At 35.5% G+C, this 57,671-nt stretch carries 56 protein-coding genes and 3 riboswitches (2 of these 59 running past the window's edge); of the genes, 38 read left to right on the top strand and 18 right to left on the bottom strand.

What is annotated here, in order from left to right; all coding sequences use genetic code 11:
* On the top strand, window positions 1–2,090 hold the 3' portion of the coding sequence (locus MKY04_RS18620; protein ID WP_346234921.1) for an SMC family ATPase. Its footprint begins 985 nt before the window's first position; the window shows 2,090 of its 3,075 coding nt (coding positions 986–3,075); its start codon lies off the left edge, out of view; it ends in the stop codon at window positions 2,088–2,090.
* A 176-nt stretch (window positions 2,091–2,266) separates the two neighbouring features.
* Here the strand turns inward: MKY04_RS18620 and MKY04_RS18615 are convergent, their stop codons facing one another.
* On the bottom strand, window positions 2,267–2,587 hold the full coding sequence (locus tag MKY04_RS18615) for a DUF4870 domain-containing protein (protein WP_126293967.1): 321 nt from the start codon (window positions 2,585–2,587) through the stop codon (window positions 2,267–2,269).
* Window positions 2,588–2,730: 143 nt separating this feature from the next.
* Window positions 2,731–2,838, top strand: a riboswitch (TPP riboswitch).
* 139 nt (window positions 2,839–2,977) lie between these two features.
* On the opposite strand from MKY04_RS18615, the gene thiT reads away from it, so the two are divergent.
* Window positions 2,978–3,535, top strand: coding sequence for an energy-coupled thiamine transporter ThiT (thiT, locus tag MKY04_RS18610; RefSeq protein ID WP_346234920.1), 558 nt, complete (start codon window positions 2,978–2,980; stop codon window positions 3,533–3,535).
* A 201-nt stretch (window positions 3,536–3,736) separates the two neighbouring features.
* Window positions 3,737–4,486, top strand: coding sequence for a type I methionyl aminopeptidase (gene map / locus MKY04_RS18605; protein ID WP_126293969.1), 750 nt, complete (start codon window positions 3,737–3,739; stop codon window positions 4,484–4,486).
* Between the two features lie 88 nt (window positions 4,487–4,574).
* On the opposite strand, the gene MKY04_RS18600 is transcribed toward map, so the two are convergent.
* Window positions 4,575–5,306, bottom strand: a complete 732-nt coding sequence (locus MKY04_RS18600) for a hypothetical protein (protein ID WP_346234919.1) — start codon at window positions 5,304–5,306, stop codon at window positions 4,575–4,577.
* Between the two features lie 112 nt (window positions 5,307–5,418).
* Here MKY04_RS18600 and MKY04_RS18595 point away from each other — a divergent pair, with 112 nt between their 5' ends.
* Both MKY04_RS18595 and MKY04_RS18590 read left to right on the top strand, forming a co-directional pair.
* Window positions 5,419–6,240 (top strand): polyphosphate kinase 2 family protein, encoded by an 822-nt coding sequence (locus MKY04_RS18595; RefSeq protein WP_126293970.1) that lies wholly within the window; start codon window positions 5,419–5,421, stop codon window positions 6,238–6,240.
* A 68-nt stretch (window positions 6,241–6,308) separates the two neighbouring features.
* Window positions 6,309–6,908 carry a GNAT family N-acetyltransferase gene (locus MKY04_RS18590; protein ID WP_185807683.1) on the top strand — a complete coding sequence of 200 codons (600 nt, stop codon included), beginning with the start codon at window positions 6,309–6,311 and terminating at the stop codon, window positions 6,906–6,908.
* A 34-nt stretch (window positions 6,909–6,942) separates the two neighbouring features.
* Here the strand turns inward: MKY04_RS18590 and MKY04_RS18585 are convergent, their stop codons facing one another.
* The gene (locus tag MKY04_RS18585) at window positions 6,943–7,545 is read right to left on the bottom strand and encodes a beta-class carbonic anhydrase (RefSeq protein ID WP_126294006.1); all 603 of its coding nucleotides are present in this window, start codon (window positions 7,543–7,545) and stop codon (window positions 6,943–6,945) included.
* Window positions 7,546–7,641: 96 nt separating this feature from the next.
* Window positions 7,642–7,782, bottom strand: coding sequence for a hypothetical protein (locus tag MKY04_RS18580; RefSeq protein WP_346234918.1), 141 nt, complete (start codon window positions 7,780–7,782; stop codon window positions 7,642–7,644).
* 448 nt (window positions 7,783–8,230) lie between these two features.
* Here MKY04_RS18580 and motA point away from each other — a divergent pair, with 448 nt between their 5' ends.
* From motA to MKY04_RS18560, 4 genes are all read left to right on the top strand, one after another.
* A complete protein-coding gene (motA, locus tag MKY04_RS18575) occupies window positions 8,231–9,034 on the top strand; it encodes a flagellar motor stator protein MotA (RefSeq protein WP_126293972.1) in 804 nt (267 codons plus the stop codon).
* Entirely contained in the window at window positions 9,018–9,785 is a 768-nt protein-coding gene (motB, locus tag MKY04_RS18570; protein ID WP_126293973.1) for a flagellar motor protein MotB, read from the top strand. The genes motA and motB overlap by 17 nt, the downstream gene beginning before the upstream one ends.
* Before the next feature lie 181 nt (window positions 9,786–9,966).
* Window positions 9,967–11,055, top strand: coding sequence for a PfkB family carbohydrate kinase (locus tag MKY04_RS18565; RefSeq protein ID WP_126293974.1), 1,089 nt, complete (start codon window positions 9,967–9,969; stop codon window positions 11,053–11,055).
* Window positions 11,055–11,969 carry a pseudouridine-5'-phosphate glycosidase gene (locus tag MKY04_RS18560; protein WP_126293975.1) on the top strand — a complete coding sequence of 305 codons (915 nt, stop codon included), beginning with the start codon at window positions 11,055–11,057 and terminating at the stop codon, window positions 11,967–11,969. The genes MKY04_RS18565 and MKY04_RS18560 overlap by 1 nt, the downstream gene beginning before the upstream one ends.
* Window positions 11,970–12,176: 207 nt before the next feature.
* On the opposite strand, the gene MKY04_RS18555 is transcribed toward MKY04_RS18560, so the two are convergent.
* Window positions 12,177–12,398 (bottom strand): DUF1128 domain-containing protein, encoded by a 222-nt coding sequence (locus MKY04_RS18555; protein ID WP_126293976.1) that lies wholly within the window; start codon window positions 12,396–12,398, stop codon window positions 12,177–12,179.
* A gap of 175 nt (window positions 12,399–12,573) precedes the next feature.
* On the opposite strand from MKY04_RS18555, the gene MKY04_RS18550 reads away from it, so the two are divergent.
* Both MKY04_RS18550 and MKY04_RS18545 read left to right on the top strand, forming a co-directional pair.
* The gene (locus MKY04_RS18550) at window positions 12,574–12,903 is read left to right on the top strand and encodes a YtxH domain-containing protein (RefSeq protein ID WP_126293977.1); all 330 of its coding nucleotides are present in this window, start codon (window positions 12,574–12,576) and stop codon (window positions 12,901–12,903) included.
* A gap of 248 nt (window positions 12,904–13,151) precedes the next feature.
* Window positions 13,152–14,093, top strand: coding sequence for a YihY/virulence factor BrkB family protein (locus tag MKY04_RS18545; protein ID WP_126293978.1), 942 nt, complete (start codon window positions 13,152–13,154; stop codon window positions 14,091–14,093).
* Window positions 14,094–14,131: 38 nt separating this feature from the next.
* Here MKY04_RS18545 and MKY04_RS18540 read toward each other — a convergent pair whose 3' ends face one another.
* Window positions 14,132–16,036 (bottom strand): heavy metal translocating P-type ATPase, encoded by a 1,905-nt coding sequence (locus MKY04_RS18540; protein WP_126293979.1) that lies wholly within the window; start codon window positions 16,034–16,036, stop codon window positions 14,132–14,134.
* Between the two features lie 485 nt (window positions 16,037–16,521).
* Here MKY04_RS18540 and MKY04_RS18535 point away from each other — a divergent pair, with 485 nt between their 5' ends.
* On the top strand, window positions 16,522–17,880 hold the full coding sequence (locus tag MKY04_RS18535) for an IS1182 family transposase (protein WP_346235867.1): 1,359 nt from the start codon (window positions 16,522–16,524) through the stop codon (window positions 17,878–17,880).
* 487 nt (window positions 17,881–18,367) lie between these two features.
* Here the strand turns inward: MKY04_RS18535 and MKY04_RS18530 are convergent, their stop codons facing one another.
* Window positions 18,368–19,918, bottom strand: a complete 1,551-nt coding sequence (locus MKY04_RS18530; RefSeq protein WP_346234917.1) for a fumarate hydratase — start codon at window positions 19,916–19,918, stop codon at window positions 18,368–18,370.
* Window positions 19,919–20,052: 134 nt separating this feature from the next.
* Window positions 20,053–20,250, bottom strand: coding sequence for an SE1561 family protein (locus MKY04_RS18525; protein ID WP_126293981.1), 198 nt, complete (start codon window positions 20,248–20,250; stop codon window positions 20,053–20,055).
* Window positions 20,251–20,676: 426 nt separating this feature from the next.
* Between MKY04_RS18525 and MKY04_RS18520 the strand changes: the two genes are divergently transcribed.
* A complete protein-coding gene (locus tag MKY04_RS18520) occupies window positions 20,677–21,855 on the top strand; it encodes an MFS transporter (RefSeq protein ID WP_126293982.1) in 1,179 nt (392 codons plus the stop codon).
* A 62-nt stretch (window positions 21,856–21,917) separates the two neighbouring features.
* On the opposite strand, the gene nspC is transcribed toward MKY04_RS18520, so the two are convergent.
* Complete coding sequence (gene nspC / locus MKY04_RS18515; RefSeq protein ID WP_126293983.1) at window positions 21,918–23,057, bottom strand: carboxynorspermidine decarboxylase; 1,140 nt, start codon at window positions 23,055–23,057, stop codon at window positions 21,918–21,920.
* On the bottom strand, window positions 23,058–24,281 hold the full coding sequence (locus MKY04_RS18510) for a saccharopine dehydrogenase family protein (protein WP_126293984.1): 1,224 nt from the start codon (window positions 24,279–24,281) through the stop codon (window positions 23,058–23,060).
* A 290-nt stretch (window positions 24,282–24,571) separates the two neighbouring features.
* Between MKY04_RS18510 and MKY04_RS18505 the strand changes: the two genes are divergently transcribed.
* From MKY04_RS18505 to MKY04_RS18475, 7 genes are all read left to right on the top strand, one after another.
* A complete protein-coding gene (locus tag MKY04_RS18505; protein WP_148103507.1) occupies window positions 24,572–25,555 on the top strand; it encodes a hypothetical protein in 984 nt (327 codons plus the stop codon).
* Between the two features lie 553 nt (window positions 25,556–26,108).
* Window positions 26,109–26,666 (top strand): glycerol-3-phosphate responsive antiterminator, encoded by a 558-nt coding sequence (locus MKY04_RS18500; RefSeq protein ID WP_126293987.1) that lies wholly within the window; start codon window positions 26,109–26,111, stop codon window positions 26,664–26,666.
* 516 nt (window positions 26,667–27,182) lie between these two features.
* Window positions 27,183–27,986: an MIP/aquaporin family protein gene (locus MKY04_RS18495; RefSeq protein WP_346234916.1), complete on the top strand. Its 804-nt coding sequence runs from the start codon at window positions 27,183–27,185 to the stop codon at window positions 27,984–27,986.
* A gap of 88 nt (window positions 27,987–28,074) precedes the next feature.
* Window positions 28,075–29,565 (top strand): glycerol kinase GlpK, encoded by a 1,491-nt coding sequence (gene glpK, locus MKY04_RS18490; protein WP_126293989.1) that lies wholly within the window; start codon window positions 28,075–28,077, stop codon window positions 29,563–29,565.
* 135 nt (window positions 29,566–29,700) lie between these two features.
* Window positions 29,701–31,359 carry a glycerol-3-phosphate dehydrogenase/oxidase gene (locus tag MKY04_RS18485; RefSeq protein WP_126293990.1) on the top strand — a complete coding sequence of 553 codons (1,659 nt, stop codon included), beginning with the start codon at window positions 29,701–29,703 and terminating at the stop codon, window positions 31,357–31,359.
* 242 nt (window positions 31,360–31,601) lie between these two features.
* A complete protein-coding gene (locus tag MKY04_RS18480; RefSeq protein ID WP_126293991.1) occupies window positions 31,602–31,979 on the top strand; it encodes a GntR family transcriptional regulator in 378 nt (125 codons plus the stop codon).
* A 13-nt stretch (window positions 31,980–31,992) separates the two neighbouring features.
* On the top strand, window positions 31,993–33,084 hold the full coding sequence (locus MKY04_RS18475) for a DUF1648 domain-containing protein (RefSeq protein ID WP_126293992.1): 1,092 nt from the start codon (window positions 31,993–31,995) through the stop codon (window positions 33,082–33,084).
* 238 nt (window positions 33,085–33,322) lie between these two features.
* Here the strand turns inward: MKY04_RS18475 and def are convergent, their stop codons facing one another.
* The 3 genes from def to rlmD all read right to left on the bottom strand — a co-directional run bounded on the left by def (window position 33,323) and on the right by rlmD (window position 35,589).
* Window positions 33,323–33,889: a peptide deformylase gene (def, locus tag MKY04_RS18470; protein WP_126293993.1), complete on the bottom strand. Its 567-nt coding sequence runs from the start codon at window positions 33,887–33,889 to the stop codon at window positions 33,323–33,325.
* Window positions 33,882–34,073, bottom strand: a complete 192-nt coding sequence (locus tag MKY04_RS18465) for a helix-turn-helix transcriptional regulator (RefSeq protein ID WP_126293994.1) — start codon at window positions 34,071–34,073, stop codon at window positions 33,882–33,884. Before MKY04_RS18465 ends, def begins: the two co-directional genes overlap by 8 nt.
* 145 nt (window positions 34,074–34,218) lie before the next feature.
* Window positions 34,219–35,589, bottom strand: coding sequence for a 23S rRNA (uracil(1939)-C(5))-methyltransferase RlmD (gene rlmD / locus MKY04_RS18460; protein WP_410799688.1), 1,371 nt, complete (start codon window positions 35,587–35,589; stop codon window positions 34,219–34,221).
* 186 nt (window positions 35,590–35,775) lie between these two features.
* A riboswitch (FMN riboswitch) is annotated at window positions 35,776–35,909 on the top strand.
* A 148-nt stretch (window positions 35,910–36,057) separates the two neighbouring features.
* A riboswitch (FMN riboswitch) is annotated at window positions 36,058–36,193 on the top strand.
* A gap of 123 nt (window positions 36,194–36,316) precedes the next feature.
* On the opposite strand from rlmD, the gene ribE reads away from it, so the two are divergent.
* From ribE to ribH, 3 genes are read left to right on the top strand one after another with little or no spacing between them, the layout of a single operon-like run.
* Window positions 36,317–36,958: a riboflavin synthase gene (gene ribE / locus MKY04_RS18455; RefSeq protein ID WP_126293996.1), complete on the top strand. Its 642-nt coding sequence runs from the start codon at window positions 36,317–36,319 to the stop codon at window positions 36,956–36,958.
* Between the two features lie 27 nt (window positions 36,959–36,985).
* Window positions 36,986–37,606, top strand: coding sequence for a 3,4-dihydroxy-2-butanone-4-phosphate synthase (ribB, locus tag MKY04_RS18450; protein ID WP_126293997.1), 621 nt, complete (start codon window positions 36,986–36,988; stop codon window positions 37,604–37,606).
* A gap of 36 nt (window positions 37,607–37,642) precedes the next feature.
* The gene (gene ribH, locus MKY04_RS18445) at window positions 37,643–38,110 is read left to right on the top strand and encodes a 6,7-dimethyl-8-ribityllumazine synthase (protein WP_126293998.1); all 468 of its coding nucleotides are present in this window, start codon (window positions 37,643–37,645) and stop codon (window positions 38,108–38,110) included.
* Between the two features lie 190 nt (window positions 38,111–38,300).
* Here the strand turns inward: ribH and MKY04_RS18440 are convergent, their stop codons facing one another.
* Window positions 38,301–39,092 carry a polysaccharide deacetylase family protein gene (locus MKY04_RS18440; RefSeq protein WP_126293999.1) on the bottom strand — a complete coding sequence of 264 codons (792 nt, stop codon included), beginning with the start codon at window positions 39,090–39,092 and terminating at the stop codon, window positions 38,301–38,303.
* Window positions 39,093–39,378: 286 nt separating this feature from the next.
* On the opposite strand from MKY04_RS18440, the gene recX reads away from it, so the two are divergent.
* The 3 genes from recX to MKY04_RS18425 are packed head-to-tail and all read left to right on the top strand — an operon-like array spanning window position 39,379 to window position 40,787.
* On the top strand, window positions 39,379–40,188 hold the full coding sequence (recX, locus tag MKY04_RS18435; protein WP_126294000.1) for a recombination regulator RecX: 810 nt from the start codon (window positions 39,379–39,381) through the stop codon (window positions 40,186–40,188).
* Window positions 40,181–40,510 carry a YfhH family protein gene (locus MKY04_RS18430; RefSeq protein WP_126294001.1) on the top strand — a complete coding sequence of 110 codons (330 nt, stop codon included), beginning with the start codon at window positions 40,181–40,183 and terminating at the stop codon, window positions 40,508–40,510. Before recX ends, MKY04_RS18430 begins: the two co-directional genes overlap by 8 nt.
* Before the next feature lies 1 nt (window position 40,511).
* Window positions 40,512–40,787 (top strand): YfhJ family protein, encoded by a 276-nt coding sequence (locus MKY04_RS18425; RefSeq protein ID WP_126294002.1) that lies wholly within the window; start codon window positions 40,512–40,514, stop codon window positions 40,785–40,787.
* A 223-nt stretch (window positions 40,788–41,010) separates the two neighbouring features.
* Here the strand turns inward: MKY04_RS18425 and MKY04_RS18420 are convergent, their stop codons facing one another.
* A complete protein-coding gene (locus MKY04_RS18420) occupies window positions 41,011–41,997 on the bottom strand; it encodes a metal-dependent hydrolase (RefSeq protein WP_126294003.1) in 987 nt (328 codons plus the stop codon).
* Between the two features lie 133 nt (window positions 41,998–42,130).
* On the opposite strand from MKY04_RS18420, the gene mutY reads away from it, so the two are divergent.
* From mutY to MKY04_RS18375, 9 genes are all read left to right on the top strand, one after another.
* Window positions 42,131–43,192: an A/G-specific adenine glycosylase gene (mutY, locus tag MKY04_RS18415; RefSeq protein ID WP_126294004.1), complete on the top strand. Its 1,062-nt coding sequence runs from the start codon at window positions 42,131–42,133 to the stop codon at window positions 43,190–43,192.
* A gap of 69 nt (window positions 43,193–43,261) precedes the next feature.
* Entirely contained in the window at window positions 43,262–43,438 is a 177-nt protein-coding gene (locus tag MKY04_RS18410; RefSeq protein ID WP_185807686.1) for a hypothetical protein, read from the top strand.
* A gap of 199 nt (window positions 43,439–43,637) precedes the next feature.
* A complete protein-coding gene (ntdP, locus tag MKY04_RS18405; RefSeq protein ID WP_126295929.1) occupies window positions 43,638–44,186 on the top strand; it encodes a nucleoside tri-diphosphate phosphatase in 549 nt (182 codons plus the stop codon).
* A gap of 413 nt (window positions 44,187–44,599) precedes the next feature.
* Entirely contained in the window at window positions 44,600–46,342 is a 1,743-nt protein-coding gene (locus MKY04_RS18400; RefSeq protein ID WP_346234915.1) for an ABC transporter ATP-binding protein, read from the top strand.
* Window positions 46,343–46,694: 352 nt separating this feature from the next.
* Window positions 46,695–47,714: an ABC transporter ATP-binding protein gene (locus MKY04_RS18395; protein ID WP_126295931.1), complete on the top strand. Its 1,020-nt coding sequence runs from the start codon at window positions 46,695–46,697 to the stop codon at window positions 47,712–47,714.
* Window positions 47,686–48,657: an ABC transporter ATP-binding protein gene (locus tag MKY04_RS18390; protein WP_126295932.1), complete on the top strand. Its 972-nt coding sequence runs from the start codon at window positions 47,686–47,688 to the stop codon at window positions 48,655–48,657. Before MKY04_RS18395 ends, MKY04_RS18390 begins: the two co-directional genes overlap by 29 nt.
* A 38-nt stretch (window positions 48,658–48,695) precedes the next feature.
* Window positions 48,696–50,321 (top strand): ABC transporter substrate-binding protein, encoded by a 1,626-nt coding sequence (locus MKY04_RS18385; protein ID WP_126295933.1) that lies wholly within the window; start codon window positions 48,696–48,698, stop codon window positions 50,319–50,321.
* Window positions 50,322–50,435: 114 nt separating this feature from the next.
* Window positions 50,436–51,440, top strand: a complete 1,005-nt coding sequence (locus tag MKY04_RS18380) for an ABC transporter permease (RefSeq protein WP_126295934.1) — start codon at window positions 50,436–50,438, stop codon at window positions 51,438–51,440.
* A 14-nt stretch (window positions 51,441–51,454) separates the two neighbouring features.
* Window positions 51,455–52,348 (top strand): ABC transporter permease, encoded by an 894-nt coding sequence (locus MKY04_RS18375; RefSeq protein WP_126295935.1) that lies wholly within the window; start codon window positions 51,455–51,457, stop codon window positions 52,346–52,348.
* A 263-nt stretch (window positions 52,349–52,611) separates the two neighbouring features.
* Here MKY04_RS18375 and MKY04_RS18370 read toward each other — a convergent pair whose 3' ends face one another.
* Window positions 52,612–53,700: an FUSC family protein gene (locus tag MKY04_RS18370; protein ID WP_126295936.1), complete on the bottom strand. Its 1,089-nt coding sequence runs from the start codon at window positions 53,698–53,700 to the stop codon at window positions 52,612–52,614.
* A 184-nt stretch (window positions 53,701–53,884) separates the two neighbouring features.
* Window positions 53,885–55,174, bottom strand: a complete 1,290-nt coding sequence (locus MKY04_RS18365; protein WP_126295937.1) for a glutamate-1-semialdehyde 2,1-aminomutase — start codon at window positions 55,172–55,174, stop codon at window positions 53,885–53,887.
* Between the two features lie 115 nt (window positions 55,175–55,289).
* Between MKY04_RS18365 and bcp the strand changes: the two genes are divergently transcribed.
* The 3 genes from bcp to perR all read left to right on the top strand — a co-directional run bounded on the left by bcp (window position 55,290) and on the right by perR (window position 57,358).
* On the top strand, window positions 55,290–55,763 hold the full coding sequence (gene bcp, locus MKY04_RS18360; protein WP_126295938.1) for a thioredoxin-dependent thiol peroxidase: 474 nt from the start codon (window positions 55,290–55,292) through the stop codon (window positions 55,761–55,763).
* A complete protein-coding gene (locus tag MKY04_RS18355; RefSeq protein WP_126295939.1) occupies window positions 55,763–56,707 on the top strand; it encodes a D-2-hydroxyacid dehydrogenase in 945 nt (314 codons plus the stop codon). The genes bcp and MKY04_RS18355 overlap by 1 nt, the downstream gene beginning before the upstream one ends.
* A gap of 204 nt (window positions 56,708–56,911) precedes the next feature.
* Entirely contained in the window at window positions 56,912–57,358 is a 447-nt protein-coding gene (perR, locus tag MKY04_RS18350) for a peroxide-responsive transcriptional repressor PerR (protein WP_126295940.1), read from the top strand.
* A 145-nt stretch (window positions 57,359–57,503) separates the two neighbouring features.
* Here the strand turns inward: perR and MKY04_RS18345 are convergent, their stop codons facing one another.
* Window positions 57,504–57,671: the 3' portion of a YgzB family protein gene (locus MKY04_RS18345; protein ID WP_126295941.1), read on the bottom strand. It continues 183 nt past the right edge of the window; 168 of the gene's 351 nt are visible here — the last part of the coding sequence; its start codon lies off the right edge, out of view; its stop codon occupies window positions 57,504–57,506.

Below are 57,671 nucleotides of genomic sequence, written 5' to 3'. Positions count from 1 at the left end.
GCTTAACATTACATGAACAAAAACAACAACAGCAACAACGATTACAAGTAGTCTTGCAACAATTAGAAAACGCAATACAACAATTAACAGTTGCAAAGGAAATATTTCAAAATGAACTTTTAAAGCAAAATGAACGCGATGCTTCCTTACAACAAGTACTCGAATTACAAAAATTACTCCCTCTTTTTGAGCAAGTTGAAAAACAAACGTTCATTGTTCAGGCTTTGCAAAATGAAGTAAATCAAGCACTTACTTCTTTTAAACAGATAGAACAGCAGCTTCAGCAGCAAAAAGAGAAGATGACAAAGTTAAATAAGCAAATTGAGCAACTTGAAATAAGAAACGAACAGCTAAATCATGCAATGGAACAGCAAATCCATTTACGTGAAGTAGTAAATACATTTACAACTTATAATGAACTTACGAAAAAAGTGAATCTACTAAAAGAGCAATATATTAATGCATCTCAAGAGTATGATGCAGCTAAAACAGCTTACGATTTAGAAGAAATAAAATGGTTAAATAATCAGGCGGCGATATTGGCTGCCAGCTTAGTGCCCGGTTCACCCTGTCCTGTTTGTGGAAGTACTGAACATATTACATTAGACCGCCAACATGTAGATGTTATCGACGAAAAAGCTTTGAAGGCAATGAAAACCAATCTATCAGCTGCTGAACAAAACAAGTATACGGCTGAGGCGAATGTTAATGCATCAATTGCACATCTAAATCAATATCAAAATGAACTGGAACGTCTTAATGCACCAATAGATGAGCAACAACAATTTATAGATAAATTTAACGAAATCAATGAATATGTAAAGCAATTACAGGTTGAATCAGAACAGCTTGCTCAATATAAAAAACAGTTAAAGCAACTACAAGCTATGATTGAGCAGCAGGATCTACAAAGAAAACAAGTTGAAGATATATATAGACAAAAACAGCAACAGCTTATAAAAGAAAATACTGTATTAGATCAATATAAATCACTTATTCCTTCACATTTCCAACAGCTTTCTCAAGTAAAGCAAGCACTAGTGGAAGCAGAGCAGAATAAAAATAACTTGCAGCAAAGATGGGAAAGTGCTCAGAAACAATTACAACAAGCTGAAAAAAATCAAGCTACAAATGAAGAGGCATTAAAACATACCGAGCAGCAATTAAAGCTACTAGAAGAAAACCTAGAAAAAGCAAAAGAAGAATTTAAACAATCCATGGCTGCTGCTGGTTTTGCGAATTATAAACAATTCGAAGCTTCTATTCGTAGCGAAAGTGAACAACAGCTTTTACAACAGCAATATGTCCAATACACAAATGAGCTTCATGCCTTAAAGATACAGGTGGAAGAAGAGGGCAAGCTGTTAAAAGGAGAAGAAAGGGTTGACTTGAAATTACAAGAGCAACAACTCGCAGAATTAGAAGCTGTAAGAGAAAAAGCTCATGAAACATTAAATTTCTCGAAAGAATGTGAACGAAATTGCATCGACTTCTCTGAGAAGCTTGATCGAATTGTCGACGAAATATATCAATTAGAGGAAGTTTCAAATCAAATTGTAGATTTATACAATTTGCTGCGTGGTCAAAATAGCAAGAAAATCTCCTTTGAGCGATATGTTCAAATGGGCTATTTAGAGCAAATAACAGAGGCTGCTAATATTCGACTGCGAAATTTATCCAATGGACAGTATTATTTGCAATGTTCAGATCGGCAGGAATCCCATGGACGTCAAAGTGGCTTAAGCTTGGATGTTTATGATACGTATACAGGGCAGTCACGGGATGTAAAGTCTCTATCTGGAGGAGAAAAATTCAATGCATCCCTTTGTCTAGCCCTAGGAATGGCGGATGTCATTCAAAGCTTCCAAGGGAATGTGAAAATTGATACGATGTTTATTGATGAAGGATTTGGTTCCCTTGATGAAGAATCGCTAATGAAGGCAATTGATACATTAATAGATCTTCAAAAGTCGGGTAGAATGATTGGGGTCATTTCCCATGTTTCGGAGTTGAAAGCGGCAATGCCAGCTATTTTACAAGTAGAAAAATTAAAAGAAGGCTATAGTAAAACTTCAATTATTGTGAAATAAAAAATTATTCTAAGAGAATATAAAAATTCGTTAGGACTATTTCTTTCAGTGTGGTTTTATATGGAACTAATAGTTTAATCGGACGAAAAAAGTGCCAGCACTACTCATGCTGGCGCTTTTTTACTCCAAACCACTTTTATTCATAGCTATCATTCTGTTTTTTATTATTTTAGATATTAGCGGATAACACGAATTGCCTGAATAATATTCCAAATAATACATGCAATTGAAATAATCATATAGACAGCCATTAATCCAAATATGATATATGCAAAACTGTTCATATCATAATAATATGATGAAAACATCCCGATAACACCGAAGAGTGATATTAAAATCAAGAATACCACAGGGATTAAATGAGATAAAAATGCCCGTTTCGCATGGAATTTCACTTCCGAGTCTTTAACGACAAAATAGACAATTAGAGGTAATAAAAAAGGTGCGAACAACAAACTAATGTAACATAGGGCAGATAGTACTTTATTCTGTTCCATAGAATCTCCTTTTCTAAATCCAAGATACTTTATATACGGAAAAACATTCATAATGGTTTCAATTGGAAAAATAATAAAAATCCTAGTTGAAAAAGTCACATACTTTGATACAATAAATTTGTTCTAACAGTTAAATATGATGTATTACCCACAAGGGGGGCTGATGAAGTCAGCTGAGATTGTGCACGTATTGCACTAACCCTTTGAACCTGTAAGTTAACACTTGCGTAGGGATGTGGATAGAAACCGACTCCATCTGGCGTCAGGCTCTGTCCTGGCGCCATTTTTGTATTTTTGTGTATGCAAATCTACAACTGGAGTAAATATTTTTCTAGATTTCTATTCCTTCTCATGTTGTTCTACATCGGAATAAAAGAGAGGAGAGTTGTTATGAACAAATCAAGATTACTAATGCTTGTTGAAATTGCAATTTTTGCTGCAATTGGGGTTGTGTTGGATAAAATATCGTTTTCCATTTGGGCTCAAGGCGGTTCTATTAGCTTTGTCATGCTGCCGATTTTATTAATGGCTATTCGCTGGGGATTATCAGCGGGAGTTATTACTGGATTATTAATTGGAATAATTCAAATTGCGTTAGGCGGTTATGTTCTTCATTGGGTACAAGGATTCCTAGACTATATTGTTGCATTTTCAGTTGTTGGTTTTGCAGGGATATTCCGTACACAAATTTTAGAAGCAGCAAAAAATTTAGATAAAAAGAAAATAAGCCTCTATATCGTGCTTGGTACGACTATGGGCGGATTGCTTCGATATGCTGCACACTCAATTGCTGGGGCAGTTTTCTTTAAAGAATATGCGGGAGATCAAAATGTGTGGTTGTATACAATCATTTACAACGGATCTTATATGATACCTGCAATTATTCTAACATCAATAGTGGGTTCTCTAATCTTTACATCAGCCCCAAAACTTTTAAGAACTAATTAAAATATGACGTCCTAATTATACGTTGCTCATACCAATTTTATGGTATTAGTTCAACAATAATTTTAGGACGTCTTTTTAAGTTTAAAAAAGAATAAATCTGTTTTATTCTCCATAAATAAATTAATAGAAGCAGATGCCCAAATATCTAATCTCAAATATGGTATATTATATAGTGAAATGTAAATAGGAAGGACGTTTACAATGATTGTACAAACAAAAGAAGAATTAGAGGCATTAAAAAAAATTGGACGCATTTGTGCCGAAATACGTGATGCATTGAAGGCAGCTACGAAGCCCGGCATCACTACTAAAGAGTTAGACGAAATCGCTGGCCGCATGTTTGCAGAAGCTGGTGCAGTTTCAGGCCCTAAAGGTGAATATGATTTTCCTGGATATACATGTATAAGTGTCAATCATGAAGTAGCGCATGGTATACCAAGCGGCAAAGTAATTAACGAAGGAGATTTAGTCAATATCGACGTATCCGGTTCGTATAATGGCTATTTTGCAGATACAGGTATTTCATTTGTTGTCGGTGATGGACACCCTGAAAAAGAAAAATTATGTATGGTTGCAAAGTCAGCTTTCGATCGTGCAATGACAAAAGTAAAAGCAGGCTCAAAACTAAATCAAATTGGTAAAGCAGTCGAAAGAGAAGCAAGAGACCACGGTTTAACTGTTATTATGAACCTAACTGGTCATGGTGTAGGACGCTCTTTACATGAAAAACCAGATCACGTTTTAAATTATTTTGATGCTTGGGATTCAACGATTATGAAAGAAGGAATGGTGTTAGCAGTAGAACCATTTATTTCAGAAAAGGCAGAGCATATTATTGAAGCTGGTGATGGATGGACATTTATTACACCTGATAAATCACTAGTTGCTCAAATAGAACATACTGTTATTGTTACAAAAGATAAACCAATTATTATTACACAGCTAGACTAAAAAACGGAAGCGTCATAATTTGCTCATCTGCAAGAGCGATATTTTACATGTCACTTCACTTCAGAAAGAAATCCTGTACTCTTGAATATTACTTCAAGTGCACAGGATTTTTTTTCATAAAAAGTATACCGACAATCATGACACCACTTAGAAAAAGCGCTGCGGTAGTAACTAATAACTCTCCAAATCCATTTCCAATGGCAATGCCAATATAACACCAAATAAAGACAATTGGATAGGCAATGTCAAAATGATGGAAACGCAGATGCAATGCAATGGCAGTACCGATTGTCATGATAATGACGGCCCATAACGCACTGCTTAAACCAAATCCCCGCCAACTGTAGTCTACTAATAAGTAGCATATATGCAGGATAAATAAAAATGTAGTCCAACTAAAATAAATAGCAATTGGAAGTCTTAATTTCAGCATCTCTTTTTTTAATGGATATGTTAAATATAACGCAAACACCGATATAAGCTGTAGCGTTAACAATATCAATGACACAATTAATAGGCCATTATGCCAATTTAAAAGAGAAGTGATTTGGAAAATAATTGTGCACAAAAATAAAATTGTTTGCACTGGTGTAATAAACTGATCTGATTGGCGTAAAGGCAGATAGTTTTTAATCCATAGGAAAAGAAATATAAAGACAAGAAACCATATGTAATAAACATAATTTGCAGGTGCAAATAGAATAGGTAAACGGTTTATGATGTCAATGGTTGAAGCCCCTTGTAGTTGCAGCCAAAACGCATTAATAGTAAAAATAGTGGCTACAATGAGTGCAATAAAAATTATGCTTATTTGACGCATACATTCCTCTCCTTTCTATAAAATTATATACATTTACATAACATTGAACAACAGATACCAAAAACATACAAATTTTTGTAAAATAAAAATAAACATAAAAGGGGTGAATTCGATGAAGAAAATAAGTGAGTTAAATTTTGATGTAAAACTTGAGAAGAAAGAGTATAAGAAACAATTAAAACAACTACAGTACAAAATGTTAAACATTCAACAGTTTTTATACAATAACAAAATCGGCTTAATTATAGCATTTGAAGGGATGGATGCAGCAGGAAAGGGCGGAGCAATTAAAAGACTCACCCAAAGACTTGATCCACGAGGTTATTTAGTGCATCCAATTTCAGCGCCACAGCCGCATGAGCTTAGATATCATTATTTGCATCGTTTTTGGAGAAAATTACCTCAGCACGGTCAGATTGGAATATTCGATCGTTCATGGTACGGCCGAGTATTAGTAGAGCGACTTGAGGGATTTGCATCAGAACAAGAGTGGAACCGAGCATATAATGAAATTAACTCATTTGAAAAAATATTAACAGAAGAACAATATATTATGCTAAAATTTTGGATTCATGTTGACAAAGATGAACAATTAAATCGCTTTAAAGCAAGACAAACTGATCCTTATAAAAGCTGGAAATTAACTGATGAAGACTGGAGAAATAGAAGCAAATTCGATGATTATGTGATAGCTGCAGATGAAATGTTTGAGAAGACGGATAGTAAAAATGCACCGTGGATATTAATTCCCGGAAATAATAAAAACTATGCACGCATAAAAGTATTAAAAGAAACAATTAAACATGTTGAAACAGAATTAAAGCGACGTGGACTAAATATCACATATCATCATATTGAGGAAAAAGATGATCATGCTAAAAGTTTAGCAAGTGACCAATTGGGAAATATGCAAGATGATATAGACAATAAATAAAATTAAATGACAAAATAACTGTTGTCCTTATACGTAAATTCTCGGGGAAAGGCATTAGGGTATACACGATGGTGAGAAAATTTTTTAATTTATTACATAAAAAGGGTGATAGTGTGATAAGGCTTGAAGGAAACCGATTGTGTTTGCGCACCTTTGTGGAGTCCGATGCAAAAAGTTTAGCAGAACTAATGCGAAACAATAAATACTTTTGGGCAACCCATGAACCTTTGCATGAAGAAGAATTTTACACGGAGGAAGCACAATTTAAAAAAATTTTAGAAAGCATACATTTACTTCGTGCAAACCGAGAGTATTCTTTCGGCATCTATCCAAAGGGAAGCAATAAATTAATCGGGCATATTTCTTTATACGCTATTAAAAGGCTCCCATATAATAGTGCATTTATAGGGTACTCAGTCGATGAAAAATTCACTCGAAAAGGGATAGCTACAGAGGCTGTTAATCTAGTTGTCCAATTTGCCTTTAGCACAGTAAAACTGAATCGTATAGAAGCGTATGTGTCACCCAAAAATAACGGCTCAATTAAGGTATTAGAAAATGCAAATTTCATTCGTGAAGGGCTTTTAAGAGAGCTTCTCTATATAAATGGCGTATGGGAAGATCATTACATTTATTCGCTGCTAAGAGATGAATATCGACATAAATAACAGGTCTCGCAAGGCGAGACCTGTTTTGATTTTGTTATTCGGTTGAAGTAGATGTTGTAATGCCATTATCACTTAGGTACTTGTTTCCATCAGATAGTAAATCTAACTTACCTGTACTTGGGTCCATGATGAGTCCGTGAACTGGTGTAGCTTTTGGCATTAATGGGTGATTACGAATAATATCGACACTCTTTAATACACTTGTCGAAACATCACCGAAGCCACGAAGCCATTCAACTAAATCAATTCCCGAGTATTTTACCGTGTTTACAATATCGCTATTTATACCACGTTCAATCATATGTTCAATCATAACTTCTGGGTCGATTGCACTCATGCCGCAATCATGGTGGCCAATGATATACACTTCATCTGCCTTCAGCTCGTATACAGCGACTAATATACTTCGCATAATTGCTCCAAATGGATGGCTGACTTGAGCTCCTGCACTTTTTACAATTTTCACATCACCATTGCGCATGTTCATTGCTTTTGGCAGAAGCTCAACTAAACGTGTATCCATACAAGTTAAAATAACTATTTTTTTATCAGGAAATTTTGATGTTATGTAAGGCTCGTATTGTTTAAATTTTACAAAAGAATCATTAAAGCTCAAAATTTCATTTAAAGAAGACACCATATTTCTTCACATCCCCCAATCATTTAACCTAACACTATTATATACAAAAAAGTCGACAATACTCGCCGTTAGAGTTTGTCGACTAGTTATTTATTAAAATTTCTCATTTGGTTTAGGATCAACTCTTACAGATGATGAAGAATCTAAACCAATACGTAAATAGTGGATGAACATTGCCATACTAATCATAATAACTGCAAATAAACCAGCAACAGTAGAAATATATAAGCCCATTGTTAGACTCCTTTCTATTTAACAGATGTCATTGAATACTATTATACTATATATCTTTATTTTTTGTAGCCTATTAAAGAAAATAATATTGGCAAATTTAAGAATTGTTGTTATGAAGTTACCCCTTTCATTTAATAAAAAGCTGAAATATCAATTTTTGAACACTATGACTATAAATCTAGATAATATGACCTAGATAATGGATTTATATTTCTAAAATAATACTATTTAATCAAAACAATTACCTATTTCCGTATAATTCTCACCCTCAAAATATAAAAATAGGAAATTTTTGATTCAATGTAATCAAAATGTCGAATTTATAAAGAAAAAACGAATATTGCGTCGAAAAAATAGATAAGTCCTATTATACTTAGTGATAAGAAAGTAAAAATATTTGAAAGAATGTCGAAAAATATTATAGGTTGAATATTTTGGAGGTACGTATATGGATTTATCAACGATAATAGGGATTGTACTTGGATTTATTGCTGTATTTGTTGGGATGGTGTTAAAAGGAGCTAGTTTAGCTTCATTAGTAAATCCCGCTGCATTTTTAATTATTATTTTAGGTACAATAGCTTCAGTAACAATCGCCTTTCCTATGAAAGAGTTAAAGAGAGTGCCAAAGTTATTTAAAATTCTCTTTACTGAAAAGAAGCTTGCAAGTGATATAGAAATTATTAAACTATTTTCACAATGGGCTGATTTAGCTCGCCGTGAAGGATTGTTAGCACTGGAAAGCAAAGCAGCAGAGGTTGAAGATCCATTTTTAAAAAATGGATTAACATTAGCGATTGACGGACAAAATGCAGACTATATCCGCGATGTTCTAACAGAAGAAGTAGAAGCTCTAGAAGAACGTCATGCAAGTGGTGCACAAATTTTTTCTCAAGCTGGTACATATGCCCCAACTCTTGGGGTACTTGGCGCTGTTGTAGGTTTAATAGCAGCATTAAAAGATATGAGTGATATTGATGCTTTAGGCCATGCAATTTCAGCTGCTTTTATTGCAACATTGCTTGGTATTTTTACTGGATATGTTTTATGGAATCCATTTGCCAATAAATTAAAAAGAAAGTCCGCAGAGGAAGTAAAACAAAAACATCTAATGATTGAAGGGATTTTATCCGTATTAGAAGGTGAAGCCCCACGTGTAATCGAACAAAAATTAGCTTCGTACTTAACAATGGAGGAGCGCCGACAAATATTAAACGAAAGCGGGGCGGGCGGTCTTGGCAAAGAAAGCTAAAAAGAAGAAGCATGATGAACATATTGATGAATCATGGCTTTTACCATATTCTGACCTATTAACCCTTTTATTAGCCCTATTTATTGTATTATTTGCTTCTAGCTCTATTGACCAAGCAAAAATGGAGCAAATGTCTCAAGTATTTACTGAAATTTTTGAAGGCTCATCAGGTTTTATGGATCATACTTCTGTTATACAGAATCCAACTGCCATAACAGATGGTGTTTCTGAACAACAAGCAGCCTATATTCAAGATCAAAAAGAATTAAAGGAAATTCAAGAACGCATTGATAACTTCATTGCAGTAAACGAGCTAGAAAGCACATTCGCTACAAAAATAACGGACGAAGGTCTTTTAATAACAATTCGAGATAGTATACTGTTTGACTCGGGTAAAGCAGATGTAAAACAGGATTATATATCAATTGCAGAAGAATTATCTAAACTTTTACAATTAGATCCTCCTAGATTTATAGTTGTAACGGGTCATACAGACAACGTACCTCAAAATAATGCGGAGTTTAGATCAAACTGGGAACTTTCTGTGATGCGTGCAGTAAACCTTATGAAACTAATTATGGATAGTAATCCGCAATTAGATCCTAAATATTTTAGCGCTAAGGGTTATGGTGAATATAATCCAATAGCATCAAATGATACAGAAGCCGGCAGAGCACAAAACCGCCGTGTGGAAGTTTTAATTCAACAACTAGTTGAACCGGAAAATTCCGCAGAAAATGAGGATGAATAGTTAAACCCAAGGGGCTAATCAGATAGTTTCTGACTAGCCCCTTTATTGTAGGCAGTATATGATTTACATTGTTTCCTAAGAGAGCGTTTCAAAGACTTTTTTAACGCTCTTTTTTATTTTGACTTTAACAAAACAAAAGTTTATAATTTTAAACAAATGTTTATATAAAGGTGGGTTGGACGTGAATGAAAAGGAACAACTTGTTCTCCAGTTAATAAAAAACAATCCTTTTTTATCACAGCAGGAAATGGCTGAACAGTTGAATATGTCAAGACCAGCTTTAGCAAATATCATCTCAGGACTTATTAAAAAAGGCGAAGTTGTTGGAAGAGCATATGTGCTGCCTGAAAAAAATTCAATTGTTGCAATTGGTGGAGCAAATGTGGATCGAAAATTCCATCTTGAAGGAAGTGTTCAGTATGGTACCTCAAATCCAGCATCAGTAACTGAAAGTGTTGGAGGTGTAGCTAGAAATATTGCTGAAAATCTAGGTCGTCTAGGTAATGAAGTAAAACTTATGACAATACTTGGACAAGATCAGGATGCGGTAACTATTGAACAACAAAGTAAAGCATTTTTTAATTTAGATTTAGTTGAGAAAACATCCAAAAATAAAACAGGATCATATAGCGCAGTTTTAGATGGCAGTGGGGAACTCATCCTAGCGATGGCAGACATGGCAATCTATGATCAGCTTCAACCAGCTGTAATAAAAAAACATGAAGCAGTTTTAATGAATGCAAAGTGCATTATAGTGGATTTAAATTGTCCTAAAGAAACTGTACTCTATTTGAAAAATATAGCCTATCTAAAAAAAATGCCTTTTATTATTGTCCCAGTATCAGCTCCAAAAATGAAAAATATGCCGCCTGATTTAGTAGGAGTAACGTATTTTATTTGCAATCGTGATGAAGCAGAAATTTACTTAAATATTCGTATTCAAAATAACGATGATTATTTTATTGCAGTAAAGAAATTGCTTGAAAGAGGAGCAAGTAACGTCATTTTAACACTTGGCGAGCATGGTGTTATTGTTGGAAATCATAATGACATCATTCATTTTAAAGCAGCTAAAGTAAACAAAGTTGTAGATGTAACAGGTGCTGGAGATGCTTTTGTAGGTGCTTTTATACATGGGATAATAAGTGGAGAACACTTACATGACTCAGTGGAATTTGGACTTTATAATGCTGCAAAAACATTGCAGTCAGATACAACTGTTAGGCAAGATTTATCACCACAAGAATTAATACATTGGAGGAATTCATAATGGAAAAATATTTATCATTTTCTCAAGAAGTAATCGAGGCAAAGGAAAAAGGGCTGGCAATCGTAGCTCTTGAATCAACAATTATTTCACATGGTATGCCCTACCCTCAAAATGTTCAAACTGCACGAGAAGTTGAACAAATTATTCGAGACAAAGGTGCTGTACCTGCAACAATTGCACTTATAGACGGGAAAATTAAAATTGGTTTAACTGATGAAGAGTTGGAGATGTTCGGGAATGCAAGAGATGTTGCAAAAGCTTCTCGCAGGGATTTAGCATTTTTACTATCGACAAAAAAACTTGGAGCTACAACTGTGGCAGCTACTATGATTGCTGCTGAACTAGCAGGAATTGAGCTATTTGTTACAGGTGGTATTGGTGGTGTACACCGCGGTGCAGAACATACAATGGATATTTCGGCAGATTTAGAAGAACTTGCACAAACAAATGTTGCGGTTGTATGTGCTGGTGCAAAATCAATTCTGGATTTAGGACTAACTTTAGAATACTTAGAAACAAAGGGCGTTCCTGTTGTTGGATTTGGAACTGATAAATTGCCTGCGTTCTATACAAGAGAAAGTAAGTTTAATGTAAACTTCCAAATAAATACTGCCCGGGAAGTTGCAGACATGATGAGAGCGAAATGGGAGTTAGGCTTGCAAGGTGGAGCAGTTATTGCCAATCCAATACCAGAAGAAGATGCATTAGATGCAAACTTTATTAACGGAATTATTGAACAAGCGTTAAAAGAGGCAGACGAGAAAGGTATACAAGGTAAAGAAGTTACGCCTTTCTTACTTGGAAAAGTAAAAGAATTAACAGAAGGAAAATCGTTGGAGGCAAATATTGCACTTGTAAAAAACAATGCCAAAATTGGCGCAGAAATCGCTATTGCCCTAAACAAAAATAAATAGTTTAAAAATTAAAGTTTCCACTGATATTTTTATCAATGGAAACTTCTTTTTTGAAAGTCTATAGTAAGAACAATCGAGTCGGATGATCTAAAGCTCCTTTATGTGTCAAAGGGGGAAACAGCCAAGTTTCAAACAAAATAAACCCTGTTGCCTAGAATTGAGTTGACACCCCGTTCACATATGTCTAAAGAGTGCAGATTGCCTTTATTATTTACGTAGTGCACCTAGTTCAGAAACAATTGCTTGCATTTCACTAGGGCTGAATGTATTGCGTTTCATCACCATTTCGTAAAGATATAAAATATCTTCATAATTTTCATCATTAAAATGCTCAGATTTCATAGCATCGACATTAACCATTCGAAGTTTTTCTTTTATTTGTTCAATCATAAAGATGACATTTTCTCTTGATGGATTTGATAAATTCATTTTTTATCGCCCTACCTTTCAATTATACGGATTTATCATTTCATTACATACGCTTCGTGTCAACCTAATTTGGGACGTTCCCTTTAAAAAACGTAAAAATTTATATATCATGGTAATGATAAGAAATCTAATATAACTATTTTAATGTTTTAAAAAGTTTTAGGAGGAAAACATGATGAGTGAGAGTAAATTATTCAAATCAATTGTAATAGGTGCACTAACAGGAGCGATAATTAGTATGTTTGACCGCAAAACGAGAGAACATACAATTGAGATGTCGAAAAAAGTAAAAGATACTGTCATTTATTATGCGAAGAATAAAGATGAGTTACAACATATAATTGAAGAAAAATTGGATGAAGTACAGGAGTTGTACGATAATGCTTCAGATAATATAAATACGATTGTTCACAAAATAGAAGAGGTAAAAGAGCTGCCAAATACAATTCAAAATATTGTTAGTGATACAAAAAACGCGTTTACAAATAATGTGATAGAAAAATAATGATCTTTTTCTGAACAATAAAGTACAAAATAATTTGAAGAATGTCTGGCACAAGGCCCCCAGCCCTTAAGAGCGTGATTTGACCTCGGTTGAAAATTTGTGTTTCTGTCTTCTAATTTGGGCTCGCAACGGCGTAAATCATGCAAATTTCACTTTTGATGCAAATAAATTGACGGTTTGATATGGTAAGCAGCGTTCGCCGATGCCAGCAGGGTGCTTGCACTTTTCAATAAAGGGGGGAGCTAATTTTGAGTAAAAACAATAAGGAATCTCAAAATGAAATTTTATCTTTTATAAAAACTTTTATTGCACCTGATAAATCCAATATTGATGTAACGACAGTAAAGGGATTTTTTCAAGATTTAATCGTTCGTATGAGAGATGTTGATATATCTGGAATGGGTGCTCAATTAGCTTACTTCTTTTTATTATCATTTTTTCCTTTATTAATATTCATTGTAACGCTATTGCCTTACTTAGATTTAAATGAAGATTATGTTTTCGACTTTATTCAGACGATTGTACCAACTGAAGTATTTTTACTAACACAAGGAACATTGACTGAAATTTTAACGACTCATAATGGCGGAGGATTATTATCAATCGGTATTATCGGAACAATTTGGTCAGCTTCGAGAGGTGTAAATGCACTAATTAAAACTTTAAATGATGCATATGAGGCAGAGGCAAGGCTAAGTATAATCAACCGTGCGTGGTCATTAGTTTTTACAATTTCACTTGTACTTGTAATTTTAATGGTATTACTAATTCCTATATTCGGGCATCAAATCGCGCTATCGCTGTTTAACTATTTAGGAGTAGAAGAAACATTTGCTGAATTTTGGAGATTTGTTCAATGGATACTGCCGCCGATACTAATTTTTATTATATTGGTTTTAATGTACTGGATTATTCCAAATACAGATCCTAGATTACATTTCACAAGTGTTTTACCAGGTGCTATTTTTTCAACTGTTTCTTGGCTGGTGTTAATTTATGCATTTTCATACTATGTAAATAATTTTGGCAATTTTGCTTCAACGTATGGAAGTATTGCTAGTGTTATTTTATTAATGCTATGGCTATATATGACTGGTATGATATTAATTTTTGGTGGATTATTAAATGCCTCAATGCAGAAAAGAAAATTAGCCAAAATTGAGAAACGGAAAAAATTAGCGTCAACATAAAAAATGACCCAAAATCAATATTTTGGGTCATTTTAATTTTATATTTTTGAATTTAACATGCGAAGGCCGTTTAATATTACTAAAATTGTACTTCCTTCATGACCAATAACGCCAAATGGTAAGTCAACTAATTGTAAAAAGTTTGAACAGACTAAAAGGGCGATTACTGCAATAGAGAAAATAATATTCTGCTTTACGATACGCTGCATTTTTCGGGATAATCGAACAGCATAGGCAATTTTTGATAAATCATTTTTCATTAAGACTACATCTGCCGTTTCTAATGCAACATCAGTACCTCCACCCATTGCGATGCCGACTGTTGCAGTTGCAAGCGCAGGGGCATCATTGATACCGTCGCCTACCATTCCAGCATATTTATATTTTGCTAAATAGTCTTTTATATAATTTACTTTCGTTTCAGGTAGACACTCTGAAATGTATTCATTTACATCAGCTTCCTTAGCTATTGCTTTTGCCGTTTTTTCATTATCCCCAGTCAGCATTGAAACGTGAATTCCTAACTCTTTTAATAATTTAATAGCCTGTTTTGCTTCTTCACGCACAGTATCTTTCATCGCAACAAGTGCTGCAATTCCTAGGTCGTCACGCATAAAAATAACTGTCTTTCCTTCTTCAGCAAGTTTTTCAGCAGCTCCACTAGCAAAGCTTTGAGCCTCTTTCCGACCTACAAAATCGGGCTTTCCAACAATATAGCTATGTCCGTCAAACTTTGCTTTTAAACCCCACCCAGGAACATCTTCAATATCAATCCCCTGTATAGTGTTGATATTATGATCCTTTGAATATTTCAAAATAGCTTGTGCGAGTGGGTGGTTTGATTGTGATTCAATGGACGCTAAAGTTGCAATTGTATTTGTTTTATCTAAATCTTCACGTACGATAATATCTGTTACTACAGGAGTCCCAACAGTTAAAGTGCCTGTTTTATCAACTGCAAGCAATTTAAGAACACTTAAATGCTCTAGATGTAAACCACCTTTAAAGAGAACACCATTTTTTGCTCCATTTGAAATGGCAGCTAAGGTTGCAGGCATAATTGATGCAACAAGTGCACAAGGCGATGCAACAACTAGAAGAACCATTGCTCGATAAAATGTTGTTGTCCAATCCCAGCCTAGTACATAGTGAGGCAGGAACAGCATTAAAGCAACAGCTAAAAGAACAAATTTAACATATATACCCTCAAATTTTTCGATAAATTGTTGAGATGGTGACTTTTCGCTCTGAGCTGATTGAACAAGCGTAATAATTTTTTGGAACAATGTTTCTGAATTTGGTTTTGTCATATTAATAGTTAAAGTTCCATTTAAGTTCACTGTTCCAGCATAGACATCATCACCAGCTTGTTTTGTTACAGGCATGGATTCACCACTTATGGCAGATTCGTCTATAGTAGATGTTCCTTTTAGAATCTGTCCATCGGCGGGAATGCGTTCGCCGGGTTTTATTAACAAATGATCCCCAACAATTAAGGAAGAAACAGCAACTTTTATTGGCTCAAAGGCACCTCGAACTAACCAAGCTTCTTCAGGTTGTAGATTCATTAATGCTGTAATTTCACGCTTGTTTTTATTCATTGCATACGTTTCAAGGGCACCGCTTAGTGCAAAGATAAAGATCAATACTGCCCCTTCAGTCCAGTAGCCAATGATTGCAGAACCAATTGCAGCTAATACCATTAATAATTCAACATTTAATGTTTTATTTTGAATGGTTTCAAGAATGCCTTCTTTTGCTTTTGCGTAGCCACCGATAATAAATGCACTTAAGTATGAAATAATTGCCGCTGTATTTAGGCCACTAGATTCCAATCTCCATGCAAGCAATATAAGCAATCCTGATAACAGAGCGGCAATCAGTTCGCCATGTTCCTTAATTTTCTCAATTAGAACATCGTTTTCTCGATTAGAAGTATCCATCATATCCTCCTCCTGATAATGAATATCAATATCAAATTATTTAAATATCAACAATGATAACAGTTTTCATTTAAACTATAATTCTTATTAATTTATAATTATTATAATATAGAACGAGTATAATGTAAAACTAATTAAATTCCTTTTAGAAGAAATGTGAAGAAAGTTTACTTCTTAGATTGAGTTGAAGAGGGGGACAGGGAAATAAAAAAAGCTCGTAAGAATGGGATTCTTACGAGCTTACAGACTGTAGACAAACTCGAAAATTCGAGTTTGCCTACAGTCTTTTTTCTTTTAAAATAAAATTAATAACCCTTTTTGAATAAGTTAGTTGATTTCCGTTTCGGCGGACGCTTTCCGCGGGCGTGGGCCAATCCTCCTCGTCGCTACGCTCCTGCGGGGTATCGGCCGTCACGCTTTTCCCGCAGGAGTCGCCGCCTACACTACAATCAACTACTTCTAAATATACGTTGAGGTGAATGGAAATGATGTCGAAAAATCAAATAAATGAACGCGATCAAATTGAGATGATTACGATTGAAGAACTTGTACCAAAAGACCATCTTGTTAGAAAGCTTGAATCAGCCATTGATTATTCTTTCATCTATCCACTAGTAGAACCGCTGTATTCTAAATTAGGTCGCCCGAGTGTTGACCCAGTCGTATTAATCAAAATGACATTTGTTCAATATGTATTTGGAATCCGTTCAATGCGTCAAACAATAAAAGAAATCGAAACGAATATGGCGTATCGATGGTTTTTAGGATTTGGCTTCCATTCAGAAGTACCACACTTTTCAACCTTCGGTAAAAACTATGAACGTCGTTTTCAAGACACAGATATCTTTGAACAGATTTTCTATCGAATACTTAAAGAAATTGCTGATAAAGGATTACTAAGTGCTGACCATGTTTTCATCGATTCAACGCATGTTAAAGCGAGTGCGAATAAACGTAAATTCGAGAAGAAGATGGTACGTAAAGAGACTCGGGCATATGAAGCTAAACTTCAAGAAGAATTGAATCAAGATCGGATTGACCATGGGAAGAAACCATTCCCACCAGATAAATTTGAAAAAGAAGAGATAAAGGAAATTAAAGAAAGTACGACAGACCCTGAAAGTGGCTACTATGTAAAAGATGAACGAACTAAGCAGTTTGCTTACTCATTTCATGCGGCAGCTGACCGCTATGGATTTATACTCGGATCAATTGTGACACCTGGTAATGTTCATGATAGTCATATGCTTCAACCACTTGTTGAAAAGGTAATGGAAAAAGTGAAAAAGCCACTTGCTGTTGCTGCCGATGCTGCTTATAAAACACCTGCGATTACTAAATTCTTATTTGAACATGATATTCAACCAGCACTTCCTTATACACGACCAAAAACAAAGGATGGATTTTTACGCAAACATGAATATGTCTATGATGAGTATTATGATTGCTATCTTTGCCCGGAAGGGCAAGTCCTTAAATATACGACAACGACTAAAGATGGGAAACGCCAATATAAATCAAACCCTACTCAGTGTGTAAACTGTCCTTTACTTACTCAATGTACAAGTAGTAAGGATCACAGAAAAATCATTGAACGTCATATTTGGGCACATCATGTAGAGGAAGCGGATCATCTTCGTCATCAAAGTGATATCAAACAAATATATGCTAGACGTAAAGAAACGATTGAACGTGTCTTTGCAGATGCAAAAGAAAAGCATGGTATGCGATGGACAACCCTACGTGGAATTAAAAAATTGTCTATGCAGGCGATGCTTACTTTTGCTGCCATGAATTTAAAAAAGCTTGCTAATTGGACGTGGCAAGCTTCAGAAATGGCCTAAAATATAATACTCGAAGAGTGTTTTTACCCCAAATAAGTCGGTTAAATACCCAATAATCTATTAAAATTACAAAAGACCTTCAGAATAAGCCCATTCTGAAGGTCTTTTGTCAACAACCTGAAAGCTCGTAAGAATGGGATTCTTACGAGCTTAAAATGTTAACTTGGTAAGTTGTGTTTTCTGCTGTCGGCTTCGCCTTTCGCGCAGCGGAGATAAAATAAAAACTTCTGAGTATAATGTTTCAAAGTATAAAATTTTCTCTTTTTATTTAGAAAACTCTCTCCGCGTTAGCGCTGTCGGCTCCGCCTTTCGCGCAGCAGAGTTAAAATAAAAGCTTATAATAAAGAATACTTATGAAAAAGAATACCTTTCTTTATTAGAATACTCTCTCTGCGGTTATCGCTGTCGGCTTCGCCTTTCGCGCAGCGGAGATAAAATAAAAACTTCTGAGTATAGTGTTTCAAAGTATAAAATTTTCTCTTTTTATTTAGAATACTCTCTCCGCATACTGCGAAAGTTTTTCTAGTGATGATTTTTCAACGTCTGCGTGTAATGAGTTGCCGTGTGAGTCCATTGTTACTACCGCTGTGAAGTCTTCAACAGTTAGGTGCCACATTGCTTCAGGAATACCGAATTCTTGTAAGTCAACACCGTCAACAGATTTAATACAGTCAGCGTAGTATTGAGCAGCTCCACCAATTGCATTTAAGTAAACACCGCCGTGTTCTTTAAGTGCAGCTAAAGTTTTTGGTCCCATACCACCTTTACCAATTACAGCGCGGATGCCGAATTTTTTCATGATGTCGCCTTGGTATGGCTCCTCACGAATTGACGTTGTAGGACCAGCAGCTTTAACTGTCCAGTTGCCGTTTTCGTCTTTTGCCATTACAGGTCCGCAGTGATAAATAATTTGACCGTTTAGATCAACTGGTGCATCGTGGCTCATTAGATGGTGGTGGATTGCGTCGCGTCCAGTATACATACGGCCGCTAATTTTAACAACGTCCCCAACTTTAAGTTCACGAATTTGCTCTTCAGTAATAGGTGCTTTTAATTCTACTACTTTACTTTCAGATTTTGTTTCAGTTTTTGGCTCGTCACGGAAAGAGATTTTTTCGCCTTCTTGGTAATGCCATTTAATGATTTCGCCTGTATTTGCGTCGATATCAATTGCCATACGACGGTAAGCCCAGCAGTTATACGCTACTGATACATAGAATGATGCCGGTATACGGTGCATTACACCAATTTTACAGCCTAGTAATGTTGCTTCACCACCAAAGCCCATTGTTCCAACACCAAATGTATTTGCTTTTTCTACGATGTATTCTTCTAATTTTGCTAAATCAGGATTTGGATTAACATCATCAACATGTCGGAATAGTTGTTCCTTCGCAAGATCATATCCAGAAGAACGATCTCCTCCGATACCTACACCGATGAATCCAGCTGAACAGCCTTGTCCTTGTGCTTGCCATACTGAATGTAGAATACATTTACGGATTCCGTCTAAGTCACGACCAGCACGGCCAAGACCTTCTAATTCACAAGGTAAGCTGTATTGAATGTTTTTGTTTTCACAGCCGCCGCCTTTTAGAATTAGCTTTACTTCTATGTAGTCTTTTTCCCATTGTTCGAATTTAACTACAGGTACACCTTCACCTAAATTATCCCCACTGTTTTTACCCGTTAATGAGTCAACAGAGTTTGGACGTAATTTTGCATCTTTTGTAGCTTGAACTACAGCATTGCGAATCATTTTTTTTATTTCGATTTGGTTTACGCCAACAGGAGTTTTTACTTTAAAAGTAGGTAAGCCTGTATCCTGGCAGATTGGTGATACGTTATCCTCCGCCATTACGATGTTATTAGTAATTGTGTCTAAACTCATTGCAGCACGAGTGCCTGCATTTTCTGCTTCTTTTGCCTTTTTAATTGCACGGCGAACGTCTGCAGGTAAATTTGTTGACGTTTCAGTTACTAAATCATAAAGGCTTTTTTCTAAAGTTTGTAAATAGGATGTTGCCACTTGTGACATTATATATTCCCCCCAGAATATTTGAAATTTACACTCCAAGCATTATTATACCTTTTTAATTTCATGAAAAAAAGTGTGATAGCTTAATAGTCTTGCTAGAAAAAGAAACCAAGCATTGTTGCTTGGCCTATTTGTTACTCGTTTGTCAATTCATTGCGGTTATGGAATTGGTCCATTTTCTCCTCAACATCATCGATAATTTTGATAAGTCGATCGATATCTTCAATATCAGCAGTTTCAGGATCGATAGCATCTAAAACCTCGACGAAAATTTGAAGACGTTCTTTTAAATAATTGACTTGTTTATTTTTATCAGTTATTGGGTTCGACATAAATCCACCTCTTTCGTCATGACCATCATAGCGAATTTATAGCCTATGTTCAATTGTTATGTTGAAATAAAGCTTAGGATTTGAAATGGGTCCATTGAATCATTTGAGTTATTTTTTTATTCTGAATATTTACACAAATGATTTTATGTGATAAATTAATAATACTTATAAGTAAAGGAGATGGTCGGAAGATAAATGCTCACTCAATCTATGAAAAGGAGGGAGTTTAAACAATTTTTCGGCTATCGAATGGCCGAATTGGAGTTTATGCAACTGAAAATGGAGTTATCTGAAATGTAAAGACCCTAGCGAACATTCGATTTGATGTCGCTAGGGTTTTTTATTTGGAAAATTTTGAAGCTATTTTCCACTTGATATGTTAACATAGTATCGCAGATTTGGGATGATGTATGTTGGAGGGCAGGCATGTTAACAACAGAAAAATACGAACAACGAAGATTTTGGACTTTAATAGCCATTGTTTCAATTTCAGGATTTTCGCAAGGTATGCTATTACCGCTAATTTCCGTGATTTTTGAAAAAGACGGTGTTTCTTCTACACTAAATGGATTAAATGCTACTGGATTATACATAGGAACATTATTGATTTCACCATTCATTGAACAACCATTAAGAAAATTTGGGTATAAATCCGTTATTGTAGTTGGAGGAGCAATCGTTTTTATTTCACTATTATTATTTCCACTTTGGCAAAACGTTTTGTTTTGGTTTATTTTACGTTTACTTATAGGTATTGGGGATCATTGTCTTCATTTTGCCACTCAAACATGGCTAACTAGCTCTGCCCCTAAAGGGAGCTTAGGAAAAAGTATGTCCATATATGGTTTGTCTTTCGGTGTTGGTTTTGCAGTTGGACCGTTAATGGTAAACCTTGTAGAAATTTCTCAAGCACTTCCATTTATTTTATCTTCAATACTTTGCATAATTGCGTGGTCTTCAGTATTTTTTGTTCGAAATGAACATCCAGAAGTATTGAAAGGGGATAGTAATGAAACAAATAGTATTACTCGATATAAGTTATCGTTTAAGTATGCATGGGTTGCGTTTCTGCCGCCATTTGTATATGGCGTATTAGAAACATCATTGAATGCCTTGTTTCCAGTGTATGCCCTACGAAAAGAGTTTGATGTATCTATCGTGTCAGTTATTTTAGCCGCATTTTCAATAGGAGGAATTTTAACGCAAGTACCTATAGGAATTATTGGAGATAAGGTTGGAAGAAGAAAGGTTATATTAGTAACATTTTTTGCAGGGGCAGTTATTTTTAGCGTTGGTAGTTTACTAGAACAATTTCAGCCTGTAGTTGTGGCGGTATTTTTATTATCGGGTATGTTCCTAGGATCGCTTTTCTCAATGGGTATTACATATATGGCTGAACTTACACCTAAAGAGCTTTTGCCAACAGGAAATTTACTATGTGGGATTTTCTTCAGCTTAGGAAGCCTCACTGGACCGTTTATTGGGGGTTTGTATTTACAATTAGTTCAAACGATTAGTTTTTTACTATTTATCGCAGCTATATTAATAATTATGTATTGTATTGTCTTTTTCTTTGGAAAAAAATTAAAAACTATAACAGATTAAATAATAAGGCTCTACACGAGAAACCTCTCATGTAGAGCCTTTGTTTCTAAACTTGTACTGACTTATGAAAGTCTATTTCTGTAGTCCTCATAACCGAATTTACGAACAACTTTTACGCCTTCTTCTTCATTGTATAAGCAAATGCTAGGCAAGTTTACACCATTGAACATATGGTTTTTCACCATTGTGTAGTGTGCCATGTCTGTAAAAATTACTTTATCTCCAGCTTTTAGAGGCTTATCAAATGAATAGTCACCAATCACATCTCCAGCTAGACATGTCATACCGCCAAGGCGATATGTGTATGGTTTGTCGTTTGGTGTACTTGCTCCGATAATTTGTGGACGGTAAGGCATTTCAAGAACATCTGGCATATGACATGTTGCCGAAGAATCTAAAATGGCAATTTCCATACCGTTTTTCACAACATCAAGTACAGTTGTTACTAAGTAGCCAGTATTTAAAGCAATTGCTTCACCTGGCTCTAAAATAACATGAACATCGTATTTTTCTTTAATATAATTAATTAAATTTACAAGCTTATCTACATCATAATCAGGGCGAGTGATATGGTGGCCTCCACCAAAGTTCACCCATTTCATTTGATGTAAATAAGGGCCGTATTTTTCCTCAAAATGTGGAAGAATACGTTCCAGCACATCAGAGTTTTGCTCACACATTGCATGGAAATGAATTCCTTCAACACCGTCTAATTCATCTGGACGGAACTGTTCAAAAGGAATTCCTAATCGAGAGTTTAGAGCACATGGATCGTAAAGCTCTGTTTCAACTTCAGAATAGCCAGGGTTTACACGTAATCCAATTGATACGTGCTTGTCCAAACTTTGTACTTTTTCTTTGTACTTGTTTAATTGGTCAAATGAGTTGAACACAATATGATCCACATATTTTAAATACTCATCAATTTCATGTTCCGCATAAGCAGGTGCATATGCATGCACCTCTTTGCCGAACTCTTCAAATCCAAGACGGGCTTCAAATAATGAACTTGAAGTAATCCCTTTTAAATACTTGCGTACCATAGGGAAAGTTGAGAACATTGAAAAGCCTTTTAATGCTAGCAAAATATCACAACCTGTACGATCTTGTACAGATTTTAAAATTTCTAAGTTACGCTCAAGCAAGCGCTCGTCCACTACATAACTAGGTGACGGTGCTTGGTTCCAATCAATCGTTTTCATTTACTTTGCCTCTTTTTCTAGGTCAAGGTCAAGTAGTTCAGGGTTATGACTTTCTTGCCATGGAAGACCCCATTTATTTAATGCTTCCATGAATGGATCTGGATTGAACTCTTCCACGTTCCATACACCAGGTTTTTGCCACTCACCATTCATAACAAGCATTGCACCAATCATTGCTGGTACACCTGTTGTATAAGATATTGCTTGGCTGCCAACTTCGCGGTAGCATTCTTCATGGTCACATACGTTATACACATAGTAAGTTTTTTCTTTCCCGTCTTTAATTCCACGGAAAATACAACCGATATTTGTTTTACCTTTTGTACGAGGTCCAAGTGAAGCTGGATCTGGTAAAACAGCTTTTAAGAATTGAAGTGGTTGAATCATTTGTCCTTCAAATTCGATTGGTTCAATAGATGTCATTCCAACGTTTTCTAAAACTCGTAAGTGAGTTAAATATTTTTCAGAGAATGTCATCCAGAAACGGATTTGTTTAATTCCTGTAATATTTTTTGCTAAAGATTCTAGTTCTTCATGGTATAGAAGGTACATATCTTTAGGTCCAATTTCAGGGAAGTTATAAACTTCTTTGTATTCTAAAGGTTCAGTTTCTACCCACTTGCCTTCTTTCCAGTAACGTCCGTTTGCTGTAATTTCACGGATGTTAATTTCTGGGTTGAAGTTTGTTGCAAAAGGATAACCATGGTCACCAGCATTCGCATCTAAAATATCGATGTAATGAATTTCATCAAAATGGTGTTTTAATGCGTAAGCGCTGAATACACCTGTTACACCTGGGTCAAATCCGCTACCTAATAAAGCTGTAAGTCCAGCTTTTTCGAACTTTTCTTTGTAAGCCCATTGCCATTTATATTCAAATTTAGCTGTTTCAGGTGGCTCATAGTTTGCAGTATCTACATAATGCACACCTGTTTCTAAACATGCATCCATAATTGTTAAGTCTTGATATGGTAAAGCTACGTTAATTACCACATCTGGTTTAAATCCATTGATTAATTCAACAAGTTCGTCAACATTATCCGCATCAACTTGTGCTGTATGGATAATTGTTTTACCGCCGTCTAATTTTTCCTTTAAAGCGTCGCATTTTGACTTAGTTCGACTAGCGATCATAATCTCCTCGAACACTTCTGAATTTTGTACACATTTGTGTACCACTACGCTAGCTACACCACCAGCTCCAATAATCAATGCTTTACCCAATTCCTTATTACCCCCTTAAGTATAAGCCTCGTATTTTAAGGCTAATTATTAAAACACAATAAAACAGATTATACAGAATAATTTTTTACGTATCAATTATTTTTCGACAAAATTTATATTAAAAATAGAAAATATTTTTACCAATTAACTAAAAAGATTTCAATTGTAAATCCAGCTTCATATATAGAGTAAACAAAAAAGTGAAAATTATGTTGCTTTAAATTGATTTCGTCATACAACTTTCAACGTATATAATGAGTATTATTAAAGATGTTGGGTGTGGAAGCAGAATGATAGGAAAAACAGAAAAAACGATTGATGTAGCTTCTGGTGCAATGATTATGGCAATGGGGATTTTCTTATTAGGGGCAATACATCAGTTTTCATATATAGAACAACTATTTGACTTGTTATTTGTTATAGTATTGATTACTTGGATTATCATTTTGGTTCGCTTTATTCGTTCAATATTTATTGTCGATTTTTTAAAGAATTTATGGAACCAATCTATACAAAGCTTTGGATTGGGAACTTGGATTGCAGCAACTTCAGTTATGACAATACTAATTCATCAACACTTTCCAAATGTGATTGGAATTCAGTATATTGTTTATTTAAATTGTATAGCTTGGTTGCTTTACATGCTATTTAGTTGTCTTCAATTAAAGAAGATTATTATAAATCGAGCCGTTTATGATTTACATGGTGTTATTCTATTAACAACTGTTAGTACACAATCAATTGCCTGTTTATTAATGGAAACTATTCAAAAAACAAATATTTTGATTATAGTATTGGGAATTGTGTTGTACTTATTTTCAATTGTTCTCATAGTCATTCGTTTTAAATGTAAACACTTTAGCCTTCACGAATGGAGAAATACTGATTGTATTATTCATGGAGCACTGTCGATAACAGGGCTGGCAATGACTCTGTCGCAAACCATTGAATTTCAATTGTTATTAATTTTTTGGTTCGTAGTTTTTTGTCTATTTATTATTGTCGAGATATTTGAGATACTGCGGGGAATATCAAGAGTTAAACTTTATGGAATACGAAAAGCAATTTTTACATATCACATATCCCAATGGTCTAGAAATTTTACATTTGGGATGTTTTATTACTTTACCTTCAATTTAATAAACTATGCGGAAGGAAGGTATGAATTATATTTTCAAACAAAATTTATGTATGGATTAGGTTGGGTTGTTCTCGTTTTATTAATTGTTGAAATAGTGCTGTTTCTAGTTCCAAGGAAGATAGCTACTAATTAATCTGCTTGTTTTCGAAATGAGCAGATTTTTTGTTTGTTAACTAATGTAAGCATGAAGTTAAGCTTAGTAAAAATAAGTAAGAGCTGCGTAAAATAGTAGTACACCACGTAAAAACTGCAAACCGCGTAAATAGTAGTGAAAACCGCGTAAAAAACAGACAGAACCGCGTAAATAATCGGTCAAACCGCGTAAAAAGCAGCTGAAACCACGTAAAAACTGCAAACCGCGTAAATAGGAGTGCAAAACGCGTAAAAAAAGGACAGAACCGCGTAAATAATTGAGCAAACCGCGTAAAAAGAAACTGAAACTGCGTAAAAACTGCAAACCGCGTAAATAGTAGTGGAAACCGCGTAAAAAACAGGCAGAACCGCGTAAAAAGAAACTCAAACCACGTAAAAAGCAGCTGAAACCACGTAAAAAAGTTAACCACATATTTATAAGTAAAACTAATCAATCGAATTTACTAATATTTTACTATGATCTTTTATATATTGAAGAAAACAGGTAATTACTGTTGCTTAACAAATTAAAGAGGATAAAGGGGAAGGGATTTATGAATCAAAAAATATTACCTGCACCAGCCTCGATAAAACAGTTTGAGAAGTTTTTAGAGTCACCCTTTGAAATAGGAGTGATATTGGAGACACACCTTGCTCAAATTAAGCACATAACACATATGGCCAAACTAGCAAAGAAACAGTTGTTTTTTCATGCTGATCTAATAAATGGGTTGAAGAATGATGAGTATGGGACACAATATTTATGTCAGGAATTTAAGCCGTTTGGTATTATTTCAACAAAATCTAGTGTTATCCAACAAGCTAAAAAATGTAATGTTATCTCTGTTCAGCGGATGTTTATGATAGATAGCCATGCAATTGAAAGAAGCTTTAAAAGTATTGAAAAAGCTGAACCGGATTATATAGAGGTTCTACCTGGATCCGTTCCACATATGATTAAAGAAGTGTCTGAAAGATTTAATATCCCAATTTTTGCAGGGGGGTTAATTCGAACTGCTGATGAAGTAGAGGAAGCATTATCAGCAGGAGCCGTGTCAATTACAACGTCAAAAGTTGAGCTATGGGATTACTACTCACAAAAATTATACTAATGTAAAAATGATAAATGTATGATAAAAAGTTTGGATTTATGATTAATTTAGAAAAAAATTAATAAAAAAATTTTTCTTCAATACATGTTGACAGCGCTTTCACCCGAATTTATACTCAAAGTAAGTTAATAATTGTGGATGAGAAAAGGAGACACATTTATTCATCACTCTTTGAGAGATGATGTAATTTATGTGTCTCTTTTTTATCTTTAATCGCCGAAAAGACTCTCACCTCTAGGATGAGGGATAATGCAAACTTTGCTTTTATTCAGTGGGAGTCCAAACGCCGACTGAATGAAGATAAAGCCTCTGGCGGATGTCCGGATTTCGTAGGGGAGTTAGGAGGTTAGCGTAAGTTCGTAGCAATCATACAGCAAAGGCTAACTGACCTGTTTCGTGCGGACCTAAACACGAGTCCGAAATCCCGACACATTAGCTGTACCGAAAGCTAAGCGACAGGTGCAACTACGCCAAGGTGTAATGGTTTTAAAAATTTTATGCAAAGGGGAGATTTAAATGTCAGCGTTCTGGGGAGAAGTTTTAGGGACTATGATTTTAATTTTGTTCGGCGCAGGGGTTTGTGCAGGTGCAAATTTGACGAAGTCCTATGCAAAAAATGGTGGTTGGATAGTCATTACGGCTGCATGGGGGATGGGTGTTACTTTAGGTGTTTATGCAGTTGGAAGTATTAGTGGAGCACATTTGAATCCGGCTGTAACAATCGGTTTGGCATTTACTGGGGATTTTGCATGGAGTCAAGTTCCGGGCTATATTTTAGCTCAAATGATAGGTGCCATTCTTGGAGCTACTCTAATTTTCCTTCAGTATTTTCCTCATTGGAAAGAAACCGAAGATCCAGGTACAAAGTTAAGTGTTTTCTCAACAGGTCCGGCTATTCCTCATTCATTTTCGAACTTATTAAGTGAAATTATTGGTACATTTATATTATTACTTGGTCTTCAATTTATTGGAGCTAATGAATTTACAGAAGGGTTAAACCCAATTGCAGTAGGGGTTCTAATTATTGCTATTGGGATGTCGCTTGGCGGCACTACTGGTTATGCGATTAATCCAGCCCGTGATTTGGGTCCCCGCATTGCCCATGCAATCCTTCCTATCGCAGGTAAAGGGTCATCAAACTGGGGTTATGCTTGGATTCCTGTTTTAGGACCAATACTTGGAGGCTCACTAGGTGCATTATTCCATAAAGCTGTTTTTAACCAAACAATGACAACAGAATTTTGGATTGTTTTAATTGCTACCATTATAATTTTAATTATTTCATACATTATGAGTCCTAAAAAAATTGGAACAATTTGATCATCAGTTAACGCAGTAAATTTAAGCTTATGTATTAAGGAAGAAAGATGATGCAAAAAACAATTATTTTAAAATTGGGGGAATGAGAATGGGAAATTATATTTTATCTATTGATCAAGGAACTACTAGCTCTAGAGCAATTCTTTTCAATAAAAAGGGAGATATTGTTCATAGTGCTCAAAAAGAGTTTACTCAAATTTTCCCACAACCTGGTTGGGTTGAGCACAATCCAAATGAAATATGGGGATCTGTATTATCAGTAATTGCTTCCTGTTTGTCTGAGTCAGGAATCAAATCGTCAGAAATAGCCGGTATTGGAATTACAAATCAACGTGAAACAACAGTTGTATGGAATAAAGAAACAGGTCAACCTATCTATAATGCAATTGTTTGGCAATCACGTCAGACAAATGAAATCTGCGAGGATTTAAGAAACAAAGGCTATAACGATCTGTTTCGTTCGAAAACTGGATTGTTAATTGATGCTTATTTTTCAGGAACTAAAGTGAAATGGATACTAGATCAAGTTGAAGGTGCGCGAGACTTGGCAGCAGAGGGCAAGCTGCTTTTCGGAACGATTGATACATGGTTAATTTGGAAACTGTCTGGCGGAAAAGCGCATGTTACGGACTATTCTAATGCATCCCGTACATTAATGTACAATATTTATGATTTAAAATGGGATGATGAACTTTTATCAATATTAGAGATACCTAAATCTATGCTACCTGAAGTGCGTCCTTCATCAGAAATTTATGCAACAACAACTGAAGATCTTTTCTTCGGAAAGGAAGTACCAATTGCGGGTGTTGCTGGTGACCAGCAAGCAGCTTTATTTGGTCAGGCATGTTTTGAAACAGGTATGGCAAAAAACACATATGGCACAGGGTGCTTCATGTTAATGAATACAGGGGAAAAACCTGTAAAATCAGAACATGGATTATTAACTACTATTGCTTGGGGATTAAATGGCAAAGTAGAATATGCTCTTGAAGGAAGTATTTTTGTAGCTGGGTCTGCGGTTCAGTGGTTACGCGATGGCTTGCGCATGTTCAAGGATGCTGCAGATAGTGAAGAGTATTGTAGAAGAGTTAATTCAACAGATGGTGTTTATGTCGTTCCTGCATTTGTTGGATTAGGTACCCCTTATTGGGATAGTGATGCCAGAGGAGCAGTATTTGGTTTAACACGTGGTACAACAAAAGACCATTTTGTCCGTGCTACTGTTGAATCACTTGCCTATCAAACAAAAGCTGTACTAGATGCAATGGAAAAAGATTCAGGGATTGCGTTGAAAACATTGCGTGCTGATGGTGGAGCTGTAAAAAATAGTTTCCTAATGGAGTTCCAAAGTGATATCTTAAACGTACCAGTGGAAGTGCCACAAATCAATGAAACAACTGCACTTGGGGCTGCTTATTTAGCGGGATTAGCTGTTGATTTCTGGGAAAGTCAAAATGAAATTGCTTCTCAGTGGGCAATTAATCAGTCTTATCAGCCGAAAATGGATGAAGTTACACGAAACGAATTAGTAAGTGGTTGGGAAAAGGCAGTTGCAAGCACTAGAACATTTAAATAAAACAATAATATACTATAAAATAAGTTAATAATTTTGGTTGCGGATATTCGAGAGACCACAAATACATGCCTTTTAATGGAGGTGTGTGATTTGTGGTCTCTTTTTCTTTAGATTTATGAAAGGAGGTACAGGAGAGTGGGATTTAGCAATATTAAAAGAAGTGATTATATAGAGAAATTAAGAAACACTACATTTGAAGTCTTGGTAATAGGCGGAGGGATTACAGGTGCAGGTATTGCTTTAGATGCCGCCGCTAGAGGAATGAAAGTCGGGTTAATTGACATGCAAGATTTTGCTGCTGGTACATCAAGTCGTTCAACAAAACTTGTTCATGGTGGATTGCGTTATTTAAAACAATTACAAGTAGGGGTTGTGGCAGAAGTAGGAAAAGAAAGGGCGATTGTGTATGAAAATGGACCACATGTAACGACTCCTGAATGGATGTTGTTGCCTATTTATAAGGGAGGTACATTTGGAAAGTATTCAACTTCGATAGGCCTACGTGTGTATGATTTTTTAGCAGGCGTCAAAAAGCAAGAAAGACGTATAATGCTCTCTGCAGTCGAAACGCTTGAAAAAGCACCTCTTATCAAAAAACAGGGATTAATAGGTGGAGGATATTATGTTGAATATCGTACAGATGACGCTCGCTTGACAATTGAAGTGATGAAGGAAGCATTTCGTTTTGGTGCATGCATTTTAAACTATGCAAAAGCACAATCATTACAATATGAGAATGGAAAATTAATTGGTGTACAAGCGAAAGATATGTTAACAGAAGAGGAATTTCCTGTTTATGCTAAAAAAATAATAAATGCTACAGGACCATGGGTAGATATGATACGTAAGATGGATAAATCTAATAAAGGTAAATTCCTACAATTAACAAAAGGTGTTCACTTAGTAATTGATCAATCTCGTTTTCCTTTAAAGCAAGCAGTGTATTTTGATACACCGGATGGAAGAATGGTTTTTGCCATCCCACGTGATAGTAAAACATATGTTGGTACAACAGATACAATGTATGATGAAAGTCCACTCAAGCCAAAAATTAATGAAGAGGATAGCGAATATATCCTAAATGCGATTCAATACATGTTTCCAACACTAAATATTACAAAAGATGATATAGAATCTGGCTGGGCAGGGGTACGCCCTTTAATAAAACAAGAAGGGAAAAGTGCTTCTGAGATTTCTAGAAAAGATGAGATTTGGATATCTAATTCAGGCTTGATTACAATTGCTGGAGGGAAATTAACAGGTTATAGAAAAATGGCTGAAAATGTTGTTGACTTAGTTGCTAAGCAGTTCGTTTCGGAGAATTATAAGTATTTTGATAAATGTTTGACGTACAAATTGCCGATTTCAGGAGGTCATGTTGGAGGGTCTTTAGGGTTTTTATCATATATAAATGAGCAAAAACAGCAAGGAAATGATACTGGACTATCTGAACAAGAGCTAACTGTACTATTAACTAAATACGGTTCGAATGCACCAATTTTATTTGAGATAGCAAGAAAAAGTGCTGATGAAGCAAAAGAGGCTGGAATTCCACTAATTCTTTTTGTGCAACTAAAGTATGCAATTGAACACGAAATGATTTGCACCCCTACCGACTTCTTTAATAGGAGAACGAGCTTAATATTATTTGATATTCAAAGTGTCAAAAAGTGGAAGAATGAAGTGGCGGCTTACATGGCCAAGTCCTTTAGTTGGTCTGAACAGCTAACAACAAACTTCCAGCAAGAGCTGGAGGATGAATTGTATTGTGCTACGATGTTTATGAAAAATTAAATCAAGGTAAAAGTTTTAACAAAAAAGTGTTCCTATAAATTGGAACCAAAACACCTATCCAATAGCCTACTAGCAGACAAGGGGAGCACCCTTCCTTCAAACTGTTAGCAGGCTTTTATGTTTTTTAGGAATTTGAATACTAAGTTAAATTTAAGTGTGGCTAATTTTTTATATAAAGTTTGTTATAGACAATGTAGAACAGATTTGTTATATTATTTATAGAACAGATTGGAGGAGCTTATGTGATAATTCAAATTGATACAGAATCGGATATCCCAATCTATACACAATTAACAAATCAAATAATTGAAGGAATTGCTCGGGGAGATATCCAACCAGGTCATTCTTTGCCTTCAGTTAGAGCGTTTGCAGCTGACCTTGGTGTAAATATGCACACTGTAAATAAAAGCTATCATGAGCTGGAGAAAAAAGGGGTTATAAAAATTGTTCCAAAATCGGGCGCGATGATTTCACCGATTGACAATATCAATAATGAGACAAAACAAAGAATAATCTCTGAATTAAAACCCCATCTTGCAGAAGCGCTCGTATTAGGGATGGGTAAAGAAGAAATTAAAAGTTTAATTAACACCATCATCGGAGAAATGAAGGAAAGGTAAGGGAGGAAATTCCATGTCGATTATAGTTTTTTTAGTAATTACTCTATTTATCGCTTTTATTCAAACAGTAATACCGTATTTAGTAAAAAGAACAGTAGTCTTCGGAGTGACAATACCGGATCAATATACTCAAAATCCAACAATAAAAGCATATAAAAAAAGATATTCAATTAGTGTGGCTCTTTTATCAGGAATCATCATAGGCGGCTACATTATTTGGGCATTTACTAACGAACGCTTAGAAGAGCAAGTTGCAATAGCTGGTACAATCATTGAATTTGCAATTATTTTTATTAGTGTTTCCTGGTATTTTTACTACCATGGGAAAACTAAGCAGCTAAAAAGTAAAAATAAATGGGTAGAAAATTTAAAGCAGGTGAAAGTAACAGATTTATCTGTCCGCAGCCAAGACGAAATGCTGCCGTGGTACATTTATTTAATGCCGATTTTAATCACTATTGGCTTTATGCTTTATACAATAATAAACTACGAATTATTGCCAGATCAAATTCCAACACATTGGGGTCCAAGTGGAGAACCTGATGCTTTTACAGAAAAAACGCCGTTCTCTTCAATTCAATTAACCTTGCTTTTATTAGTCATGCAGTTAATGTTTTTAGGCATTCATATTGCAACAAAAAATTCAGGTATTAAACTTAGTGCAACTGGTTTACAATCGTCGCGCAATAGACAATTATCTTTAAGAAAATATTCAAGCTGGTTTATGTTATTTGTCGTATTAGTGATTACTATGTTAATGGGTTACTTCCAGTTAACAACTATTCATCCTAATATTGCTTCAGATTATGCAATGGCTGCATTACCTCTATTCTTCTTAGCAATTGTTCTAATTGGAACATTAATTTTTGGATTAAAGGTTGGCCGTTCTGATAAAGAAATTGAGATTTTAGAAGATGAAAAAATTATGGATATTGATGAGGATAAATACTGGAAGGGCGGTATGTTCTACTTCAATAAAAATGATCCATCAATTTTTGTTGAAAAACGTTTTGGAGTTGGTTGGACGATTAATTTTGCAAATCCAATAGGATATATAATTGTACTAGTGCCTTTGATTATTATTATAGTTATTTCGATTTTATAATTATAGCCATCTGAAAGTACTTGTTGCTTTCAGATGGCTTTTTAACTGAATAATAAAGTATAAAATTTTGAAAAGTGTCTTGCCCCTAGAGGTCGCGTTCTGCACTAGGTCGAAAGCCAAAAAAGCTTCGCGATTCGGGCACTCCGCAGCATAAGAATGTGCAAGTGCCGACAATGCCAAATGATATGGCGTTTTCACCGACTAGGGGCTAAGCGGGGCCGCTTGCGCTTTTCTTAAATTAATATAAACTTTCAATAATCACATTGTCAGGTAGTTTAAATGGGTTTTCTTGATTTATCCTGTCATAAAACATAATGCCATTTAAATGATCAATTTCATGTTGGACAACAATTGAACCATATCCTTGGAATTTGAAAATTACTTCTTGCCCAGTTATGTCGTATGCTTTCACTTTAATTCTTTCATATCTCGGAACAAATCCATTAACCTCACGCTCAACTGAAAGGCAACCTTCTCCTTGAGGTAAATAAATCATGTTGATAGAATGGCTAATAATTTTTGGATTAATTAACATGTACCTTTCATTATCAAATAGCGCTGCAAACATACGTTTATCAAGCCCAATTTGATTGGCGGATAGTCCTGATCCTGGGCGGAGGTTATATTTTTTATTTATATTTGGATCTTGGCTGTTTTTCAAATATTGAAGCATACATAATAATGTATCTTTGTCTTCTTTGGAGACAGGGAGTGCAACCTCTTCAGTCTTCTTGCGTAATATTGAAGCCCCTTCTTTTACTATGTCTTTCATTGTAATTATGTAATCTAGATGGAATTTAGTCATAAATAAATACCTCGTCTACTTTTTTATTTAACGCTTTTGCAATTTTAAAAGCTAATTCAAGAGTGGGATCATACTTATCATTTTCGATACAATTAATAGTTTGTCTTACTACTCCGCATTCTTTAGCGAGAACTTCTTGGGTAATGCCTAATTTTTTCCTTAATACTTTAATTATATTTTTCAAATTAATCACCTTTTTGTCTAAAGTATTGGACATTAATCGTAAAACATAACTTTAAAAATGTCCAATATATTGGACATTTTATTCAGTGTTTTTAATCAAAAATCCTGAATTCGATTTTTAACGAATTCAGGACATTTAACAAGAATTATTTAGTTGTATTCTTTTTAAGGGTTAGTTTTGCTACAATCTCAACCCTTGCAGTTTGTGGGAACATATCGACTGGCTGGATGTATTCAACTTTATATAGTTTAGTTAATTCTTGTAAGTCCTTTGCAAAAGTCGATGGATTACAAGAAGTGTAAACGAAGCGTTTTGGTTTTATTTTCATTACCGTTTTAATAAAGCTTGGAGCAAGCCCTGTGCGTGGAGGATCGACTGTCACGACATCAGGAATAAAGCCTTCTCTTTTCCACTTTGCTAACCATTCTTCAGCTGTCCCTGTATAATAGCGGGCATGTTTAAATCCGTGATTTCTTGCATTTTTCTTCGCATCTTCAATACTTTCGGGTACAACATCCATACCTCGAACCTCTTTTGCAAGGGGAGCAAGCCATAATCCAATTGTTCCAACACCGCAATAAGCATCAACAACCTTTTCTTTGCCAGTAAGCGCTGCTGCTTTTTTAATTTCATCATATAGATGAACGGTTTGCTCGGGGTTTAATTGGAAGAAAGCACGTGATGAAAGGTCAAATGCAAGCTCACCTAATTTTTCATGAATCGTTTCTTTACCGTATAAAACGATTGTTTCATCTCCAAAAATAAGAGATGTTTTTTCGCGGTTAATGTTTTGCGTAATAGACACGATACTTGGGTCAATCTTTAACATCCGTTCAATTAGTTCTTCTTTATGTGGCAGATCTTTTCTTGTCGTTACGAGACAAACTTGAGTTTCCCCAGTTTTAATTCCAGTACGAACAACGATTGTTCTTACCAAACCATCAAGTGATTTTCCGTCGTAGATCGAAATATTTAGCTTTTGCAATATTTTGCGTGTACCAACTGTAATTTTTGAAGTTAACGGATGTTGAACTGCACAATCATTAATATTCAGAAGTTTATTAGTTCCTTCTGCAAAAAGTCCCGCATAAACACGTTTTCCTTCTTTTCGTACTTGGAAACTACTTTTATTGCGGTAGTGCCAAGGGTTGTCCATTCCTAGAGTAGGACGAATTTCCACTGTTTCAGCTATTGATTTTACGTATTTTTCAAGGGACTGTACAACCATATCGCGTTTTTCTTTTAATTGCCCTTCATATGTTAGATGTTGAAGCTGACAGCCGCCGCATTCATTATAAATAGGACAAAGCGGTTCCTGACGATTGCTTGAAGCCTTTCTTATATTTAAAATATCAGCTTCCGCAAAATTCCGTTGTACTTTTGATACTTTTACAGTTACTTCTTCACCAGGCAGCGCACCTTTAACAAATACAACATTTCGCTTATAAAATCCTACACCTTCACCGTTAATACCAAGTCGTTTTATAGTTAAAGGAAATTTTTGTCCAACTTCCATAGTTACTTTTTCGCTCAAAAGCTCACGTCCTTTAATAAGTTCATTTAACCATTATAACGAAGCAAGAAGGTAAAGCAAGTGATGAAATCTCTTTATTCTAAGTATGCCTCGGTAATATTATTTCGAACAAAAGATTATATATTGGATAATCTTATTATTTCGTGGTATCTTTAAATCAATTAAATAAATTTCCTTCGGGGTCGGGTGAAATTCCCAATCGACGGTGATGAATAAAACTATTCTAAGCCCGTGAGCTCAAATGAGCAGGATTTGGTGCGAATCCAAAGCCGACAGTATAGTCTGGATGGGAGAAGGAGTGTAAGTATTGACTTGCTATTAAATGATGATATTTAATAGTCTTATTTGTTATTCAATTTTTTACACAGTACCTTTATCCCGGTCCTAATCAGGTCGGGATTTTTTATTTAATTAACATAATTTCATAATAGCTGAATAATTTGATTCAGCTTAGTCCTTCGGGGTCGGGTGAAATTCCCAATCGGCGGTGATGAATAAAATTTATTCTAAGCCCGCGAGCTCAAATGAGCAGGATTTGGTGAGAATCCAAAGCCGACAGTTAAAGTCTGGATGGGAGAAGGATGATAGGCACTTTTTGAAAAATATACTTTCAAAAGGTTTATTTAACTATGCCTTTTTTAAAATACTCCCAAACTCCTTAGGAATCCACTAAGGGGTTTTTATTTTTATAAATAAAAGAGGTGAGATTTTGTTTACAGGAATTATAGAAGATAAAGGCAAAGTGGTTGGGCTAAAAAAAGATGAAAAAAGCATGGAAATTACAATTGCCTCATCCAAAATAGTTTCTGATGCCCATTTAGGAGACAGTATTGCAGTCAATGGGGTATGTTTAACGATTACCCATTTAACAAGTGAAGAAATGACTGTTGATGTTATGCCGGAGACAGTAAAAGCAACAACTATTCATATGTTGAGGCAAGGTGATTTTGTTAATTTAGAGCGGGCTATGAGCGCAAACGGCCGTTTTGGAGGTCATATTGTTTCAGGACATGTTGATGGTGTTGGAACAATTCGAAGTAAAAGGGCGGTATCAAATGCAGTTTATATCGACATTGAAGTGCCGAAAGAACTTACGGAGAACTGTATTCCAAAAGGCTCGATTACAATTGATGGGACGAGTTTAACGCTTTTTAAAGTGACAGAACAAAGTGTCACTGTTTCACTTATACCACATACTTACGCTGAAACAATTTTAGGGATGAAGGGTATAGGTCAGCAGGTCAATATTGAAACTGACATGCTGGGCAAGTATGTATTACATCATTTAAGAAAAAGCGATAAAAGACAATCAAATATTTCGTATGACTTTTTAAGACAAAATGGTTTTTAAAATAAGTAGAAATTGGTGGTGGTTTTCATGTTACACACAATCGAAGAAGCTTTAAAAGATTTAAAAGAAGGAAAAACCATCATTGTAGTGGATGATGAAAATAGAGAGAATGAAGGAGATTTATTATCCCTAGCGGAATTTGCAACACCTGAAAATATAAATTTTATGGCTGCATATGGCCGAGGACTAATTTGTACACCAATTTCCCAAGGACTTGCACAAAAACTTGAACTGCATGCAATGGTTGAAAATAATACGGATAATCACCAAACTGCTTTTACTGTAAGTATAGATCATGTTGAAACAACGACTGGGATTAGTGCGTATGAGCGCTCGTTTACCATTCTTCAAATGATAAACGAAAATGCAAAACCCCAACAGTTTAGAAGACCAGGACATGTGTTTCCTTTAGTAGCAAAGGATAATGGAGTTTTAGAAAGACGAGGACATACAGAGGCTGCAGTTGATTTAGCAAAAGCATGTGGATCCTATCCAGCAGGAGTTATTTGTGAAATTATGGGCGATGACGGAAAAATGCTTCGGTTGGATGGTTTGCTTGAATTTTCGAAGGTGCATAACTTGAAAATTATTTCAATTGAAGATTTAGTTAAATATCGTCTTAGCGAAAAAAATACTGTTAACAGATAAATAATAAAATTGGTTTTTTAAAAGGAGAAATAAAAAATGGGCAAAACATTTGAAGCACAATTAATCGGTACTGATTTAAAAGTAGGAATTGTTGTAGGACGTTTTAATGAATTTATTACATCTAAATTATTAGACGGTGCACTTGATGGTCTAAAAAGACACGGAGTTAACGAGGAAAATATTGATATTGCTTGGGTTCCAGGTGCATTTGAAGTACCATTTATTTCAAAGCAAATGGCTGAAACAGGAGATTACGACACTGTGATAGGATTGGGTACAGTAATCCGCGGCGCTACTTCACACTATGACTATGTCTGCAATGAAGCAGCAAAAGGCATTGCTAAAGTTTCCCTGGATACAAATGTTCCGGTTATTTTCGGTGTTTTAACGACTGAAAATATTGAACAGGCAATTGAACGTGCAGGAACAAAAGCTGGCAATAAAGGATATGAATCTGCAGTTTCAGCAATTGAAATGGCAAACTTGAAAAAAATGTTTAAATAATGATCAAATAAATAACGCAAGAATGTTGACTTTTAACATCATTCTTGCGTTTGTTTTTGTTTCTAAAATAAAATGTATAATTAGGAGTCTGTAGCTTCATCGCCCATCTTTGCGACGTAAGCGCAGCGGCAGGAGCAGTATTATTTGCGACGTAAGCGCAGCGGCAGGAGCACGATGCATTCCGTTTATTTTATTCAAATAAAGAATCCATAACTAAATCATCTAATGAACCAAACTCATAGCCTTGCTTTTTTGCATCCTGTATAAATTTAGGTAGAGCATCTGCATTATGCTTTGCAACAGTATGCAATAAAATAAGTGCTCCAGGATGTAATTGACCCATTAATTCATCATATGCATATTCCCATCCAACTGTGGAATCTGCATGCCAGTCAACAAATGCTGTATCCCAAAATATATGGGTATAGCCATGCTCATTGCCAACACGAAGATCACGTTCGCTAAAAATTCCTTTAGGTGGTCTAACGTAATAAGTTCGCTTAATACCAGTTAATTCTTTTAACTTGTTATCAAACTTATGCCATTCATCTACTAAAGCTTCATCGGATAACTTTGACATATCGGGATGTCCGTAAGAATGATTTCCGATTATATGTCCTTCCTTTATCATTCTTTTCACTAAATCTGTAGCACTTGTTAAATAATGTCCTGTTAAAAAGAAGGTCGCAGGGACATTTTCTTCCTTTAAAGTGTCGAGAATACTTTCTGTAAACCCATTTTCAAAACCACTATCAAAAGTAAGGTAAATAACTTTTTTGTTTATATCTCCTCGATAAAATGCACCGTGTTCACTTAAAATTCTTTCAAACTTAGCCCCTGCTTCTCCAGGTTTTCCATCTTTTCCTTTAGTAAAGCCCCAATGATAGGCGTTTGCATTTGCAACATTTGGTTTAACGAAACTAAAAGCAATAGTAAATACTATTGCACAAATGGTTAAACCAAAAATGTGATGTTTCCACATAAAAAAAATAAAGCCTCCTTTTTGCTTATCTTGTGCGAAAATAAGTACATTATTCGGTAATAAGAAAGTTAATATCTAGTGCAAGCAGTGAAAGCATCTCGAGGTCGCGTCTGCACCTGCTCACGTGTCAGGTCCATCCGACGCACACGGATTGCTAGTGCTGACAATGCCAACGGAGGCTGTATTTTTGTCGACCAGCTCTTATCTGAGCTAAACAGGGTACTTATGCTTTTCAATGAAACTAACTACAAAAACATGTATACTATGCTGTAGAAGGAGTGTAGATATGCAGGTTATATCAAAAATAAGTCGTCAAAAAAATAATCCAGAGCGTTATAATATTTATTTAAATGAAAACTTTGCATTTGCTGTCGATGAAGCTACACTTATAAAGTTTGGTTTAACAAAAGGGAAAATACTCGACCAATTTGAAATAGATGAAATTAATTATGAAGATGAAATTTCAAAAGCATTTAACCGTGCACTACATTATTTAAGTTATCAAATGCGAAGTGAATATGAAGTAAAGAAAAAGCTTTTAGATGCTGATTTTGGAGAGGCTGTTATTTTAGAAGCGATTAGAAAACTTGAAAAGTTAGGATTCCTTAATGATGAAACATATTCAAAAGCGCTTCTTGAAACGAAAAAGAAGACAGCTAAAAAAGGGCCGCGTGCAATCAAACAGGACCTTATTAAAAAGGGCATCGATAAGGATACACAAATAAAAGTGCTTGATACTTTTACATATGAAGAACAAGTGAAAATCGCCATGGAGCTTGCACAAAAATCTATAAAAGCTAATAGCACCAAAACACCTATGCAAGTAAAGCAAAAAGTGCAAGATATACTTATGAGAAAAGGGTATTCTTTTTCAATAATAAATGAAATACTTGACCAAATTCAATTAGAGCGAGAAGATGAAGAATGGCAACAGCTGATTGACATACAAGGTGAAAAAATTTGGAAAAAATACACCTCTAAATATATGGGTAGTGAGTTGCATATGAAGGTTAAACAAGCCTTATACCAAAAAGGTTTTCCACTAGAGGTAATCGAGCGTTTCATTGATGAAAAGGAGACACAAGAACATGAATGAAAAAAATTATGCACAAATGACAGAACAGGAATTAAGAGAAGAAATAGCAAAATTAAAAGAAAAAGCCCGTAAAGCAGAACAACTTGGCATAGTAAACGAATTTGCAGTATATGAAAGAAAAGCAATAATGGCTTCTGCTTATTTAATAGATCCGAAATCTATCATTAGCGGTGAAATTTACCGAATAGACGGGGCACCAGGAGAATTTTTTAAAGTAGAGTATTTAAAAGGGCGTTTTGCTTGGGGATATCGTTTAGGCGGAGAACGATATGAAGAAGCATTACCTATCTCGATTCTTTTACCGGTGAAGGAAGGGAAATAAATTGAATGCAAATCATATTATCGAACAGTTAACACAGCAATTAGCAGACAAGAATCCGAATTTATCTGTAAATAAAGCTCGGACATGGATTGAACTTCTTTGGTCAGATTTCGAATCCACTTATGCAAAAGCTGGGTATGACTATCGCGGTGCAGAATACACAGAGAAAATAGTGAAGCAATGGATTGCAAGCTATGGCGATAAAATTCACGAGTTTGCCGGTCGAAATCCAAAATATGCTCATTTATTAGATGAACAAGATGGTAACTTGCAATAGATATTAAATAGGGAATTAAAAAGAGGAGTCGTCCATAATAAAAGTGGACAACTCCTCATCACGGTTAGAGGAATAACAATGTATAGCTCTTGGCCCAACCTCTTAAAGTCGCGGTCTGAACTTTCCCATATGTGCAATTTTAAAACTGCATCAAAAACAAAGCGACGGGTAAAGTTTATGGCGTTTTCGTAGATACGGAACTTTGCAGGGGATTTAATTTTTGTTAATCGCTTGACCCTATTTGCAATTTACGTTGTAGTTTATCTTCGCTATATATCCAACCTGTATAAGAATTTACGATATTTAAATCTTCGTCTACATGTGCTACTGCTACGAAAGGGTACCGGTCATTGCTGCGATATCTTAAATCAATTAGCCTTACTTCCGTGACGCCATTTTCAAATTCTGAAATTTCCCATCGGTATAGAGGAGAAAAAGAAACAAATGCAGCTAAATTATGATCCTCTAATGCCTTCTCAACAATAGGAGTTTTTGGAATGGGATGAATTTCAAACTTGTCATAAATATTAATCGTTCTTCCATATGCACGACCAACATAATAATGTGTTTTTGACTTTGCTGCTACTCGCCAGTTGAAAAAACGCATGGTGGGTGCTACGATTACATATTCCTCATCCTGTATAGCATGATGAACTGCTCTTTTAACTGCACCTTGTAAGATAAATCGTAATATATAGTAACCTATTATAATAAGGTACATAATGCTAAACGTTATTACCGGGTCAAAGCCGTAAACCCATAACAAAATGCCAATGCAATGTAATCCAAAAATAATTGGGTCAAATGTATTGATAACACCAAGTGCTACCCATTTTTTTGAAAATGGGCGAAGTGCTTGAGTACCATATGCATTAAATATATCAACAAATACATGCAATATTACTGCTAGGAAGGTCCATAGCCATAAGTGCAATATATTGGTTTCTTGAAAAATTATCGATAAAATAGCAGTAATTCCGATTGGCCATAAAAGAACGGCTGGAATCGAGTGTGTAATACCACGATGATGCCTTATATAAATTGCATTATTTCGCAGCTTTAATACAGTATCAACGTCAGGTACTTGTGAACCAAGTATTGTTCCAGCCATTACGGCAGTGAAACTTAGCGAATTATCTGCTATGACAGGGTCTGCTAAAGCCAGTCCGCCCAAAGCGATTCCCATTACTAAATGTGTTCCTGAATCCAAGTGTATCAACTCCTCGTATATGGATGGAAATTTGGCCATATACTTGACGTTTTTGGGTAATTTTACATTTATCCATATGTTTATATTATACCCTTTTTACAAAAATTAAAATCGTAATTAGTTGGAGGTTATTGTGGAATATCAATATAAGGAACTATTTCGACAAAATTTAGTCGAATGGTTCAATAAAGAAAAACGTGATTTACCATGGAGACGCACGTCAGATCCTTATAAAATTTGGGTTTCTGAAGTAATGCTCCAACAAACTCGTGTCGATACAGTAATTCCTTATTACAATAGGTTTTTAAAAAAGTACCCTACTTTGCAATCTCTTGCCTATGCCCCACAAGAAGAACTTTTAAAAATGTGGGAAGGATTAGGATATTACTCGAGAGCGCGGAATTTGCAAGCGGGTGTAAAAGAAGTTGTTGAAAAGTACGATGCAAAAGTACCTGACAATCGGCATGATATTTCGAAATTAAAAGGTGTTGGTCCTTATACAGCAGGGGCTGTTTTAAGTATAGCCTACAATAAGGCAGAACATGCAGTAGACGGTAATGTAATGCGAGTTTTAAGTAGAGCTCTACATATTAAAGAAGATATTGCACTGCCGAAAACTAGAAAAATATTTGAACAAGCGGTAGACATGTTAATTGATCCACAACGACCAGGAGACTTTAACCAAGGTTTAATGGATCTAGGCGCAATGATTTGTACACCGACATCTCCAAAATGTTTACTTTGTCCAGTTAGAGATTATTGTATAGCATTTCAAGAGGGTGATGCAGATCAGTTGCCTATAAAAACTAAAAAAATTAAAAATAAAAAAATAAAATATGATGTCTATGTTGGGTATGATGAAAATGGTCGATACTTATTAGAAAAACGCCCTGACGAAGGGTTGCTTGCTAATATGTGGCAGTTCCCAATGATTGAAATTAGCAAAGAATCAGTTTTAAAATCGAGTGATGAATTTCAGTTAAACTACAATGTGGACATAATGGACTTTGTAAATGATAATTTATTGACGTTTAAACATGTATTTTCTCACTTAACTTGGGAAATGAATTGCAACCTAGTAAAGATAGTAAAGGCGACCGATTTACCCGAAAATGTTTGCTTCTATTCAAAGGAGCAAATTAATCAATTGCCAATGCCTGTGCCAATGTTGAAAATTTTGAATGTTCTGAATTAACTAATTTCATCAAACTCGAATAATCTTCAATTCATCAGACCACAATAATTAGCACGGAGGTGAATTGAGATGGCGAGAAAAAACAACAACAACAATAACAATAACAACAACAATAACAACAACCGTGAAGAATTTGCAGTTGATCAAGATTTCCAACAAGTACGTCAACAAAACCAAAAGCAAAACCAAAATCAACGCAACAACCAACGCAATAATAACAACCAAAATAACAATGATAATAACTAAAATGCTTAAACAAGTGGATAGCAAATTCACTTTACAGGTATAGACATTATGTCTATACCTTAATTTTTTAATAAGCCAATTTTTGTTAATCGATATAAAAATTATGTTCTTTCTAGCTACAAGTTTTTGTAATGCATTGCTATAATATACCTAATAAGTTGCTACATGATTATAGCATAGACGAAAAGGTGGGCTTTATATGGCAATACCAAATGAAGGAGATACGATACAAATACATAGTTATAAGCACAATGGTCGCATCCACCGTGTCTGGCAGGAAACAATGGTCTTAAAAGGCACGAAAAACATATTTATAGGTGCAAATGAACGTACACTTGTTACAGAATCAGACGGGCGAACATGGCTAACAAGGGAACCCTCTATTTGCTACTTTCATGCTGAGCATTGGTTTAATATCATTTGTATGCTGCGTGAAGATGGAGTGTATTACTACTGCAACATGAGCTCTCCATACGTCTTCGATAATAATGCAATTAAATATATTGATTACGACCTTGATATAAAAGTTTTTCCTGATATGACTTATACAGTGCTTGATGAAGATGAATATGAGCAACATAAAAAAGAAATGGGCTATCCAGAAGTTATTGATAAAATTTTAAAACGAAATGTAAATAAATTAATTAGTTGGATAAAACAAAAAAGAGGTCCGTTTGCGCCCGATTTTATAGAGGTATGGACGAATCGATACCTATTTAATAAAGAAATGCAATCGAATAAAAAATAATTTTTATGCAGTGGAAGTACAATACGTTCGCTGCATCAAAGCCTCTGGGATAACACGAATTTTTGAAAGGCGCCAATAATAAGCAGTGTAGCTTCTTCGTGTCCCCTGCACAAACGGTTAACTGACCAACACCGTGTTGGTCTAGGCTTGAAAAATCCGGACGCTGGTGAGGCGTTACTGAAATAAAGTCGTCTGATTTAAATAGACGACTTTTTTTATGTTATTGTAGATAAAGTGGCGAAATAGTGGAGTGTGCCTCTTATCCACAGGGGGTACTATAGTTTATGCGTTTATAATCTAATGCTTTAGCTTACACGTTGTCCGTGGCTAGTACGAATATATTAAGTAGTTTTTTGAATAATGTTACATATTTTATCTAATATCTCTAGATTAAAGGAAGTGTTATAAATAAATTGGGTAGTATAAAACGTTACATGCGCTTTGTGAAACCATACCGATGGGAAATTATATTAACCATCATTATTGGTATTTTAAAATTTGCAATTCCACTTTTTATTCCTATTTTAATAAAAATCGTCATTGATCATATTATCGATACAGACATGACAAATAGTGAAAAAATCCAACAATTATTTTTCTGGCTAGGTGGAACTGTCATATTATTCTTCATTATTCGTCCGCCAATTGAATATTATCGTCAATATTTTGCACAGCATGTCGGCAACAAAGTACTGTTTGATATAAGACAAGAACTATTCGGCCACTTACAAAAGCTAAGCTTAAAATATTATGCTAATACTCGTGCTGGTGAAGTTATTTCCCGTGTTATTAACGATGTAGAACAAACGAAAAATTTCATTATGATTGGCTTAATGAATTTATGGTTGGATGTTGCCACAATTCTAATTGCAATTGGGATAATGCTTGCAATGGATGTAAAGCTAACTTTAGTTTCTATCATTGCATTGCCGTTTTTTGCTATCAGTGTTAAGTACTTCTTTGGCAGACTTCGGGATTTAACAAGAAAACGATCCCAAGCGTTAGCTCATGTTCAAAGTTATTTACATGAACGAGTTAGCGGAATAAGCATTATTAAAAGTTTTACACTTGAAAAACATGAACAAAAGATTTTTGATGGTGAAAATGGTGTATTTCTCGATCGCGCACTCGATCATACAAAGTGGAATGCAAAGTCCTTTGCTGTCGTAAATACGATTACGGATATAGCTCCACTATTAGTGATAGGATATGCAGGATATCGTGTAATAAATGGGGATTTATCAGTTGGTACAATGGCAGCTTTCTACGCTTATATTGAACGGTTGTATAGCCCATTACGCAGATTAGTCAATTCTTCCACAACGCTAACTCAATCCATTGCATCGATGGACCGAATGTTCGAATTAATGGATGAAGATTATGATGTTCAAGATAAACCATACGCCAAAAGTTTGCCACCTGTTGAAGGACGTGTTTCTTTTGAAAATGTTGATTTTCAATATGAAAAAGATGGAAAGTTAATTTTAAATCAAATTAATTTTAATATTAACCCAGGAGAAACTGCTGCTTTTGTAGGGATGAGCGGTGGTGGGAAATCAACCATCGTAAGCTTAATCCCTCGTTTCTATGATGCTACGAGCGGTGCGGTTAAAATTGATGGAATCAATATTAAAGATGTTACGATAAATTCATTGCGCTCCCAAATTGGAATCGTGCTCCAGGATAATATTTTATTTTCTGATTCCGTTAAGCAAAATATATTAATGGGAAAACCAGATGCAACTGATGAAGAAGTAATTGCTGCTGCAAAAGCAGCTAATGCACACGAATTTATCATGACGCTTCCACAAGGGTATGATACAAAAGTTGGCGAGCGAGGCGTAAAACTTTCAGGTGGTCAAAAACAGCGTGTAGCAATTGCGAGAGTATTTTTAAAAAATCCACCGATTTTAGTTTTAGATGAAGCTACTTCGGCACTTGATCTAGAAAGTGAAGCGTTAATTCAGGATTCATTGGATAGACTGGCAAGTGATCGTACAACGATTATAATTGCCCATAGATTATCAACAATTACTCATGCAGATAAAATATTTGTTATAGACCATGGAAAATTAGTTGAAGAAGGTACTCATGAATCATTAATGGAGAAAAAAGAAGTATACTTTGACCTATTCCAAATACAAAAATTGGACTAAAAACTTAACGACAATAAAATGCCTAGTAAGTCAGTATTCGACTTGCTAGGTTTTTTGTTTTTTAAATAAATATTTGATGCTTATGAAGGCTTCAACTCTTAAATAAGCAACAAAACTTTTATTTTTTTATCAAATTAATTGATTAGAAGATTAACGCGTTAAAGCGACGTAGATGTAAATTCCTGTCGAAGAAATTCTGTTGATGAAGCTGTATAACTTACAGTATCTTAGCATAAAAAAATATGATTAATAGATTTCGAATCTATCATTTTCTTGTACGAAGTAGAAATTAATGGAAAGAAAGAGTTGTTTCAAATTTGTATTAAAAGACATACAAGTAAGGGGGCATTAGATGGAGCGAAAAAAACTACTAAAAGTAAATGACTTAGAAACTACCTTTTTCACAGATGACGGAAAAGTGCCTGCCGTTGATCATATTGATTTTCATATTCATGAAGGGGAAATTTTAGGGATTGTTGGAGAATCCGGTTGTGGAAAGAGTGTAACTTCTTTATCCATTATGGGATTAGTCCCATCTCCTCCTGGGGAAATTACATCAGGTCAAATTTTACTTGATGACATTGATTTAACACAGCTAACTGAAAAACAAATGCGTAAAGTTCGAGGAAAGGATGTCGCAATGATTTTCCAAGAACCGATGACATCTTTAAATCCTTTATACACAATAGGAAATCAGTTGATTGAAGCAATTTTAATTCACAACAAAGGCATGAAGAAAAAGCAAGCAGCGAATCAAGCGATTGAAATGCTGAAATTAGTAGGTTTACCAAGAGCGGAGGAACTAATGAAAGACTATCCTCACCAATTATCGGGCGGTATGAGGCAGCGTGTAATGATTGCGATGGCATTACTATGTAATCCAAAATTATTAATTGCCGACGAGCCAACAACTGCTCTAGATGTTACGATACAAGCACAAATTTTAAAGCTAATGAAAGAATTAAATAAACAATTTAAAACTGCTGTATTACTCATTACCCATGATTTAGGAGTAGTTGCTGAAACGTGTGAACGGGTAATTGTTATGTATGCAGGTCAAATTGTAGAAGAAGCTACTGTAGCTGATATATTTAAAAATCCTCAACATCCATATACAAAAGGATTAATTCAATCCGTTCCAGATATGCGTTATAAAAAGGAAAACTTATATTCAATTCCAGGCAATGTACCAAAACCAGGTTCCATTCAACAAGGATGTCGTTTTGCACCTCGCTGCGAGTTTGCAAGTGACCGTTGTGTAACTGAAAATCCGCCATTGTATGAATCTTCTAAAGCTCACAAAGCGAGATGCTTCTTGTTAGAGGAGAAAGGAGGGGTTGGTATTGTCGAACGTACTGTTGAAAGTCGATAACTTAAAAAAATACTTCCCAAAACGATCTGGGGCTGTAGGTAAAAAGCATGGTGAAGTAAAAGCAGTGGATGATGTTTCTTTTGAGGTAAATGAGGGAGAAACTCTTGGAATAGTCGGAGAATCCGGTTGTGGAAAATCGACAACTGGAAGAATGATTATGCGTCTTTTAGAGCCCACAGAAGGATCGATTAAGTTTGATGGTATTGAGCTTTCCACATTATCAAATAAGGACATGAGGAAGGCGCGGCGAGACATTCAAATGGTTTTTCAAGATCCATACGCCTCTTTAAATCCAAGACATACAGTTAAAAAGATATTAGAAGAACCGCTTATTGTTCATGGTATTGGAAGCTCAGCGGAGCGTAAAGAAATGGTTGAAGAGTATTTAGAAATTGTTGGATTAAGTGCTTATCACGCAAGGAGATTTCCACATCAATTTAGCGGAGGTCAGCGCCAACGTATCGGCATTGCCAGAGCTTTAATGACAAATCCGAAGTTAATTATTGCAGATGAGCCTGTATCAGCTCTTGATGTATCTATTCAAGCTCAAGTATTGAATCTAATGCAAAAACTACAGGAAGACTTAAAGCTTACTTATATTTTTATCGCCCATGACTTGGGTGTTGTTCGCCATATTAGCGATAGAGTCGGAGTGATGTATTTAGGTAGATTAGTAGAATTGGCAGATAGTGAATCTTTATATGCTGAACCACTTCATCCATACACACAAGCATTACTATCTTCTGTACCAGTACCTGATCCAACATATGAGAGAGAAAAGGTAATTATTACTGGAGATGTTGCAAATTCAGTTCCAGATGCGGGTTGTGCATTTCATACTAGATGTCCATACGCAACGATTACCTGCAAAATGAATGTTCCGAATTTAGTAGAAGTTAAAAAAGGTCATTCTGTTGCCTGCCATTTATATGGAGAAGCGTGACAATGACATAGATAAGTTTGAAAAATGGGAGGGTTTTTATGAGAAAAATCAAGTTTTGGACATTGGGACTATTTTTACTTCTGGTCCTTTCGGTTTTTTTAGCTGCATGTAGTGGTGATGAAAATACTGCTGAAGAACCTGCAGAAACAACTGATGATCCGGCTACGGAAGAACCAGCAGAGGAAGTGCCTCAAGTATTAGTATTTGGTCGTGGTGGAGATTCCGTTTCACTTGACCCAGCAATCGTTACAGATGGTGAATCATTTAAAGTAACAGAAAATATTTATGAAACATTATTAAACTTTGGAGAACAAGATACTACAATTCATCCAGGGTTGGCTAAGGAATGGAAAGTAAGTGAAGATGGTTTAACCTATACGTTCCAATTACAGGAAGGAGTGAAATTCCACGATGGAACTGATTTCAATGCTGAAGCAGTTGTTAAAAATGTTGAGCGTTGGAAAGGTGGGGCTGAAGAGAAGTTTTATTACTTCAACTCTATGTTTAAAGCAGAAGGCGAAGATGTGATTGAAAGTGTAACTGCTGTCAATGATTATACAGTTGAATTTAAATTAACTCGCCCTCAAGCACCATTCCTTAAAAATCTTGCAATGAGTCCATTTGGAATTGCTTCACCAACTGCATTTGAAAAAGATGGCGACGCTTTTGGAGATAATCCAGTTGGTACAGGGCCATTTAAATTTGTTGAATGGAAACGAAACGATTCAATTACAGTCGAAAAGAACGAAGATTACTGGCAAGAAGGTCTTCCAAAGTTAGATAAAATTATTTTCCGAGCAATACCTGATAACTCTGCACGCTTAAATGAACTAATCACTGGAGGAATCGATTTAGCAGACGGAATTAATCCATCTGACGGAGCATCAGTTGAATCGAATCCAGATTTACAATTAATTGAACGTCCTTCAATGAATGTTGGATATCTCGGTTTAACTAACACTCGTCCACCATTTGATAATAAGCTAGTTCGTCAGGCAGTTAACTATGCAATTGACAAACAAACAATTGTGGATGCTTTCTTTGAAGGGCGCGCTGAAGTAGCGGTCAACCCAATGCCATCATCAATTAGTGGATATAATGATGAAATTGAAGGATATCCATATGATCCAGAAAAAGCGAAAGAATTGTTAGCTGAAGCTGGCTACGATGGCTCTGAAATCGAGCTATGGGCAATGCCAGTTCCACGTCCATATATGCCGGATGGACAAAAGGTAGCTGAAGCAATTCAGAAGAACTTGGCTGACGTTGGAATTCCTTCAAAAATCGTTACGTATGAATGGGCAACTTATTTAGAAAAAGCAAACAACGGTGAGGCAGATGCATTCTTATTAGGCTGGACAGGCGACAATGGAGATGCAGATAACTTCCTATATACATTGCTTGATAAAGATACTATCGGCAGTAACAACTATACCTATTATTCAAATGATGAGACGCATGATTTGTTAATTGCAGCTCAATCAGAGGTAGATGAAGAAAAACGTAATGAATTATATAAACAAGCGCAAGCAATTATTCATGAGGATGCTCCATGGGTACCATTAGCACACTCAACACCATTACTTGCAGCGAAAAAAGGTGTAACAGGCTACTTGCCGCACCCGACAGGATCTGAAAGTTTAGTAAACGTATATATGCAATAAAATTTAGTGTACCTGGACGCACAAATTTATTTTTTAGTGTGCCAGGTACACATGCAATTATAAATACTCCATTATTTTTGTATCCTGGTACATTCTGATGAAAGAGGTGAAAGTATGCTTCACTACATAGGGAGAAGAATTCTTCATTTAATACCTGTGTTGCTAGGAATGACGTTTATTGTTTTTTTTATCATTCGTGCGATACCCGGTGATCCTGCACAAGTAATTTTAGGCCAACAAGCTACAGAGGAATCAATTGCGGCCCTTCGCCAAAAATTAGGACTTGATCAAGCGTGGTATATTCAATATTTCGATTACTTAAAAGGCTTATTAACAGGTGATTTAGGAGAGTCGCTTCGAACGAGGCAGCCGATTTCAACTGAAATTTGGCCATATTTAGCTGCAACGATTGAATTAGCCATATTTGCAATGATAATAGCTATAGTAATTGGCATGAATGCTGGGATAATTTCTGCTTGGTTCCAAAATTCTTGGTTTGATTATATCGCAATGGTTGTCGCTTTAATTGGTGTGTCAATGCCAATCTTTTGGCTCGGTCTAATGGAGCAATGGACGTTTAGCATTAACTTAGGGTGGTTACCTACTTCAGGACGTGAAGAGGTGAGAGATCCTGTCAATGCTATAACCCATTTTTATTTAATTGATACATTGATTCAAGGTAGATATGACCAATTTTTAACAACATTGAAACATTTAATATTGCCTGGAATTGCCCTTGCCACTATACCGATGGCGATTATAGCAAGAATGACGCGGTCTTCCATGTTAGAAGTTATGCGTTCAGATTATATTCGTACAGCTCGTGCGAAAGGTCAAAAAATGGTGAAAGTTATTTATAAGCATGCTTTAAAAAATGCATTGATACCTATTTTAACTGTAATTGGTTTACAAACTGGCTTACTTTTAGGCGGAGCTATCTTAACCGAAACTATTTTCAGCTGGCCGGGCATTGGGCGTTATATATATGAAGCTATTGGTTTCCGTGATTATACCGTGATTCAATCGGGAATCTTAGTCGTTGCATTTATGTTTGTCATGATTAATCTTATTGTAGATATTTTATACACTGTAATTGATTCAAGGATTAAATATAACTAGGAGGGGAACTAAACATGTCTGAATTGGTCTCAAAATCTATTGATATGACATCGAAACCAGAAAAAGCTGTTGGACCATGGAAAGAGGCTTGGCGCAGCTTTAAGAAAAGCAAGTCTGCACTCGTTGGAACAGGTATTGTTTTATTTTTCATCCTGCTAGCTATATTCGGTCCCTTGATTGCACCTCAGGGAATAAATGATCAAGACTTTAGTGTTAGATTAGCACCGCCATCTAGTGAATTTTGGTTTGGAACAGATGATTTTGGACGAGATATTTTCTCGCGTATTATTCATGGGGCTAGAATTTCATTGTATGTAGGATTTTCAGCCGTTGTTCTATCGGCAATTGTTGGTTGTTTTTTAGGGATTATTGCAGGATATTACGGACGTTGGATTGATACAATTATTTCAAGAATATTTGATATTATGCTTGCTTTTCCAAGCATTTTATTAGCAATTGCAGTTGTATCTATCTTAGGTCCGTCTCTACAAAATGCATTAATTGCAATCGCTATTATAAATGTTCCGAATTTCGGACGATTAATTCGTTCGAAAGTGTTAAGTGTAAAAGAAGAGGAATATATTGTTTCTGCAAAAGCGATTGGTATGAAGGATTCCCGAATTTTGTGGCGACATATATTACCGAATTCATTTTCACCAGTAATTGTTCAAGGATCGCTTGCGATTGCAACAGCGATTATTGAGGCGGCAGCACTAGGATTTTTAGGGTTAGGCGCGGAAGCACCAAAACCAGAGTGGGGGAAAATGCTGTCTGATGCACGGGTTCATTTAATGACTGCACCATGGACAATGATATTTCCCGGAATCGCAATTATGTTAACAGTACTTGGATTTAATCTAATGGGTGACGGCTTGCGAGATGCACTCGACCCAAAAATGAAAAATTAATCAGAAAAGCGGAGCAGGCTCGTTTAACTCCGAAATGCGCTGGAGACTCCGACAAGAAGGCGCTTTTTGCCTTCGAAGGAGGAGTTGAAGCGCACGAGGAGTTAGCCTGCGCAGCTAGACAATCAGAAAAGCGGAGCAGGCTCGTTTAACTCCGAAATGCGCTGGAGACGAACCGAAGAAACAGGGAGTCTAGCAACCACGAAAATAATAAAAGGTTGAGGTTTCACTAAAATTGTGATACCTCAACCTTTTTTCTTAATACGTTAATAAAAGCCTTCTTCTAAATTTGTATTTTTCTCGTTGCTATGATAGCTCCTATAGGAAACGATCAATGTATCAAGATGCTCTAAATTTTCTTCGTAATCTAAAAGTCTAGAGAAAATATAGAATAAATGATAACTTGAAAATTCTTCTTCTCCCTCACGATTTTGTTCAAAAGCAATTTGTTGTATTAGCTGCTCCATTACACCAGCGTATTTGTTTTCTGCTTCGTTTACCCATTTTGAATGTTCTGGGCGTAGTTTGCCAGTAAATTTTAACAGCAATTGCTCGTGGAAAGTTAAGAGAAAATCTAGACGTTCCTGTACCATTATCCGAAACTGATCAGGTAAATTTGCAATTTCATTTTCGTGTTTATGCAGACGATACAACAGCTCTAAGCTTTTCTTCGTTGTTGTAATCATTTGGCGATAAATAACTAGTTTACGTGCCTGTATAAATCGTTTGCTTTTTGTATAGTGCCGTTCTTCCTTGTAAAAACCGTACATAGTTTCTACTCCAGACAGGCGTGATTCGAATTTATTTAATGCCGTTTTCGTTGATGTATGTTCAGACGCTTGCCTTGCCGCTAGTCGTGTCCAACGAATTATATCATCCTGCAATGAATCAATCATCGTGAATAATTTAATTTCGTAGCGCGGCGGAAGGAACACTAAATTAACAATAAATGCTGCGAATACCCCAACCATAACTGTTGCAAAACGAATAATAGCGAACTCTAAAAAATCTTCTCCTTCAAAAATCATGATGGCAACAACCGTAACAAGTGCAAGAGACATAGAGCTATCCAATTTGAATTTTCGCATCAAACCTATCACAATAATCGCTGCTATCCCAATTGCGACAATATGATGTCCGAATATTAAACCGAATAACACAGCAACTGTTGCACCAATAAAGTTCCCTTGAATCTGTTCAATTATTGATAAATAAGAACGGTAAATTGATGGCTGTATTGCAAAAATTGCAGCAATACCAGCAAAAACAGGTGAAGGTAAGTTAAGTAATTCTGCAAGAAAAAGTGCAAAAACAATAGCGACACCTGTTTTTAAAACACGGGCACCTAATTGCATAAAAAAATAAGCCCTCTCTTTCAAAATCAAAGTATTGGAAATCACATTACTTTACCTAATTTTTTCACCGTGGTCAACCGAATTCTTTATTAAGGGATAAAAAATTTGAATTGCTGTTAAATCCGCACTTTCAAAGTCGCTTTACATCTGCTTGTCTTGCTAGTAAATGTATTCTATAACAAATTTATTTAAGCTTTGAAAATGCATAGTCAACTGCTGCAATGGTTTCTAAAATATCTTCTTCTTTATGTTCAGTTGTTAAGAACCAAGCCTCGTATTTTGAAGGAGCCAGGTTTACTCCTTTTTCAAGCATTAATTTAAAGAAGCGTCCAAACATTTCACCATCTGAGTTTTCAGCCTGTTCGTAGTTTTCAACTTTTTCGTCTGTAAAGTAAACTGTTAAAGCTCCTTTTAATCGATTAACTGTAATCGTAACGCCATGTTTTTCAGCTGCTTCTAAAATGCCTTTTTCAAGGATAGCGCCAAGTCGATCCATTTCCTCATAAACACCCGGTTGTTTTAATACTTCAAGACATGCAATTCCTGCTAACATGGACGCTGGATTTCCTGCCATTGTTCCCGCCTGATATGCTGGTCCAAGTGGTGCAACTGTTTCCATAATCTCCTTGCGACCACCATATGCACCAATTGGCAGACCGCCGCCGATAATTTTACCCATTGCTGTTAAATCTGGAGTTAAGCCGAGTAAATCTTGTGCAGCTCCGTAATGGAAACGGAAAGCGGTAATTACTTCATCATGAATAGTTAATGCACCTTTTTCTTTTGCAACCTCATGTACATATTGAAGGAATCCAGGCTTTGGCTCTACAATTCCGAAGTTCCCTACGATTGGTTCGATTAAAATAGCTGCAACTTCATTGCCCCATTTATCCATTGCAAGTTTGAATTGTTCTTTATTGTTAAATGGTACTGTAATAACCTCTGTTGCTACAGCTATGGGCACACCAGCCGAGTCAGGAGAGCCTAATGTAGCTGGACCCGAACCAGCGGCAACTAAAACTTGGTCGAAATGGCCGTGGTAGCAGCCAGCAAATTTGATGATTTTTGTACGATCTGTATATGCACGTGCAACACGAACTGTTGTCATTACTGCTTCAGTTCCTGAGTTTGTGAATCGAACCTTATCTAATGAAGGGATTGCTTCTTTTAACATTTTGGCAAATTTTACTTCATGTTCAGTTGGTGTACCAAATAATACGCCAGTTTCTGCAGCATGAGAGATTGCTTGCGCAATATGTGGATGACCAAAGCCTGTAATAATTGGTCCATAAGCTGCTAAATAGTCTATGTAACGATTTCCGTCTACATCCCAAAAATATGGTCCTTTTCCTTTTGCCATAACAACTGGTGCTCCGCCGCCAACAGCTTTATACGAACGTGATGGGCTATTTACCCCACCAACGATATGCTCCTGTGCTTCTTTATAAATTTCTTCGGATTTTAAATGGTTCATCAAAATGCCTCCTATCTATTTTCACATCTATTGTAGCCCTATTTCAAAGGAAATCCAAAGAATTTGAAACTACTTTGTTTGTTCTGTACGATAGAAATAAAGGGGAGGAATAAATATGGATTCTTTAGTAAATATGGAAGCACCGAATTTTACACTAATAAATGAAAAAGAAGAAGAAGTTAGCTTAAGTGATTTTAGAGGGAAAAAGGTTGTTCTTTATTTTTATCCAAAAGACATGACGCCGGGCTGTACAACTGAAGCCTGTGATTTTAGAGACCACTACCAATCATTTGAGGATTTAAACGCAGTAATTTTAGGGATAAGCGGCGATACAGCAGACAAGCACACAAAGTTTATCGAAAAATATGGACTTCCTTTCTCATTGCTGGTTGATGATACCCATGAAGTAGCCGAAAAATATGGTGTTTGGGTATTGAAGAAAATGTATGGACGTGAATTTATGGGAATCGAACGCTCTACATTTTTAATTAATGAAGACGGAATTGTAGAAAAAGAATGGCGCAAGGTAAAGGTGAAAAATCATATAGAAGAAGTGTTAACGTATTTAAAGGAAGGGGGAAATGAATAATGAGAATTTACTTTACATTTGACCCTAGACCAGACTTGAAAGAACCTTTAGTAAAACAATTCCCACATGTAGAATTCATTTTCCATGCTCGTTTAGATGAAGAAGAGCTAGAAAAGGCAGATGTATTAGTAACATATGGAGAAGATTTAAATGATTCTCGAATTGAGATCGCTAAAAATTTAAAATGGATTTTTGTTGCATCTGCAGGAATTGAAAAAATGCCAGCAAAAGCTATTGCAGAGCGGAATATTTTAGTTTCTAATGTCCGCGGTATTCATAAAACACCAATGGCAGAATCTATTCTTGCACATATTTTATCATTGAAGCGGGCATTACCGTTTATTTATGAAAATAAACGTAATAAAGTATGGGATAAAAAAGCGCAACTTTCTGAACTGAATGGCAGCACAGCCTTAATTATCGGCCCTGGTGCAATAGGCTCTGAGATTGGAAGATTACTGCAGGCATTTGAAGTTTATACAATTGGCTGTAATCGCAGTGGTGAGGATGCACCATTTATGAATGAAACTTATCGTATTGATGAATTGGAATCACAATTACCAAAAGCTCATATTGTTATTTCAATGTTGCCTAGCACTCCGGAGACTAAACATTTAATAAAATTGGATCATTTCAAGTTAATGAGAGATGATGCAATTTTTATGAATTTTGGAAGAGGTAATGTTGTCAAAACGGATGTATTAATTCAAGCGCTCGAACAAAAACTAATATTCCATGCGGTGCTCGATGTTTTTGAAGAAGAACCACTTCCACTATCCAGCAAGCTGTGGGAAATTGACAACGTAACTATTTCACCTCATTTTTCCAGCCACTCATCCCGTTATGTGGAGCGCAGTTTAGAAATATTTAAACCAAGCTTAGAAAAATGGCTAAATGGTGAAACAGATGTTGAGAATAAGATGAATATTTTGCGTGGTTATTGAGATTCTAATTGATAAAGGAATACGGTCGTACAGGAAATCTTTTTTTCTGATTGTTAAAAATTATTGAATTTTAATGAATATTTGTGGAAAATAAACGTAAAGTAACAGTGTAAAGTAAGGAAATGTTGACTATATCTTGTTTATTCGCTACACTAATTATAACAATTATAAATTAAGAATCTGTACGAAGAGAGGTGCATGGCGATGTCTGAACTGCATTTAAAAGATGCTCTAGACACGTTAAAGACAACTGGTGTAAGAATTACTCCGCAGCGTCATGCTATTTTGGAATATTTAATTGAATCAATGACACACCCAACTGCAGATGAAATATATAAAGCGCTAGAAGGCAAGTTCCCAAACATGAGTGTTGCTACAGTTTATAATAACTTACGTGTTTTCCGTGAAGCAGGCTTGGTAAAAGAACTTACTTATGGTGATGCAGCAAGTCGATTTGATTTTGTAACGAATGATCACTACCATATGATTTGTCAATGCTGTGGTAAGATCGTTGATTTCCATTATCCAGGCTTAAACGAAGTGGAGCAATTTGCATCACATGTAACTGGCTACAAAGTACACTCACATCGCCTTGAAGTGTATGGTACATGTCAAGATTGTCTTGAAAACGTTGAAAAACAAGTTTTATAGTAAAAGTTGCCTAGTAGCTAAATGTTACTAGGTTTTATTTTTCACGAAGCTTATATAACGTTTAACTTCTAAAAAAAAGGTCGCTTACATGAACTACCCATTATTACCTTTGAAAAGGGGTAGTTCTAATAAGTCGACCTCTCTTTTATTTACTTTTCTTATTATATGCTTCGTTAAATTCTTGTCCTTCAAGTGTAGGATCTAATGTAAGCGGCTCGTTACAATACATACACATATCTACTCGACCAAGAACTTTTGTGTGTTTCCCGCAATTTGGACAGACAACTTGAACAGCTCTTGTGGATAATAAGCC

The sequence above is a fragment of the Lysinibacillus telephonicus genome (assembly GCF_039654155.1).
GTDB classification, from domain to species: Bacteria; Bacillota; Bacilli; order Bacillales_A; family Planococcaceae; genus Ureibacillus; species Ureibacillus telephonicus.
The sequence above is the reverse complement of the archived record's forward strand: the minus strand, read 5'-3'. Positions and strand labels throughout refer to the sequence as shown.

Excerpts from the sequence above, each read along its gene's own strand:
- thiT (WP_346234920.1), top strand. The coding sequence starts at position 2,978 with ATGAACAAATCAAGATTACTAATGCTTGTTGAAATTGCAATTTTTGCT.
- MKY04_RS18600 (WP_346234919.1), bottom strand. The coding sequence starts at position 5,306 with ATGCGTCAAATAAGCATAATTTTTATTGCACTCATTGTAGCCACTATT.
- MKY04_RS18520 (WP_126293982.1), top strand. The coding sequence starts at position 20,677 with ATGTTAACAACAGAAAAATACGAACAACGAAGATTTTGGACTTTAATA.
- motA (WP_126293972.1), top strand. The coding sequence starts at position 8,231 with ATGGATTTATCAACGATAATAGGGATTGTACTTGGATTTATTGCTGTA.
- perR (WP_126295940.1), top strand. The coding sequence starts at position 56,912 with ATGTCTGAACTGCATTTAAAAGATGCTCTAGACACGTTAAAGACAACT.
- ribB (WP_126293997.1), top strand. The coding sequence starts at position 36,986 with ATGTTACACACAATCGAAGAAGCTTTAAAAGATTTAAAAGAAGGAAAA.
- ribH (WP_126293998.1), top strand. The coding sequence starts at position 37,643 with ATGGGCAAAACATTTGAAGCACAATTAATCGGTACTGATTTAAAAGTA.
- MKY04_RS18590 (WP_185807683.1), top strand. The coding sequence starts at position 6,309 with ATGGTGAGAAAATTTTTTAATTTATTACATAAAAAGGGTGATAGTGTG.
- bcp (WP_126295938.1), top strand. The coding sequence starts at position 55,290 with ATGGATTCTTTAGTAAATATGGAAGCACCGAATTTTACACTAATAAAT.
- recX (WP_126294000.1), top strand. The coding sequence starts at position 39,379 with ATGCAGGTTATATCAAAAATAAGTCGTCAAAAAAATAATCCAGAGCGT.
- ntdP (WP_126295929.1), top strand. The coding sequence starts at position 43,638 with ATGGCAATACCAAATGAAGGAGATACGATACAAATACATAGTTATAAG.
- MKY04_RS18385 (WP_126295933.1), top strand. The coding sequence starts at position 48,696 with ATGAGAAAAATCAAGTTTTGGACATTGGGACTATTTTTACTTCTGGTC.
- MKY04_RS18500 (WP_126293987.1), top strand. The coding sequence starts at position 26,109 with ATGAATCAAAAAATATTACCTGCACCAGCCTCGATAAAACAGTTTGAG.
- MKY04_RS18560 (WP_126293975.1), top strand. The coding sequence starts at position 11,055 with ATGGAAAAATATTTATCATTTTCTCAAGAAGTAATCGAGGCAAAGGAA.
- MKY04_RS18615 (WP_126293967.1), bottom strand. The coding sequence starts at position 2,587 with ATGGAACAGAATAAAGTACTATCTGCCCTATGTTACATTAGTTTGTTG.
- def (WP_126293993.1), bottom strand. The coding sequence starts at position 33,889 with ATGACTAAATTCCATCTAGATTACATAATTACAATGAAAGACATAGTA.
- MKY04_RS18440 (WP_126293999.1), bottom strand. The coding sequence starts at position 39,092 with ATGTGGAAACATCACATTTTTGGTTTAACCATTTGTGCAATAGTATTT.
- MKY04_RS18355 (WP_126295939.1), top strand. The coding sequence starts at position 55,763 with ATGAGAATTTACTTTACATTTGACCCTAGACCAGACTTGAAAGAACCT.
- glpK (WP_126293989.1), top strand. The coding sequence starts at position 28,075 with ATGGGAAATTATATTTTATCTATTGATCAAGGAACTACTAGCTCTAGA.
- MKY04_RS18375 (WP_126295935.1), top strand. The coding sequence starts at position 51,455 with ATGTCTGAATTGGTCTCAAAATCTATTGATATGACATCGAAACCAGAA.
- MKY04_RS18430 (WP_126294001.1), top strand. The coding sequence starts at position 40,181 with ATGAATGAAAAAAATTATGCACAAATGACAGAACAGGAATTAAGAGAA.
- rlmD (WP_410799688.1), bottom strand. The coding sequence starts at position 35,589 with ATGGAAGTTGGACAAAAATTTCCTTTAACTATAAAACGACTTGGTATT.
- MKY04_RS18395 (WP_126295931.1), top strand. The coding sequence starts at position 46,695 with ATGGAGCGAAAAAAACTACTAAAAGTAAATGACTTAGAAACTACCTTT.
- MKY04_RS18410 (WP_185807686.1), top strand. The coding sequence starts at position 43,262 with ATGGCGAGAAAAAACAACAACAACAATAACAATAACAACAACAATAAC.
- MKY04_RS18595 (WP_126293970.1), top strand. The coding sequence starts at position 5,419 with ATGAAGAAAATAAGTGAGTTAAATTTTGATGTAAAACTTGAGAAGAAA.
- MKY04_RS18370 (WP_126295936.1), bottom strand. The coding sequence starts at position 53,700 with ATGCAATTAGGTGCCCGTGTTTTAAAAACAGGTGTCGCTATTGTTTTT.
- MKY04_RS18495 (WP_346234916.1), top strand. The coding sequence starts at position 27,183 with ATGTCAGCGTTCTGGGGAGAAGTTTTAGGGACTATGATTTTAATTTTG.
- MKY04_RS18580 (WP_346234918.1), bottom strand. The coding sequence starts at position 7,782 with ATGGGCTTATATATTTCTACTGTTGCTGGTTTATTTGCAGTTATTATG.
- MKY04_RS18555 (WP_126293976.1), bottom strand. The coding sequence starts at position 12,398 with ATGAATTTATCAAATCCATCAAGAGAAAATGTCATCTTTATGATTGAA.
- MKY04_RS18475 (WP_126293992.1), top strand. The coding sequence starts at position 31,993 with ATGTCGATTATAGTTTTTTTAGTAATTACTCTATTTATCGCTTTTATT.
- MKY04_RS18380 (WP_126295934.1), top strand. The coding sequence starts at position 50,436 with ATGCTTCACTACATAGGGAGAAGAATTCTTCATTTAATACCTGTGTTG.
- MKY04_RS18525 (WP_126293981.1), bottom strand. The coding sequence starts at position 20,250 with ATGTCGAACCCAATAACTGATAAAAATAAACAAGTCAATTATTTAAAA.
- MKY04_RS18365 (WP_126295937.1), bottom strand. The coding sequence starts at position 55,174 with ATGAACCATTTAAAATCCGAAGAAATTTATAAAGAAGCACAGGAGCAT.
- map (WP_126293969.1), top strand. The coding sequence starts at position 3,737 with ATGATTGTACAAACAAAAGAAGAATTAGAGGCATTAAAAAAAATTGGA.
- MKY04_RS18530 (WP_346234917.1), bottom strand. The coding sequence starts at position 19,918 with ATGTCACAAGTGGCAACATCCTATTTACAAACTTTAGAAAAAAGCCTT.
- MKY04_RS18505 (WP_148103507.1), top strand. The coding sequence starts at position 24,572 with ATGATAGGAAAAACAGAAAAAACGATTGATGTAGCTTCTGGTGCAATG.
- MKY04_RS18535 (WP_346235867.1), top strand. The coding sequence starts at position 16,522 with ATGATGTCGAAAAATCAAATAAATGAACGCGATCAAATTGAGATGATT.
- MKY04_RS18550 (WP_126293977.1), top strand. The coding sequence starts at position 12,574 with ATGAGTGAGAGTAAATTATTCAAATCAATTGTAATAGGTGCACTAACA.
- MKY04_RS18540 (WP_126293979.1), bottom strand. The coding sequence starts at position 16,036 with ATGGATACTTCTAATCGAGAAAACGATGTTCTAATTGAGAAAATTAAG.
- nspC (WP_126293983.1), bottom strand. The coding sequence starts at position 23,057 with ATGAAAACGATTGATTGGAACCAAGCACCGTCACCTAGTTATGTAGTG.